The 57,424-nt window shown below is 63.6% G+C and carries 47 protein-coding genes and 3 pseudogenes (1 of these 50 cut by a window edge); 30 read left to right on the top strand and 20 right to left on the bottom strand.

Translation table 11 applies throughout. From position 1 onward, the window contains the following. From ACFQ4E_RS12650 to ACFQ4E_RS12635, 4 genes are all read left to right on the top strand, one after another. Positions 1-61: the final stretch of a class I adenylate-forming enzyme family protein gene (locus tag ACFQ4E_RS12650; RefSeq protein ID WP_386804092.1), read on the top strand. It extends 1,457 nt beyond the left edge of the window; only the last 61 of its 1,518 coding nucleotides appear in the window; its start codon lies beyond the left edge, outside the window; its stop codon occupies positions 59-61. Between the two features lie 82 nt (positions 62-143). Then, positions 144-782, top strand: a complete 639-nt coding sequence (locus ACFQ4E_RS12645) for a DsbA family oxidoreductase (RefSeq protein ID WP_386804090.1) — start codon at positions 144-146, stop codon at positions 780-782. A 151-nt stretch (positions 783-933) separates the two neighbouring features. After that, positions 934-1,821, top strand: a complete 888-nt coding sequence (locus tag ACFQ4E_RS12640) for a LicD family protein (protein WP_386804089.1) — start codon at positions 934-936, stop codon at positions 1,819-1,821. Continuing rightward, positions 1,821-2,279 carry an adenylyltransferase/cytidyltransferase family protein gene (locus ACFQ4E_RS12635; protein WP_386804088.1) on the top strand — a complete coding sequence of 153 codons (459 nt, stop codon included), beginning with the start codon at positions 1,821-1,823 and terminating at the stop codon, positions 2,277-2,279. The genes ACFQ4E_RS12640 and ACFQ4E_RS12635 overlap by 1 nt, the downstream gene beginning before the upstream one ends. A 6-nt stretch (positions 2,280-2,285) precedes the next feature. Here the strand turns inward: ACFQ4E_RS12635 and ACFQ4E_RS12630 are convergent, their stop codons facing one another. After that, positions 2,286-2,900, bottom strand: coding sequence for a CatB-related O-acetyltransferase (locus ACFQ4E_RS12630; protein WP_386804087.1), 615 nt, complete (start codon positions 2,898-2,900; stop codon positions 2,286-2,288). A gap of 146 nt (positions 2,901-3,046) precedes the next feature. Here ACFQ4E_RS12630 and ACFQ4E_RS12625 point away from each other — a divergent pair, with 146 nt between their 5' ends. Beyond that, positions 3,047-4,261 (top strand): NADP-dependent isocitrate dehydrogenase, encoded by a 1,215-nt coding sequence (locus tag ACFQ4E_RS12625; protein ID WP_386804085.1) that lies wholly within the window; start codon positions 3,047-3,049, stop codon positions 4,259-4,261. Positions 4,262-4,602: 341 nt separating this feature from the next. Here ACFQ4E_RS12625 and ACFQ4E_RS12620 read toward each other — a convergent pair. After that, positions 4,603-4,743: pseudogene (locus ACFQ4E_RS12620) on the bottom strand (IS5/IS1182 family transposase); the annotation flags it as partial. 98 nt (positions 4,744-4,841) lie between these two features. On the opposite strand from ACFQ4E_RS12620, the gene ACFQ4E_RS12615 reads away from it, so the two are divergent. Continuing rightward, positions 4,842-5,546 (top strand): Crp/Fnr family transcriptional regulator, encoded by a 705-nt coding sequence (locus ACFQ4E_RS12615; RefSeq protein WP_386804083.1) that lies wholly within the window; start codon positions 4,842-4,844, stop codon positions 5,544-5,546. Here the strand turns inward: ACFQ4E_RS12615 and ACFQ4E_RS12610 are convergent. From ACFQ4E_RS12610 to ACFQ4E_RS12590, 5 genes are all read right to left on the bottom strand, one after another. Beyond that, positions 5,543-8,572, bottom strand: a complete 3,030-nt coding sequence (locus ACFQ4E_RS12610) for an ATP-binding protein (protein ID WP_386804081.1) — start codon at positions 8,570-8,572, stop codon at positions 5,543-5,545. The two genes, ACFQ4E_RS12615 and ACFQ4E_RS12610, sit on opposite strands and share 4 nt — an antisense overlap. A gap of 38 nt (positions 8,573-8,610) precedes the next feature. Further along, the gene (locus ACFQ4E_RS12605) at positions 8,611-12,630 is read right to left on the bottom strand and encodes a GMC family oxidoreductase N-terminal domain-containing protein (RefSeq protein WP_386804079.1); all 4,020 of its coding nucleotides are present in this window, start codon (positions 12,628-12,630) and stop codon (positions 8,611-8,613) included. Next, the gene (locus tag ACFQ4E_RS12600) at positions 12,627-14,063 is read right to left on the bottom strand and encodes a hypothetical protein (RefSeq protein ID WP_386804077.1); all 1,437 of its coding nucleotides are present in this window, start codon (positions 14,061-14,063) and stop codon (positions 12,627-12,629) included. The genes ACFQ4E_RS12605 and ACFQ4E_RS12600 overlap by 4 nt, the downstream gene beginning before the upstream one ends. 86 nt (positions 14,064-14,149) lie before the next feature. Further along, positions 14,150-18,793: an Ig-like domain-containing protein gene (locus ACFQ4E_RS12595; protein ID WP_386804076.1), complete on the bottom strand. Its 4,644-nt coding sequence runs from the start codon at positions 18,791-18,793 to the stop codon at positions 14,150-14,152. Between the two features lie 103 nt (positions 18,794-18,896). Continuing rightward, positions 18,897-19,454, bottom strand: coding sequence for a response regulator transcription factor (locus tag ACFQ4E_RS12590; protein WP_386804074.1), 558 nt, complete (start codon positions 19,452-19,454; stop codon positions 18,897-18,899). Positions 19,455-19,661: 207 nt separating this feature from the next. On the opposite strand from ACFQ4E_RS12590, the pseudogene ACFQ4E_RS12585 reads away from it, so the two are divergent. Continuing rightward, positions 19,662-20,601, top strand: a pseudogene (locus ACFQ4E_RS12585) (IS3 family transposase); the annotation flags it as partial. Here the strand turns inward: ACFQ4E_RS12585 and ACFQ4E_RS12580 are convergent. Further along, a pseudogene (locus ACFQ4E_RS12580) lies at positions 20,578-20,922 on the bottom strand (transposase); the annotation flags it as partial. The pseudogenes ACFQ4E_RS12585 and ACFQ4E_RS12580 overlap by 24 nt on opposite strands. A gap of 353 nt (positions 20,923-21,275) precedes the next feature. On the opposite strand from ACFQ4E_RS12580, the gene ACFQ4E_RS12575 reads away from it, so the two are divergent. Beyond that, on the top strand, positions 21,276-22,127 hold the full coding sequence (locus tag ACFQ4E_RS12575) for a hypothetical protein (protein WP_386804072.1): 852 nt from the start codon (positions 21,276-21,278) through the stop codon (positions 22,125-22,127). 220 nt (positions 22,128-22,347) lie between these two features. Further along, on the top strand, positions 22,348-22,554 hold the full coding sequence (locus ACFQ4E_RS12570) for a DNA-binding protein (RefSeq protein WP_386804070.1): 207 nt from the start codon (positions 22,348-22,350) through the stop codon (positions 22,552-22,554). 147 nt (positions 22,555-22,701) lie between these two features. Here the strand turns inward: ACFQ4E_RS12570 and ACFQ4E_RS12565 are convergent, their stop codons facing one another. Beyond that, the gene (locus tag ACFQ4E_RS12565; RefSeq protein WP_386804068.1) at positions 22,702-23,190 is read right to left on the bottom strand and encodes a hypothetical protein; all 489 of its coding nucleotides are present in this window, start codon (positions 23,188-23,190) and stop codon (positions 22,702-22,704) included. Between the two features lie 697 nt (positions 23,191-23,887). Here ACFQ4E_RS12565 and ACFQ4E_RS12560 point away from each other — a divergent pair. From ACFQ4E_RS12560 to ACFQ4E_RS12545, 4 genes are all read left to right on the top strand, one after another. After that, a complete protein-coding gene (locus ACFQ4E_RS12560) occupies positions 23,888-24,412 on the top strand; it encodes a tyrosine-type recombinase/integrase (protein ID WP_386804066.1) in 525 nt (174 codons plus the stop codon). After that, positions 24,409-25,452 (top strand): tyrosine-type recombinase/integrase, encoded by a 1,044-nt coding sequence (locus tag ACFQ4E_RS12555; RefSeq protein WP_386804064.1) that lies wholly within the window; start codon positions 24,409-24,411, stop codon positions 25,450-25,452. Before ACFQ4E_RS12560 ends, ACFQ4E_RS12555 begins: the two co-directional genes overlap by 4 nt. Next, entirely contained in the window at positions 25,449-27,158 is a 1,710-nt protein-coding gene (locus ACFQ4E_RS12550; RefSeq protein WP_386804062.1) for a recombinase family protein, read from the top strand. Before ACFQ4E_RS12555 ends, ACFQ4E_RS12550 begins: the two co-directional genes overlap by 4 nt. A gap of 74 nt (positions 27,159-27,232) precedes the next feature. Continuing rightward, positions 27,233-29,269: an ATP-dependent helicase gene (locus ACFQ4E_RS12545; protein ID WP_386804060.1), complete on the top strand. Its 2,037-nt coding sequence runs from the start codon at positions 27,233-27,235 to the stop codon at positions 29,267-29,269. A gap of 717 nt (positions 29,270-29,986) precedes the next feature. Here the strand turns inward: ACFQ4E_RS12545 and ACFQ4E_RS12540 are convergent. After that, on the bottom strand, positions 29,987-30,931 hold the full coding sequence (locus ACFQ4E_RS12540; protein ID WP_386804058.1) for a LysR family transcriptional regulator: 945 nt from the start codon (positions 30,929-30,931) through the stop codon (positions 29,987-29,989). Between the two features lie 93 nt (positions 30,932-31,024). Here ACFQ4E_RS12540 and uraD point away from each other — a divergent pair, with 93 nt between their 5' ends. From uraD to ACFQ4E_RS12515, 5 genes are read left to right on the top strand one after another with little or no spacing between them, the layout of a single operon-like run. After that, the gene (gene uraD, locus ACFQ4E_RS12535) at positions 31,025-31,576 is read left to right on the top strand and encodes a 2-oxo-4-hydroxy-4-carboxy-5-ureidoimidazoline decarboxylase (RefSeq protein WP_386804057.1); all 552 of its coding nucleotides are present in this window, start codon (positions 31,025-31,027) and stop codon (positions 31,574-31,576) included. A gap of 10 nt (positions 31,577-31,586) precedes the next feature. After that, positions 31,587-32,573: a TRAP transporter substrate-binding protein gene (locus tag ACFQ4E_RS12530; protein WP_386804055.1), complete on the top strand. Its 987-nt coding sequence runs from the start codon at positions 31,587-31,589 to the stop codon at positions 32,571-32,573. A 5-nt stretch (positions 32,574-32,578) separates the two neighbouring features. Then, positions 32,579-33,058, top strand: coding sequence for a TRAP transporter small permease (locus tag ACFQ4E_RS12525; protein ID WP_386804053.1), 480 nt, complete (start codon positions 32,579-32,581; stop codon positions 33,056-33,058). Beyond that, positions 33,055-34,335, top strand: coding sequence for a TRAP transporter large permease (locus tag ACFQ4E_RS12520; protein ID WP_386804051.1), 1,281 nt, complete (start codon positions 33,055-33,057; stop codon positions 34,333-34,335). The genes ACFQ4E_RS12525 and ACFQ4E_RS12520 overlap by 4 nt, the downstream gene beginning before the upstream one ends. Next, complete coding sequence (locus ACFQ4E_RS12515; protein WP_386804049.1) at positions 34,335-35,078, top strand: aspartate/glutamate racemase family protein; 744 nt, start codon at positions 34,335-34,337, stop codon at positions 35,076-35,078. Before ACFQ4E_RS12520 ends, ACFQ4E_RS12515 begins: the two co-directional genes overlap by 1 nt. Here ACFQ4E_RS12515 and ACFQ4E_RS12510 read toward each other — a convergent pair. Genes ACFQ4E_RS12510 through ACFQ4E_RS12480 form a run of 7 tightly spaced genes read right to left on the bottom strand, consistent with a single transcriptional unit; the run spans position 35,075 to position 41,792 of the window. After that, complete coding sequence (locus tag ACFQ4E_RS12510) at positions 35,075-35,821, bottom strand: aspartate/glutamate racemase family protein (RefSeq protein ID WP_386804047.1); 747 nt, start codon at positions 35,819-35,821, stop codon at positions 35,075-35,077. The two genes, ACFQ4E_RS12515 and ACFQ4E_RS12510, sit on opposite strands and share 4 nt — an antisense overlap. 3 nt (positions 35,822-35,824) lie before the next feature. Beyond that, positions 35,825-36,691, bottom strand: a complete 867-nt coding sequence (locus ACFQ4E_RS12505; protein WP_386804045.1) for a polysaccharide deacetylase family protein — start codon at positions 36,689-36,691, stop codon at positions 35,825-35,827. After that, positions 36,688-38,199, bottom strand: a complete 1,512-nt coding sequence (locus ACFQ4E_RS12500) for an amidohydrolase family protein (protein ID WP_386804043.1) — start codon at positions 38,197-38,199, stop codon at positions 36,688-36,690. The genes ACFQ4E_RS12505 and ACFQ4E_RS12500 overlap by 4 nt, the downstream gene beginning before the upstream one ends. Next, a complete protein-coding gene (locus ACFQ4E_RS12495; RefSeq protein ID WP_386804041.1) occupies positions 38,196-38,924 on the bottom strand; it encodes an aspartate/glutamate racemase family protein in 729 nt (242 codons plus the stop codon). Before ACFQ4E_RS12495 ends, ACFQ4E_RS12500 begins: the two co-directional genes overlap by 4 nt. Next, positions 38,924-40,204 carry a TRAP transporter large permease gene (locus tag ACFQ4E_RS12490; protein ID WP_386804038.1) on the bottom strand — a complete coding sequence of 427 codons (1,281 nt, stop codon included), beginning with the start codon at positions 40,202-40,204 and terminating at the stop codon, positions 38,924-38,926. Before ACFQ4E_RS12490 ends, ACFQ4E_RS12495 begins: the two co-directional genes overlap by 1 nt. Next, complete coding sequence (locus tag ACFQ4E_RS12485; protein WP_386804036.1) at positions 40,191-40,772, bottom strand: TRAP transporter small permease; 582 nt, start codon at positions 40,770-40,772, stop codon at positions 40,191-40,193. The genes ACFQ4E_RS12490 and ACFQ4E_RS12485 overlap by 14 nt, the downstream gene beginning before the upstream one ends. 12 nt (positions 40,773-40,784) lie before the next feature. After that, positions 40,785-41,792, bottom strand: coding sequence for a TRAP transporter substrate-binding protein (locus ACFQ4E_RS12480; RefSeq protein ID WP_386804034.1), 1,008 nt, complete (start codon positions 41,790-41,792; stop codon positions 40,785-40,787). A gap of 346 nt (positions 41,793-42,138) precedes the next feature. Here ACFQ4E_RS12480 and ACFQ4E_RS12475 point away from each other — a divergent pair, with 346 nt between their 5' ends. The 3 genes from ACFQ4E_RS12475 to ACFQ4E_RS12465 are packed head-to-tail and all read left to right on the top strand — an operon-like array spanning position 42,139 to position 44,992. Further along, positions 42,139-42,816, top strand: coding sequence for a GntR family transcriptional regulator (locus ACFQ4E_RS12475; RefSeq protein WP_386804032.1), 678 nt, complete (start codon positions 42,139-42,141; stop codon positions 42,814-42,816). Between the two features lie 44 nt (positions 42,817-42,860). Next, positions 42,861-44,255 (top strand): dihydropyrimidinase, encoded by a 1,395-nt coding sequence (gene hydA, locus ACFQ4E_RS12470; RefSeq protein ID WP_386804029.1) that lies wholly within the window; start codon positions 42,861-42,863, stop codon positions 44,253-44,255. Then, positions 44,252-44,992 (top strand): maleate cis-trans isomerase family protein, encoded by a 741-nt coding sequence (locus tag ACFQ4E_RS12465; RefSeq protein ID WP_386804027.1) that lies wholly within the window; start codon positions 44,252-44,254, stop codon positions 44,990-44,992. Before hydA ends, ACFQ4E_RS12465 begins: the two co-directional genes overlap by 4 nt. A gap of 364 nt (positions 44,993-45,356) precedes the next feature. Here ACFQ4E_RS12465 and ACFQ4E_RS12460 read toward each other — a convergent pair whose 3' ends face one another. Further along, entirely contained in the window at positions 45,357-45,731 is a 375-nt protein-coding gene (locus ACFQ4E_RS12460) for a hydroxyisourate hydrolase (protein ID WP_386804025.1), read from the bottom strand. An 89-nt stretch (positions 45,732-45,820) separates the two neighbouring features. Here ACFQ4E_RS12460 and ACFQ4E_RS12455 point away from each other — a divergent pair, with 89 nt between their 5' ends. The 5 genes from ACFQ4E_RS12455 (at position 45,821) to chrA (ending at position 51,666) form a co-directional block, all read left to right on the top strand. Further along, on the top strand, positions 45,821-46,303 hold the full coding sequence (locus tag ACFQ4E_RS12455) for a tripartite tricarboxylate transporter TctB family protein (protein ID WP_386804023.1): 483 nt from the start codon (positions 45,821-45,823) through the stop codon (positions 46,301-46,303). 2 nt (positions 46,304-46,305) lie between these two features. Further along, complete coding sequence (locus ACFQ4E_RS12450; protein ID WP_386804021.1) at positions 46,306-47,844, top strand: tripartite tricarboxylate transporter permease; 1,539 nt, start codon at positions 46,306-46,308, stop codon at positions 47,842-47,844. Further along, the gene (locus tag ACFQ4E_RS12445; RefSeq protein WP_386804019.1) at positions 47,834-48,802 is read left to right on the top strand and encodes a Bug family tripartite tricarboxylate transporter substrate binding protein; all 969 of its coding nucleotides are present in this window, start codon (positions 47,834-47,836) and stop codon (positions 48,800-48,802) included. Before ACFQ4E_RS12450 ends, ACFQ4E_RS12445 begins: the two co-directional genes overlap by 11 nt. A 749-nt stretch (positions 48,803-49,551) precedes the next feature. After that, entirely contained in the window at positions 49,552-50,370 is an 819-nt protein-coding gene (locus ACFQ4E_RS12440) for a chromate resistance protein ChrB domain-containing protein (protein WP_386804017.1), read from the top strand. 3 nt (positions 50,371-50,373) lie between these two features. Continuing rightward, complete coding sequence (chrA, locus tag ACFQ4E_RS12435) at positions 50,374-51,666, top strand: chromate efflux transporter (protein ID WP_386804014.1); 1,293 nt, start codon at positions 50,374-50,376, stop codon at positions 51,664-51,666. Between the two features lie 272 nt (positions 51,667-51,938). Here chrA and ACFQ4E_RS12430 read toward each other — a convergent pair whose 3' ends face one another. Beyond that, positions 51,939-52,757, bottom strand: a complete 819-nt coding sequence (locus ACFQ4E_RS12430) for a class I SAM-dependent methyltransferase (RefSeq protein WP_386804012.1) — start codon at positions 52,755-52,757, stop codon at positions 51,939-51,941. 254 nt (positions 52,758-53,011) lie between these two features. Beyond that, complete coding sequence (locus ACFQ4E_RS12425) at positions 53,012-53,551, bottom strand: hypothetical protein (protein ID WP_386804011.1); 540 nt, start codon at positions 53,549-53,551, stop codon at positions 53,012-53,014. 441 nt (positions 53,552-53,992) lie between these two features. Between ACFQ4E_RS12425 and ACFQ4E_RS12420 the strand changes: the two genes are divergently transcribed. From ACFQ4E_RS12420 to ACFQ4E_RS12405, 4 genes are all read left to right on the top strand, one after another. Next, positions 53,993-54,952, top strand: coding sequence for a homocysteine S-methyltransferase family protein (locus tag ACFQ4E_RS12420; RefSeq protein WP_386804007.1), 960 nt, complete (start codon positions 53,993-53,995; stop codon positions 54,950-54,952). Positions 54,953-54,961: 9 nt separating this feature from the next. Then, on the top strand, positions 54,962-55,171 hold the full coding sequence (locus tag ACFQ4E_RS12415; RefSeq protein WP_386804005.1) for a GDCCVxC domain-containing (seleno)protein: 210 nt from the start codon (positions 54,962-54,964) through the stop codon (positions 55,169-55,171). Between the two features lie 81 nt (positions 55,172-55,252). Then, entirely contained in the window at positions 55,253-56,104 is an 852-nt protein-coding gene (locus ACFQ4E_RS12410; RefSeq protein WP_386804003.1) for a class I SAM-dependent methyltransferase, read from the top strand. Between the two features lie 470 nt (positions 56,105-56,574). Beyond that, positions 56,575-57,219, top strand: coding sequence for a sulfotransferase family protein (locus ACFQ4E_RS12405; protein ID WP_386804001.1), 645 nt, complete (start codon positions 56,575-56,577; stop codon positions 57,217-57,219). Positions 57,220-57,424 lie beyond the last annotated feature (205 nt).

Genomic DNA, 57,424 nt, shown 5'->3' with positions numbered 1-57,424 from the left:
TCCCAACGGCAAGCTCCTCCGCCGCGACCTGGCCCGCCATTACCGACCGCCCTCCTCCTGAAAACACGGGTTTCGCGACGCGGCTGTGTCCTCGGTGCGAGCGACCTGCTACAACCGGCGGAACCGCTGAGAAAGGACCACACATGGTCAAGCTCGATATCCTCTCCGACCCGATCTGCCCCTGGTGCTATATCGGCAAGGCCCAGCTCGACCGCGCGCTGGAGCAATCCCCCGATCACCCGTTCGAGATCGAGTGGCATCCGTTCCAGCTCAATCCCGACATGCCGCCCGAAGGCATGGAGCGCCGCGCCTATCTCGAGGCCAAGTTCGGCGGCAAGGACGGGGCGATCCAGGCCTATCTGCCGGTCGAGGAGCACGCCAAGGCGGCGGGTCTCTCGCTCGATCTGGGCGCGATCACGCGCACGCCGAACACGCTCGACGCGCATCGCCTGATCCACTGGGCCGGGATCGAGGGGCGCCAGACCGCCTGCGTCTCCGCGCTCTTCGCCGCCTATTTCAAGGAAGGCCGCGATATAGGCGACCGTGACGTGCTCTGCGACATCGCCGACGGGGTCGGGCTCGACGCCAGCGTGATCCACCGGCTCCTCGCCTCCGAGGCCGATGTCGAGGAAACCCGCGGCCGCGACCGCGCCGCGCGCGACATGGGCGTGAGCTCGGTCCCGACCTTCATCGTCGACGGCCGCCACGCCGTGCCCGGTGCCCAGGCGCCCGAGCTCTGGGTGAAGGTGATCGAGGAACTGACCGCCGACGCCGATACCTGAAAGCCGCAACGCGTGCCCGAGAGGGTGCCCGGGCGGTATTGACGGTTTCCTTGCAAACGTCCGCCAGATTAAGCTGCTCTTCGAGCAGACCGCGCCCGGAAGAGGCAGTATGACGGACACAACGGAAGCAGAGATCAAAAGTGCGCCCGCAATGACGCGTCGGGACGCCCGTCGCCGTGTCCGCGAGATCGCGGCGATGGCGAAGGGAGAGCTCGCCTTTGGCCGCACCGGGCTGGATTTCCGGAAGCTTTCTTTAGAAGTTCTGGACTTGCGCGCCAATCGCGGTTGGATCGAGTGGCTCGAAGCCGCTGTTGCCACCGCGGTAATTGCTCGGTCCCGGCCTGCGAGAACCGTGCGCTTTCTTTCGGAGCTGCGGGAGCGGCACGAACAGGACGGCAAGCCGGAGTTGTTCGAGGCTTTCGAGACACTGATCAATGATTATCTCGCCCCCGAGAAGCTGACCAATCACGGCTACACCACCGCGACCTTCGACAGCGTCGATCACGCTCCGATCTGGTCCGGCACTGCCGCCGCCATCGCCGCGGTCGAAGCCACCGGCCATCAGGTCTTCCTGAACTCCGGAACCCTTCTCGGCGTCGTCCGCGACGGGCGGCTGATCGATCATGACGACGATATCGACCTCGCGGTCATCCTGAAAGCGACCACGGATGCCGACGCCGCCTCGGAATGGCGCGCGCTGGCCGCGACCCTGGCCGAGACCGGCGCGCTCGATCCCGAGGGCAAGCGCATCGCGGGGCTCCTGAAGCTTCGCGGACCCGACGGGGTCGAGGTCGACCTCTTTCCGGCCTGGTTCGTGGAGGGACGGCTGCAGGTCTACCCGCATACCCGCGGCGAGCTGACGGAAGAGCAGGTGCTGCCGCTCGTGCCCTGCCCGATCACCGGCCATGCCCGCCCCCGCGACGCCGAGGCGATGCTCGCGGTCAATTACGGCGAGGGATGGCGCACGCCCGATCCCTTCTTCAAATTCGACTGGCCCCGCGCCCGGCGCGTCTTCGCGCCGTTCCTGAAGGCGATCTGATGTCCAGAACGGTCCTGACCTACGGCACCTTCGATCTGTTTCATGTCGGCCATGTCCGGCTCCTGCGGCGGCTTGCGGATCTGGGCGACAGGCTGGTCGTCGGCTGCTCCACCGACGCATTCAACCGCGCCAAGGGCAAGAGCTCGGCCATGCCCTACGAGGACCGCGCCGAGATCCTCGCGGCCTGCCGCTATGTCGACCAGGTGATCCCCGAGGACAGCTGGGAGCAGAAACGCCGGGACATCGAGGCGCATGGCATCTCGATCTTCGCCATGGGCGACGACTGGGCCGGCAAATTCGACGATCTCGCCGATCTCTGCCAGGTGGTCTACCTGCCCCGGACCGAGAACATTTCGACCACCGATCTCCGCCAGCTCGTGACCGCGCTCAAGGCCGAGAAGGTCGCGCATCTGAGAAACGCGCTGACCCAGGTCCAGGCGGTGGTCGACACGCTCTGACGCGGATCAGCCCTGCTCGGCGCGGATCGCCTCGAGCCGGTCGAGACAGCGCGGCAGATCGTCGAAGGGCAGCCCATCGAGCGCCTCGAAGGGCAGATCCCACCAGGCCACCGCCAGAAGCCGCTCCACGGTCTCGGCATCGAAGCGCATGCGGATGCGTTTCGCGGGCAGTCCGCCCACCACCTCGTAGGGTGCCACGTCGCGGGTCACCACCGCGCCCGCCGCGATGACGGCGCCGTGGCCGATGGTCAACCCGCGCAGGATCGTCGCGCGGGTGCCGATCCAGACGTCATGACCGATCACCGGCCCTTCGCCGCGGTCGAACTCGACCAGCTCGCGCTTGCGATAGGCACGCTGCGGGAAGTGGAACGGGCTGTACTGGAACGGATGGGTCGACAGGTAGTCGGTCGGGTGCGCCAGCGCACCGATGTCGCAATAGCGGCCGATCGAACAGTAGCGCCCGATCCGCGTACGCGCGAAGACCGCGCTGCCCTCGCTGAGATAGCTGAACCGACCGATTTCGACCCGGCGTTCGACGCGGGTCGAGTCCTCCAGACGCACCGGCGCCTCGAAGCGCACATTCTCCGCGACGCGCGCGGTCGGATCGATTTCGTTCTTCATCGGATGCCGAACCTAGAAGCCCTCCTGCCCGCTGTGAAGGCACCAGCCCCGCTCAACGATGTATACTTTTGCATACAGTCTTTTCTGCACCGCAAAATTGCGTTAGAGCGGCGGCAACAGACTCGGATAGCCCGAAGGAGCGAAGCATGTCCAAGATCAAGGTAGAGAACCCCATCGTCGAGATGGATGGCGACGAGATGACCCGGATCATCTGGGATTTCATCAAGAAGAAGCTGATCCTGCCCTATATCGACGTCGATCTGCTCTACTACGATCTCGGCATCGAGAGCCGCGACGCCACCGATGACCAGATCACCATCGACGCCGCCGAGAAGACCAAGGAAGTCGGCGTGGCGGTCAAATGCGCGACCATCACCCCCGACGAGGGCCGGGTCGAGGAGTTCGGCCTCAAGAAGATGTGGCGTTCGCCCAACGGCACCATCCGCAACATCCTGGGCGGCGTCGTCTTCCGCGAGCCGATCATCTGCAAGAACGTGCCGCGCCTCGTTCCGGGCTGGACCCAGCCCATCGTCATCGGCCGTCACGCCTTTGGCGACCAGTATCGCGCGACGGACATGAAATTCCCCGGGCCGGGCAAGCTGTCGATGAAATTCGTCGGCGAAGACGGCACCGTGATCGAGGAAGAGGTCTTCGACGCGCCCTCCTCGGGCATCTACATGGGCATGTACAACCTCGACAAATCCATCGAGGATTTCGCCCGCGCCTCCTTCAACTACGGCCTGAAGCGCGGCTACCCGGTCTATCTGTCGACCAAGAACACCATCCTCAAGCAGTATGATGGTCAGTTCATGATCATCTTCCAGCGCATCTTCGACGCCGAGTTCGCCGACAAGTTCAAGGAAGCGGGCCTGACCTACGAGCACCGCCTGATCGACGACATGGTCGCGGCGGCGATGAAGTGGTCCGGCGGCTATGTCTGGGCGTGCAAGAACTACGACGGCGACGTGCAGTCCGACACCGTGGCGCAGGGCTTCGGCTCGCTCGGTCTCATGACCTCGCAGCTGATGACGCCCGATGGCAAGATCGTCGAGGCCGAGGCCGCGCACGGCACCGTCACCCGCCACTACCGCCAGCACCAGCGCGGCGAGGAGACCTCGACCAACTCGATCGCGTCGATCTTCGCCTGGACCGGTGGCCTCAAGCACCGCGCCAAGCTCGACAGCAACGATGCGCTCAAGACCTTCGCCGAGACGCTCGAGCGCGTGATCGTCGAGACGGTCGAGTCTGGCTTCATGACCAAGGACCTCGCGCTGCTCGTCGGGCCCGACCAGAAATGGCTGACCACGATGGGCTTCCTCGAGAAGGTCGACGAGAACCTGAACAAGGCGCTCGCGGGCTAAGCGCCGCGTATCTTGCGAGATCGGGCGAAGGGCCGGTTCATGCGAACCGGCCCTTTCTCTTTGCCACAGGAACAAGGCGCCACGTGGCCCCGGTTCCCTCGGAACCTTGCAGCGACCAGCAGGTCAGTGCACGCCAAGGAGAACGGAGACGTGGTTATCATATTGGAAGGGGGCGATTACCGGAATGATCGACGCAGCGCAGCCGGGCGGACTAAGGGATGTCGACGCGGGTTCGGGAAAAATCGTTGCGGGGGCTCACAACCGTCGCTGCTTACCGCCATTACTATGTACTGTGTGAACGGTAGCCCAAAGTCCGAGGTTCAAATTCCTAGGGTCAGGAATCACAGCCAATAGATGACGGTTGCGGCGAGCGCGATGGCGGACAGGAAAACCTTTGGACAACGGTCGTATCGCCAATCCTTGAGCCTGCCGAACATAATTTCGATCCGGTTGCGCCGTTTGTAGCGGCGTCTGTCGTATTTTGCGGTTTATGTTAAATCCGACATCGGGCGCAGATCCGCCGATCCAAACCCAAGGCGCCCGGCGGGCGCTCGCCCCGGACGTCCTCATCAGAGCGCGCTTGTGGCCCACGCCCGCAATCGCCATTCTGACCGGCATGCCAGACACGCCAGCACCCGAGCTGTCCTACCTTGCCGGACTCGGCCGCATAGGCCGCCCGGTCAGCTATTCCAAGGGCGCCGCGATCTTTCACCTCGGCGACCCGGGCAGCTTTGTGCTGATCCTCGCGGACGGACTGATCGAGGTCTCGGTCCTGTCGCAGTCGGGGCGAAAGTCGGTGCTGGCTTGGGTCGGGCCCAACGAGGTGCTTGGCGAGATCTCGGCGCTGGACGGTGGCCCGCGCAGCGCGGACGCCATCGCGGTCGAGGCCTGCCGGGGTGTCGTGGTAACGCGCGCCGCGCTGTTGTCGCACCTTCATGACACCCCAGAGGCCGCCACCGAGGTGATCGCCGCGCTCTGCCGGCGCATCCGAAACGCCTCTGACGGGGTGGCACGTCATGCGCTCACCTCCGCTTCCGCCCGGCTGGCGGACTGCCTGCTGCGGCTTGCGCGCGATTGGGGGACGCCCGCGGCGGACGGGGGCGTGACGCTCAGCCGCACATTCTCGCAGGCGAATCTCGGCGCCTTCGCAGGCATCGCGCGCGAGAACGTCAGTCGACAGATCGCCAGCATGGCCAAGTCCGGCTTCGTGACGCATTCCGCCGGCGTGCTGACAATCCACGATCTCTCAGCGCTGGAGTCTCTGCGCGACGACGCGCGAGTCTAAAGCTGTTTCAGCGCAGCGCGGGCGCGGCGCACCAGAAGGTCGACACCATCGGCCATCGCCGCGTCGCGCCCCGCTTCAAGATGCGCACGGGCGGTCGCCTTGTCGCGCCGCCGAAGCGCGACCAGGCCAAGGCCGATCCGCGCGCGGGCATAGTTCGCGCCCGCGGCCTCGGGTTCCAGTTCGAGGCAGCGCTTCAATTCAATCGTGGCATCGCGCAGGGCCCACGGCCGCAGCCGCAGGAATGTCAGCAGGTCGCGCGGGCCCCTGCGGCGCGGCTCTTTCGCCTGACCGTCCTCCGACGCCCGCGGTTCCACCAGCCCCGCGACCGCCAGCAGCACCTCGGCCTTCAGAAGCCGAAACTGACGTTCCATCGGTTGGTTCCCCGCCAGCGCGACCTCGGGCAGATCACGGTTCAGCCGCCGCCACCCATCGGCCAGCGCGCCCTTGCGCAAGTGCAGCACCGCCGCGATCCAGCACATTGCGTGGATCAGGTTGTAGTCACCCCGGCGCCGGACTTCTGCGGTGAACCCGGCGATCTCTTCGGCCAGCGCGTGCGAGGCGGCGATCATCGTCCGGCTGTACAGTTCGATGGCCCGGCACGTGGCCTCGTCTCCCGACCCGCCCAGCGCGTGCCTGCGCCCCTCACGCACCGTCGCCAGCGCGCGTTCGGGCGCATCGTCGATGATGTGGATCAGCGCCTTGGCCCAGGACGCAAAGGCGTGCCCCCGTCGGTCGTCATGTTCAACCGCGAAAGCCATCAGCCGGTTCGCCGTCGCGACCGACTGACCGCGCCGCCCGGCCGTGCGGTAGACCGCGCAAAGCTGGTAGAGCGCGATCATCGACAGCGCGCGGTCGCCTTCCGCCTCCGCCACCGGCAGGATCGCGTCGGCGAGCGACTCGAGCTCGGCGACGGATCTCTTCCCGGTCTCCTCGAAATTGCGCAACAGGGCGACCCGGGCCCAGGCCGCGCCCAGCCGGTCGCCGACCCGTTCCGACTGTTCCAGAGTTTCCTGTGCCAGCGTCTCGCCACCGGCGTATTCGCGCGTGTGGGTCATCGACAGCGCCACCAGCGTCTGCACGATGCTCAGTTCGGTCGACGCCCCCGCCGCCTGCAACCGGGGCAGCAGCTGACGCGACAGATCGACGATGCGCCGAAACTCCGCCAGATGATGCAGGCTGTGCAGCCAGGTGATCACCAGGGCACGGTATCCGGCTTCATCCAGTACCGTCGGATCGCGCGCGACATAGCCCATCGCCCGCGCGGCCAGGGATTCGGCATTGATCAGATCGTACTGCGCCAGCGCATCGGCTGCCCCAAGCGCCAGATACCGCGCCGCTTTCACGTGGTTGTCGGCTTCGGCGAAATGCCGACCGATCCGTCCCCGATCGGCACCGCCCTCGCCCGCCTGCGCCTCGAGCGCGATGGCGATGGCGCGGTGCGCTTCCCTGCGCGCGCCCGACAGCATGCCGGAATAGACCGCGTCGCGGATCAACGCGTGATGGAACCGCCAGTGATCGCCCTGCACCTGTTCGATGAGATCCGCAGACATCATAGCTTCAATGTCGGGCGCGCTCCCCGCCGCGCGGGTCAGCAGATCGACCGAAAAGTCGCGGCCGATGGCCGCCGCGATCGATAGCACCCTGCGCGCCGCAGGTTCCAGCCGGTCGCAACGGCTCAGCACCGATTGTTCAAGCGTTCCGGTCAGCAGGTCCGCGTCGCCGGTCGCCGCACTGTCCCGCGCGCGGAGTGCGCGCACCATCTCTTCGGCGACAAGCGGCAGGCCCTCGGATTTGTCCACGATCAGGGCGGCGGTGTCCTCTGCCAGCTTCGCGCCATAGCTGTCGCGGACAATCTCACCGATCGCGGCGGCGTCCAGCAGGCCCAGCTCGATCCGCGCGATATGCGGCGAATCCAGCCACGCGATCGGCGGCGCGGGGCGCCGTGTCACGATCAGGGTGGGCCGCAACGGCAGCAAGGCTTCGAGAACCGCCGAACTGCCGGGGTCGATCCAGTGAATATCTTCAACCACCATCACATGTGCGCCGGTGGCGGACAGTCGCGCCAGCACACCGCCCAGGAAATCCCGCGTCCGAAGGGCGCGGTTCCGGCTGTCCTCGCCCGACGGATCGCCCGAAAACAGCGCGCTCACCTCAGCCATGTCGAGCACGAAGGGAAACACCTCGGACAGGCGGCGCAACGTTTCGAAATGTGACAGCCCGCGGTCCGCCTTCGCGGCGTGGCGAAGGATATCGAAGATCGGCCCATAGGCGCGGCCCTCGGCGACGCATTGACCGTAGACGACCTGGTCTCGCCGTGGCATCACTTGCAACGCCTCGTGCACCAGCCGTGATTTTCCCACGCCGGCGACCCCGGTGATCGCGACCACCCGACGCCCGGTCCGATCCAGCGCGCGCCGCACGGCGGCGATCTCGTCGCTGCGGCTGGCCAGACGGGTCAGGCCCCGTCGCCGCGCGCCGGAAAACCGTTCGGTCTCGGCCCGGATGCCTGTCAGGGCATAGTGCGCGACGGGCCAGTCGAAGCCCTTGAAGTCCGCCGCGCCCCGGTCCTCTACCGTGACGAAGCCTTCGCATTCGCGGTGGATATCTTCTCCGATCAGCACCTCGCCCAGGCCGGCGCTGGCCTGCAACCGCGCGGCCAGGTTGACCGGATCGCCCAGCACCTTCGCTCCGCCATCGTCGTATCGCACGAACATCGCTGTGCCGCCGGACAGGCCAACGCGAAACTCCGCCGCCGCGCCGAATTCCGCCACGAACCCGTCGCGACCCGCGGCAATCCGGTCGCGGAAGGTCAGCGCCGCGCGGCAGGCTCGCAGTGAAGCATCCTCGAACGCGAGCGGCGCGCCGAAAATAGCCAGAAACCCGTCACCCGCCGTGTCGACGATCTGCCCGCCCTCGCCTTCGACCGCCTTGCGCGCCTGCTCCATTGCGGTCTCCAGCAGGCCGAAGGCCCGCTCCTGCCCGATCTCGCGCGGCAGCCGGGTAAAATTGGCCATGTCGCCCGACATCACGGCGACCCAGCGGCGATCTCCGGACCGCTCTGCCACTAAAACCCGTCCAGGATCCGCACGAGCGACGGATGGATATCGCGCGCGGCCCTCCGGCCGATGAAGCAATCCATGTGCCCATAGCCCTGAAAGACAGTCCGGCCATAGCGCGGCGGCCCCCCGCCCTGCCCGTTCCGGTCGATCAGCCAGGCCATCGTGCGCAAGGTGGCCTCTGGCAGCATCTCGGCGTTTTGCGCCCCGGCGATGAAGTGGATCGGAAATGCCAGGTTCGCGACGCCGCCCGAATAGGTGTCGGCGCCGGATGCATCCACCAGGTGACCGGTGCCGAAGATCCGCGCGATGTGCACGAATGGCGTGGTCGAGACCGGGCCGAAGACATGCCGGATCGCGTCATGCGTCCTGCTGTCAAGCTGGTCGTGCAGATAGCTCGGGCCGAAGATGGCGTTGATCCGGTGACATGTCGGGCTCTGACAGGCGACGGGACTGAAACTCGGCACTCCATAAAGCGCGCCGTCCAGCGTCGCGCCAAAGACCTGCCCGGGGTCGAGCGGGCCGGGGGAGCGTGGGTCGATCACCCGCAGCCCGCGGCGGGCGATCTCTTCCGCGTCGCTGCCCAGGCCAAGCGCGCGGACGATCCCCATCATCGGCTCCGGCACGCCGTGCGCCACGGCCTGCGCGATGCCGAGGTCGGATTTGGCATAGTTGAACCAGTTCGTCACCGGATGCGCCGCCAGCTGCGACGCGATCATGCCGGTGATCCGGCGCTCCCCGGCGAGGATCGCCATGAAAAGTGTCATGGACCCGATGCAGTGCACGACGGCGCGAATATCCCCCCGCCCGGTCACACGCTCGATCAGGTCGAGCGCGGCAGGCCAGTCCTTGCGCGCCACGTCGTCGAGCGTGAACGGCTCGAGGCTCGACGCAATCTCGCCGCTGCCGCGATAGTCGAACAGCCAGACATCGTATTCCGCCGTCACCAGCTGATGCACCAGCGTGTCGTCAAGCGTGGGCATCGCGAAAGAGATCGCCTTGGTCCCGAACCCGCCCGCCAAAACCACGGGCCCCTTGCGCGGTCGCCGACTGCCCCGGAACCGCGTCAGCTTCAGAAACCCGTCGCCGACGCGCGGATGGTGGATTTCGGCCGGCGGCAGACCCTTCGGCACGGGCAGGGCATCGCCGGCATCGCGGGCATGGAAGTTGGCCATGTAGCTGTAGATGCCGCCGTAACCGCGGAACACCACCTCGCCCATCCGGGCGAAGATGCGCCCGCGATAGTGATCGGCCAGCTTGTCCGCCGCGCAGGCCCTGCGCGCCCGCCACGCGCGCAACGCCCCCTTGACCGCGTCGGCGCGGACCGCCGGGTCGCGCATCACGCCGGGCAGCGCCTCGGGCCTCGCGGCACCGAAGGCGGCGCAGACCCGGGCCCACGCGGCCCTCATCTCCGTCGTCTCGTACCGCACCGTCAGGTCGCGGTTCTGCGTCACCAAGTCCTCCAGCCCAACGGTCAACACGCCGCGCGCGACCACGCGATCGCCGTCGCGGATGGTGGTGAACAGTTCGGTCAGATCGCGCCACCAGTGGGCGTTCGCGCGATACTGCACCCGCTTCATGCCCTCGAAAATCAGTGTGCGCGGCCCGGTCGTGCCCGGCTCGGCGGTCAACGTGCCGTCATAGCGCATCGCCCGGGCGTCGACCTCGTCCGCGATCGGCACCAGATACCCGAAGCGGCCCGTGATCCGATACTGCCCGCCCAGCGCCTCCGCCTTTAGCACGCCATTGGTGATGCGGGCCTCCCATGGCGCTTCGACGGCGCGGCGCACGCTCGGGGCCGCGATCTCGCACCGTTCCAGCGTGGCATTGACCGGCCCGTGACAGGCCAGCCGGAACGCATCGGCAGACGGGGGGTCGTCCCCGGCCGCCAGCGTCGACAGGTGGCCGGTCATCCGCTCGGGGAAGGACACGGGCGGAGAGATGTCGCCCAGTGCCGCCTCGACATGCGCGACGGCGGCGGCCAGGTCGCCCTCGGCCAGCGCGCCGCGCATTGGCCGCAGAATGCCAAGCGCCTGTGTCAGCAGGTCGACCGCGATCGGCCTCCGCCTGCGCTTGGCCAGCTTCCACATCAGCCGATGCTGAGAGGCGACGGGCACCGGATCGAGCATCTGGCCCAGCCTGCGCCACGCCATGGTCAGCCGCGCGGCATAGCGCCCGCGCCGATCGGTTTCGGCATGAGCCACCAGCGCCGCCAGACCGTTGATCGCCTCGTCAAGCAGATCAAGCAGCAGGGCGCGCACGGACTCGGCCGGTTCGGGCGCGGTGTCATCGGGTGGCGTCGGCGACAGGTCGATGCGCCCGCCCGCCGCCGCCACCATCCGGTCGACCGCGCGTTCGGCGACGGCTGTGATCGTCAGATGCGGGTTGGTCACGGTCGGCCCGGGGACGACCGCGCCATCACAGACATAAAGTCCCTCATGGACCCCGCCGTCACCCCGGAACACCCGGCAGTCGGGATCGACCACGCCGGTCTCGGCGCTTTCGGCCATGGCGCAGCCGCCCAGCGGATGCACCGTCAGCGTGCGCCGGCCAAAGGCGTCCTGCCAGAACGGCATCGGCAGAAATTCGGCGCGGGCCACATCGCAGGCGTCACGCACCATTCGCGCACCGCGTTTCAGCGACGGATCGTCGCCGCCGCCGGGCCAGGCCACGCGCACGCGGTCGGCGTGCATCTCAAGCCGTCCGTTTGCCGCGTCCTCGCCCATCACCAGAAACGCCAGCGTGCGCGACACCGGCCCGGAATAGACGCTGGCGGCCAGACGCTCGGGGTGGCGGCTGAGCATGTCGCCCAAGGCCGCCGCATCGGTCAGCCGGGTGCCGAGATCGCCATAGCGCGCCGGATCGCCCATCAGCGCCGCCATCGCCGGAAAGGCGGCGGCGTAGGCGGTGGCGAAGGCGCCGGGCATGACACCTTCCTCGAGGATCGTGTCGCCCCCGGACCCACCATCGGCGCGCATGTCGATCATGCCGGTGATGCAAGGCCCCGGCGCGGCCCAGGGGCCGTCGCCCACCGCGTCGCTGCGCCCGACAGGATAGACCGGCGGGCGATCCGCGTCCCGCCCGCTCAGGTCGGCGTTGTAGCCGAAGGTCCAGGCGTCGCCATTGCCCGAAAACCGTTCACCCAGCGCCGGCGACAGGTTGAGCGGAGCATCGGGATCGTCGCGGCTGCGACTCAAAATCTCGGTCGACCCCAGCGCCCCTGCGGCAAGGATGACCCGCCGTGCGCGCAGCGTCCGGTCTCTGCCGTCGTCCATGTCCCGCACCGTCACGCGCCATCCGCCATCCTCGGCCCGGGCGATCCGTCGCACCTCCGCCCCGACATACAGCCGCGCCCCGCGTCGGCGCGCATCGGCGAGGTAGGTCACCAGCACTGTGTTCTTGGCCCGCGCATTGCAGCCCGACACGCAATTGCCGCAGTCGATGCAGGCGCGCATCGGCTCGCCCGCCATGTTCACGCCCTCTTCGAAACTGACGTTGACCGGCACACGGTGGAAAGGCCGGTCCAGCCCCGCCGCCACCGCCTTCAGCGCCTCGAGCTTGGGGAGTGTCCTGCCGTCGGGATATGGGGTCGAGCCCAGCATCTCGCGCGCGCGCTCGAAATACGGAGATAACGCGCCGGGTTCGCGATAGACGGCGGGCCAGTGACGCATCGCCGTGTCGTCGGGCTCCAGCGCCACGTTGGCGTTGATCAGAGAGGTTCCGCCCAGCCCGTTGCCAACCAGCACGTTCACATCCCGGCCCATGCGCAGATCGAACAGACCCGACAGCGCGCCCACCGTTTCGCCACTCTCACCGAGAGTGACCGAAATTTCCGCGGCCGCCTCGGGCCCGGTCTCGGGGTATTCCCCCGGCCGGACCTCGCGCCCGCGCTCCAGCACCGTCACCGAAAACCCGGCCCTCGCCAGGCGTGACGCCGCGACGCCGCCGCCATAACCCGATCCGATCACAAGCCAGTCGTGGTCGTCGCCCGCCCGCGCAAAAGGCTCGGATATCCGCGCCTCGGTCATTCCGCGGCCATCCCGCGGCCGGCATCAGAACTCCGCCCGGTCAGCCGCAGCAGCATCCGCTGGCGGGCGAGATATTCCCGACCCGCCACATCGGCCACCTCCTGCCAGGCCGATCTCGTCGCCGCGAAACACCGCGCGATCCGGTCGCGGAAACGGCGCGCGCCGGCGTCATCCGTGTGCGGCATTTCGATATGCGCCAAGGGCACCACACCGTTGTCGGGTGTCTTGAACAGCCGCAGCAGCGCCACGTTCAGCGCGTCGTCCATCAGCAGCATCGCCGCGCCCTCGGCATTGTCGAGCCTCGGACCGTTCAGCGGCCAGCCACCGGTATTGCACACCGTGACGGGCGCGCGGCCAGGCAGCGCGACGCGGCTGGCAAAGGGCTTGTGGGTATGGCCAAGAACAAAGGTCACATCGCCCGGCGGCCGCGTCGCGCCCGTCTCGTCAGCCAGTTGAGGCAGGCAGATGTCGGTCAGGTAACGCGCGATTTCCAACCGCTCCGCCGCAGCCAGTGCCGTGGTTTCGCCGTCCCGCGCGGTGTCGCGGAACCGGCCCAGCGTGGCGTCCATCGCGACCCGAAGACCCGCGCGCAGCATGCTGCGCAAGTCCCGGTCGCCGGCGCGCGGCAACCGCTCGCCCAGCGCGTCGCCCGCGATCCGCGACCAGCGATCCGACAGCGTGCGGAAGCCCGCCGAGGTCAGCAGCCGCTGATACAAATCCTCGGCATCCTCGCCCATTTCCCGCGCGTCGCCGAAGGTGGCCCACAAAAAGTCGATCCAGCCCGCGTTCTCGGCCGCCAGTCGGCCCGCGTCGAGCGGCGGTCGCGCCGTGCCGAGTGCGTCGAGCATCGTCGAGACCGCGCGATAGGGCGCCTCGCAGAAATGACCGTGATGCAGAATGACGGCGCGCTGGCCCGCGCCGAAGGCGATGTTGGGATAGCGCATGTCGGCGCCGTCGAACCCGGCCCGCCGCGCCAGCGCGGACAACAGCGGCGCGGCGACCGCCGGGCCGCCCTGCTCCGTCGCGCCGGTGGCGTCCAGATAAACCGGATCACCCTGTCCCGTCTCGAGCGTCTGGCGCTCGAATCCCAGCCGGGCCTCCGTCCACAGCGCGTGATCGTGGTTGCCCGCCGTGGCCAGGATGCGCGGTTGCAGACATCCGGTGCCGCTCAGGGCACGCAGAAAGCCCTCTGCCGAGGCGAAGGCGCGGGTGCGGGGCGAGAACTGCAGGTCGAGTTGGTCGCCCAGCAGGCACAGCTGGGGGCGCGATCCCGCCTCGGCCAGAAACGCGCCAAGCGCCGTGGCAAAGGCCGTCGTCATCGAGCTGGGGTCGCGGGGATCGCATTCCGCGGGATGGCCCCCGGGGTCGACATGCGACAGCAGGCTGCTCTTGGCACCTGCATGCAGATCGGACAGCACGATACGCGTGATCATCGGCTCGATCCTCCCCAGCAATGGTTCATCGACAAGCGGGTCCGAGTCAACGGCGGCGCGGCGCCCGACCGCGCCGCGCCACGGCGTCACGCCAGCAAAAGGACGTCCGTTTCGGGCAGGTCGAAGGGCGCGACGCCTTCGGCGCTCAGCTCGACGCTGGTCTCGCCCAGGTCGATGGCAAAGCGTTTCTCGAACACGTCGAGCGTGGCCGCGTCGACATCGCCCTGCACGCGGAAAACCGGACCGACCGCGCTGTTGAAAAAGTCGAACTCCAGCGTGTCCGCCTCGAGGCCCAGTATGCCGACGCTGCTGCCGAAGATCTTCTCCAGCGGGATGTTGATGCCGGCGTTCAGGCTCGTCTTGATGAGGTCGAGCATGTAGGTAAAGCCCAGACCCACCTCGGTGTCGTTGAAGAACTCCGCGCGCGGCGTGATCCCCAGCGAATAGTCGATCCGGCCGTCTCCGTTGGCGTCGTACTGACTCGCCTTCTCGATGTTCAGCATCGGCGCGCCGGCGGTCTGGGTGAACTCCGTCCCGTCCTCCATCGTGAAGATGAAGTCGAACTCGTCAACCGCCATTGTGAACTGCTGGTTGAAGTTGAACTCGGCCGACACGTCGAGGTCCGCCAGCTCGGCGTTGAGGTCGAGGTCGAACCATTCCACGATGGCGCCGGTCTCTTCCTCGCTGGCCTCCGACGTGCTGAAGAAGTCGTCGAAATCCAGCTCCAAGTCGAAGGGATTAAGCACCACCTGCGTCGGATTGGCCGAGGCCCGGTTGATCAGCGTCGCCACCAACTGGTCGACGTCGAGCGTGACCTTGACGAAACTGTCGCTCTCTCCGTATGCGGTGAAAAAGCCGAACTGCCCCAGCGTCTCTTCGTTGATCCCGCTCAGGTCGTCGGGGAAGGCGTTGATGTGCAAGAGCGCGCCTGCGGTGTCGTCGGTCCCGTCCAGGATGAACAACGGCACCGTCCCGTCGCCGTCCAGATCGCCCGCGCCGGTGGCCGAGGCAAAGACCACGCCCAGTGCCTGCACGAATGCCTCAATGAACTGACCGCCCGCCGGGTCCGCCGGGTCGACGCCCGCCTGGTTCAGCAGCGCCTTCACCTCAGGGCTCAGCTCGATCCGCGCTTCCAGCAGGTTCTGGAAGCTGCCCAGCAGCTCGCCGAAGTCGAGCGCGATCAGACTGCCCTCCTCGTAGTACTGGGTCGTGGGCTCTTCGGCCCGGCCCAGCGTCTCGATGGACGGGATGCCGACGCTGAAGGTCAGGAAATCGGGGCTGATGTCGCCGCCGCTTGAAACGCCGAACTCGATCTCCGCCCCGTCTCGCGAGTCGAAGTCGATAAAATCGAGCGCGCCCTGAATGTTGGGCGAAGGCGTGATGCGCAGACCGTCGGAATTGGGCGACAGGTCGGCCAGAACACTGCCCGCGATGGCCGCAAAGAAGTCGGCCATGAACTCGAAATTCGCGCCCATGTCGTAAAGCAGCCCAGCGTAGATCTGCACGTTCGGACTGGCGGTGGAAAAGGCCACATCCTCGCCCGTGGTCATGTTCTGCAACGCCACCTCGATCGACAGCACGTCGGTCGCGGCGTTGTATCCCGAGATCGTGGTCATGTCATAATCGACCTGCGCGTCGATCGACCCGCCCGAGATCGCGAAATCGAACTGGAACCCGGCCTGCGCATAGGCCTCGACCGCGGCGTAAAGCTGGGCGCGGAAATCGGTCGTGGCGATGATACCCTCGGCCAGGTCGACGGCGCCCTGCGCCGCATCGCGCAGCACTGTCAGGCCAAAGGTGGTGCCCTCGTACAGCAACACTTCGCCCTGCGCCAAGGTCAGCTCGCCGGTCGCTTCGGCCAGTTCTAGCGCCAGATCGCCGGTGTTCAGGGCCGAGGCGTCGGGGTAATAGCCCGCTGTCTCCAGCGCCGCTTCGGTTGCCGCCATGTCGGCCTTGGCGGCGTTCAGTGCGTTGCGCGCGTTGATCTCCTGTTGCTCCAGAAACCCGGCGGACAGATCCGCGCGCGCCTCTTCCAGCGCGTCCTCGGCCAGATCCAGCCCCTTGATCGCCAGATTGACCGCGAACTGCGCGCCTTCCTTCAACGTCAGCGCGCCCTTGTAGGCGGACCACTTGATCGGATCGCCGACCTTGACGCCGAAGATGGTCGTGACCGACGCGTCATACGCCGCCTTGGCGGACGAAACCGCGCGGTTGGCCGAGCTCAGTTCGCTACGTGCCGTGTTCAGCACTGATTGCGCGGCATCGACCGCGTCCTCGAGGAAACTCAGTGCACCGTCCAGCGCATCGGCGGCGGCGGCGGCGGCGTCATAGGCGACCTGCCGCAGCAGCACCTCGGCGCGATCGCCGGTCAGCTGGGTCAGCAGATCGAACCGTTCGGCCGCCGCGTCGACATCGGCCTGGGCGCGCGCCAGCTTCTGCTCTTCCTTGACCAGCTCGGCGGCAAAGGCGTCGCGCGCCGCCTCCAGCGGGTCGATCACCGAGGCGAACATGTCGTCACTGTTGAAATCGACGTCGACCAGTTCCAGCAGGCCGGTCGACAGCGGACTGTCCAGCACGTCGAGCGTGCGCAGCGGATCGAGGATCACCGCCTCGTCGCGCATCTTCACCCGCTCGCCCGAAAACTCGGGACCGAAGACCCCGCCGGTCACCGTGACCTCGAAGGTCTCGGTCAGTTCCGGCGCAGCCGGATCGGACACAAGCGTGCCATCCGCGTCCTCGATCATCTTGCGATAGGTGAAACTGACGATCTCGGTCGCCGTCTGCCCCACCGACAGCCCGTCATACGTGCCGTCCGGGATCCACTTGATCTCGTCCCGGTCGAGGAAGACCTGCCCCGACTGCGATGCCGCGCCCACCAGTTCGTAGTAGATGCGCCCCCCACCCAGCAGCGGAATGTATTCGGACACCGAGTAGGAGAATTCGTCGCCCGACCCCCAAAGGTCCACGTCGTCAGCGAAAAACGCCAGCGGGTTCGTCGTCGTCGTCGCGTCATAGCCCAATGCCACCACCGCGTCGCGGGTGCCGATCTCGGTCCCGTCCGGCTCCAGCCCCACCACGGTCACGGTGATGTCGGGCACGTCCGTCCCCAGGGGCAGTTCCAGCCGATAGATGGTAACACCCAGCGCGTCGGCCACACCCGGCGCGGCATCCTGGCCCGAGGCGTCAAGCAGCCGCGCGCCCTGCGGGATCCCAGAAAAGCGCAGCGCGATCGCCTCGTCGCGGGCTTGCTCGGTGGTCACAACCAGCTCGACCACGTTCGCGCCGGCCCCGTCCTGCGCCGCGCGCACCTCGACCTCGATCAACGGCGCGTCGGTATAGCCCTCGACCTCGATCGTCAGCGTTTGATCGACCATCGCGCCGAACTCATCGGACACCTTGTAGGCGAATCTAAGCGTGCCCAGATCACCATCGTTCAGGTCGTCAAAGTAATTTGGGTCGATCACGATCCGGTCGCCGTCAAGCGTCCATCCCCCCTGTCCGCCCGTCTCGACCAGGCCCAACGCCGACAGCGTCGCGCCCGTGTCCACGTCCGCCGCGCCTTCCAGCAGATCGACGGCAAAGGCCGCGTCCTCTTCCGAGACCCGGCGCGCAAGAGCGGCCGCCACGGTCGGTTCGTCATTGCGCCCCTCGACCGTGACGGTCAGGGTCTGCGGCACCGTCGCGCCATGTTCGTCCGCGACCTCGTAGGCGAACACCAGCTCTGCCGTCTGCCCCTCGGCCAGCGCGTTGAAATATGCGGGGTCGATGGTCACCGTATCGCCCTGCGCACTCCAGCCCCCCTGCCCCGAGGTTTCCACCAGCGACTGCGTGGTCAGAACCGCACCCGCATCGACATCGACGGCCCCGGCGAGCAGGTCGATGGTCTGCGCGGCCGCGTCCTCATCCGTGATCGCCACCAGGGGCGCCGCGACATGCGGCCCGTCGTTGATGCCGGTCACGGTAAGTGTGACTGTCGCCCAGTCGCGTGATCCATTGGCATCGGTCGTGCTGTATTGCAGCGTGATGTGGTCGGTCTGGCCCAGGTTCAGATCGTCAAAACCCGTCGCCGCATCGAAGTGCAGCGCGCCCGTGGCGTCGACCAGGACCGACCCGGTGCGCCCGCCTTCCGTCACCATCTGCGCCCAGCTGCCGACCGGCAACGCCGCGCCGCCCGCCGCCAGCTGGCTGACATGCAGCCCGCTGGACTGGCGGTCGTTCGCCAGCAGGTTGCCCAGCCCGGACGTGGTATTCTCGTCGATCTCCCAGGCGTCGTCGGCAGCCAGAAGCGCCAGGGTCGAGGTATCGCCCAGCTTGGGCTCGCCGCCCTCGGCGCGAACGGCGAAATCCGCCAGCGACAGCATGTCGAGGTCGAGCGACAGGGTGTCGTGCGACAGGATAAAACTTGTCGACGACAAACCGCCCGTGTCCAGTGCCGCGCCCACGTCGAACGCGCCGAACTCGTTCACCACGATCCCCGAGATCGTGGTGCCGCTGCCGACATTGGTGATGTCGCCATCCCCAAGCTTGTAGGCGGTAACGTCGTCACCGCTCAGCGACAACCCGTCAGTCAGTGTCTCTGCCCCGGTCAGGTCGAAATAAAGCGCACGCAGGTCAAGCGCGCCCCCCGCCGTGTTGACGACGTCGATCAAGAGCGAACCGTCGTCGAGCTCGGTCACCGTGATGCGGATGTCATCGAGGCCCGAGATTTGAAAGGTGATCGAACGGTCCATCTTGCGTACTCCTCTTCCCTGTCAGCGCGCCGGCCGTATTGGCGGGAACGCAGGTGGTTTCTCAATATGCCGTTCGGCACGGGGCCGGGCGGCAAGGGGCGGCTCAGGCAAGGCCCGTGCCGATCAGGGCGACGACCGCCCGAACGGTCTGCCGCAGGTTCTCGGGGTCCTTGGCGTCGGACTCGATGGCGACGGCCAGGCCATGCCCGGTCACCTCGACCAGCGCATAGGTCCGATCCTCGCGCCGGATCAGCAGGACGCGCGCGTCGCGCGTGCCCCGTTCCCCGGCGGCGGCGATCCGGAAGCCATCGGCGATCAGCGCGCCGCGCAACATCATCGCAAGCTCCGTGCAGGCTGCGCTTGTTGCCTCGATGGCGACGGCGGGCATTTCCCGCGCGTCGGCAAAGCGCCCGTTCCGCCGCACCCATTCTGACGCGGCCTCGGTGCGGTTACTGACCTCGAGCCGCGACAGGATCGCCGCCACATGGTTCTTCACCGTGCCCTCGGAACATTGCAGGATGTCGCCGATTTCAGAGTTGGTGAATCCCTTGGCGAGGTAGGCGAGCACCTGATGCTGGCGCGGCGTCAACAGCCCGCGGCTGCCCTCGGGCACCCGTTCCGGGCCGGAACCGTCGCTGAAATCAAGAAATTCCGCACTCATGGCAGGGCTCCGGGACAGGGTATCTGACACCGAATTACAAGGGCCCCCGCGCCGTGCCTGTGACGCGCGTCACATCGGGTCGAATTTCTCGAAAATGCCGCCGCCCGTGACGGAACCGTCGAAATGGCGGGGCGCCGTGCTTTGGCCTGCTCCCTGAAAATTGGTCCTCTCTGAAGTAGGCTTTCGAGCCAGATGGAGGACGAAGGAATGCCCCAGAAGAAGCACAAGCCCGAAGAGATCGTCGCGAAGCTCCGGCAGGTCGATGTGCTGGTATCGCAGGGCCAGTCGGTGGCCGAGGCGGTGCGCGCGATCGGCGTGACGCAGTTCACCTATTACCGGTGGCGCAAGGAGTATGGCGGCTTGAAGACCGACCAGGTGAAGCGGCTCAAGGAGCTCGAGAAAGAGAACGAGAGGCTCCGGAAGGCCGTCTCCGAGCTGACGCTTGAGAAGCTCATCCTGCGCGAGGCTGCCTCGGGAAACTGTTGAGCCCCGCCCGCCGCCGTGCTTGCATCGACCATGTCCGGCAGAAGTTCCGCGTCTCGGAACGGTTTGCCTGTCGCGTCCTCGGCCAGCATCGGTCGACCCAACGGAAGTTCCCGCGCGGACGAGCCGATGAAGACGCGCTGACCGCGGACATCATTGCTCTCGCGTCCCAGTACGGGCGCTACGGGTACCGGCGCATCACGGCGCTCCTTCGGAAGGCTGGCTGGGGGTGAAAGTAAAGCGGCCCTCCCGGCAGATTTGCTGTGCAAATCGCCTGCTGGTTAATAGTCGAAGGGATATGGCGGCGGGAGGGGCTCAAGGTTCCCCAGAAGCAACCGAGGAAGAGCCGACTCTGGCTCAACGACGGGTCCTGCATCCGTCTACGGCCCGAGCGTCCGAAGCACGTCTGGTCCTACGACTTCGTCGAGCACCGGACCCACGACGGAAGGAAGTTCCGCATGCTCAACCTGATCGACGAGTTCACCCGGAGTGCCTAGCGATCCGGATCGACCGAAGGCTGCGATCGATCGACGTCATCGATGTGCTCTCGGACCAGTTCATCCTGCGGGGCGTGCCCGATCATATCAGGTCGGACAACGGCCCGGAGTTCGTCGCGAAGGCGGTCCGGGAATGGATTGCTGCGGTCGGCGCCTCCCTTTTTTACGCCTAGACTGGACGCCGTGCGGTGAGCCTTCACGTAGGTGTCGTCGATCATCACGGTGTTCTTCTCGCCGTGCTCGGCAACCAGTCCCGCCATCATCTTCGCGAAGATGCCCTTGTCGCTCCACCGCTTCCAACGATTGTAGAGCGTCTTGTGGGGGCCGTATGCGGCAGGAGCATCGCGCCATCGCAAGCCGTTACGATTTATGAAGATAATCCCACTCAACACACGCCGATCATCAACGCGCGGCTTGCCATGGGACTTCGGGAAGTAGGGCTCCAGACGCGCCATCTGCGCATCGCTCAGCCAGAAGAGATTAGACATATCACCGCTCTGTTTTCGTGCGGTGAATCATGCCCTTCGGCTCAGATCAATGGGTCCTGAGCCTAGTTACGGGCGCAGCGAAAGGCCGGTTCGGTCTCGACGATAGGACCTGATGTGAACGACTGCTTCGCTGGGCGTGCCACCAATTTTTTGCGCCTGCAGCGAAAGTCGGCTCTCTGCCCATACTGGTCGTTCGTTCTGACCGCAGCGAACGTCCTCTTCCCGCCTTTGAACACCGCAGAGCACCTCCCCAAAAAAAGAACAAACGCAAACAAAATACCCGGATCCCGCTGTTGCGCGATCCTGTTTCCATCGCAGGCTGCTCGAACAGAGCAAGAACACAGGAGAAGCGCATGTTGGCGAACGAGAATTACACGATCTACCCACACAAGGACGGAACACGTAAAGTCCGACCTTGGATCATAGAAGATTACGATGAACGCGGCGCGTTCGACGCGGAACAGCTTGATGAGCTGATGGAGCGTTTCGGCTTTTCGGAAGAGGACGCGAGAGGCCTCTCGATTTGCGTAGGCAACTGCCTCGATAGCGAATCCGAGGTCTGCATGATCCCGGTGAGCCGCGACAAAGCGGTGGAAGCCGGGTGCAAGCTGCTTCGTGACGCACTGAGGCAGATGGGCTCTAACGAAGAGAAGCTCGCTAAGGTCATCGAAGCCCTCGAGACGGTTGATAATCTTTTCGCGTCAGAGGAAGACCCGGGACATCTCGAAGCCACGCGGGCCATGGCACACGATCCAGGCGTGTCCTGCAAGGAGCTGCGGGACGCAATTAAGAAGCTAAACGAGACATATGGTGCCGTGGCGCTCATCGCTCCCGATGACGCAAGAAGGGTGACGGACCAGCGCACCCGCAGAGTTGCGGATCAGTGCTTTTACACATGGCGGGACGCCGGTCGCGCGCTGACGTTTACGACCCGCCCTGACGAGATCGGAGATCCCCGCACCGGGAAGCTCATCGAATTCGTGCAATGGGTCGGAAGACAATTGACGAACCCATCTGTCACTCTCAGCGGTCACACAATTTACGAAGACATCAAACGCTTCAAAGCCAAGGAAGCACGAGAAGCGGAACGACGGGCTGAACGGCTGAAGCTGGGTCTGATCCAAAGGGACGACGGCACGATGCAGGAGCGGACCGAACTGGACATGCCGCCAATCTTCGGCAACCCGGCCAAAGAAGACGCGTAAAAAATTTGGTCGATCGCGATTTTGCGCGATTGACCCCCTTGGTCAGCCCTGCCCCGGCCCACGCATGGTCGGGGCATGACACGTCTGACCAAACCGACTTCCAACTCCACTGAGCCGCGGGCGACCCCGCATCCGGGTCTTCTGGAGCTTGTCCGCCTCCTGGCACGGCAAGCGGCGCGGGAGGCGTGTCTCCAGTCACATCTGACCGAGGAGATCCCCGATGCGGGACACGAACCAGAACACCAAACCCAATGACGCACTCCTGACCGTGAGCGACGTCGCGTGGCTCGACCAGGTCTCCGAGAAGACCGTGCGCCGCGCGATCGCATACGGGCTGCTCGATGCCCTCAGGGTCGGCCCCAAGGGGCGGCTGATCCGCATCCATCCAGAGGCCCACGCGCGCTATCGGCGGGGTCAGACCTACTGACCCTACCTGCCCCGCAATGTCCATTAAAAACAGATGGATACGAGATTTCGGGAAGAGGCCCGCGTCTAAAATTGCGGATTTTTCATGCTAGCCTGATCCCGAATCGGGACCCCTGTCCCGCCTTGTCCGCCCGAGACCCGTCACGACCTAAAGGACCCTCTCCCGATGACCTTCCACAGCCCCATTTCCATCGATCGCGCCTTCGTTCCCGCGGACACGATCAGCTTCGCCGACCTGATCCAGAAAGCGGAACGCGACTGGACGCTCAGCGAGACCCGCCAACGAGACTTCGTCTCCGGCTTGAAGCGTGTCGCCAAGGCTCACGGTCTTCCACCGAGCGATATTCCCTGTGACGGCGGATGGCTGCGCCCGCGGCTCGCAAAGGTGTCGCACGCAGAACTCGGCATCATGGCGAAGACATGGACGAATGCCGTCAGCAATGTCCGGTCCGCCATGGTCGCCTTCGGCATCGTGGAGAAGCGCGCGCGTCGGATCACGGATCTTGCCGCCGATTGGCAGCTCCTCTGGCGGGCGGCGCTCGACCTCAAGGACTACAGCCTGAACTCGGCGCTGTGCCGGTTCGTTCATTTCCTCAGCCGATCCGGCGTCAGACCGGGCGACGTCACCCTCGCCCATGCCGAGGCCTATCGCGATGCCCTCCGCGTGAACGAGATCAGCAAGGATCCCGACAATGGTTTCAAGGCAGCGGTCAGTGGCTGGAACAAGGCCAGGGCAAAGGTTCCCGGCTGGCCCGACATTGCCCTCGTGCGTCCGTCGGAGCGCAAGGTGATCGCCCTGCCCTCTGACAGCTTCCCGGAGAGCTTCACCTCGGAGCTCGAGAGCCTGCTGGACCGTCTCGCCTCTCCCGATCCGTTCGCCACCGGCGAGCCGTCGCCCGGGCTCAGACCGGACACGATCAGGCAGTACCGCTATCAGACGCTGCGCTTCGCCTCGGAGTTGGTCCACTCCGGGATGGGTGCCAGCAACCTCACCGGAGTGGCGTCACTTCTGGGTCCGGCCACCGCGGAACGCGGTTTGCGGCAGATGCTCTCGAGGACCGGCAACAAGACCAATCAGAACATCAGCGACACTGCCGGGCTCCTGCGCAATCTTGCACGGCTGACCGGTGCGCCCGAGACAATCCGGGAGGCTATTGCCGGTCTGGCCAAGAAGGTCGACCGGGACAAGCCCGTCGGCATGACCCCCAAGAACCGCGAGCGGCTTCGCGCCCTCCAGCAGCCCGAGAACCAGCTGAGACTCCTGACCCTTCCGGAGACGATCTTCGAGAAGACCGCGTTTGACGCCACCTCGAGCAAGACGGCGGCGTTGGCACGTGAGGACGCGCTCGCCATCGCCATCCTGCTGGTCGCCCCGATCCGCATCAAGAACCTCGCGGCACTGGAGCTCGACGTGCATATCCAGCGCCCGGGTGTATTTGGTTCTCGAAGACGTGGACACCAAGACCGGGCGCCCGATCGAGTTCGAACTGCCGTCGGACGTCGTCCGGCACCTCGACCAGCACCTGGCCACCCGCACACCCCTGCTTTGCCCACCGGGCACCACCTTCCTGTTTCCGAAGCGGACCGGAGAGCGCGGTGTCGATCGCGGAGCCCTCTCCGGTCGGATCGCCAAGCGGATCAGGAAAGAGACCGGGCTCAAGATGAACGCGCATCGGTTCCGGCATTTCGCGGTGATGACCTGGCTCGACGCAAATCCCGGCGGCTACGAGGTGGCAAAACGCCTCTTGGGGCATTCCGAGGTCAGCCACACGATCAACATGTATTCCGGCATGGAGGCCCGGTCGGCCGCGCGCGTCTATTCCAATCTGATCGGCACGCTCAAGGGAGCGACGACATGAGCCTCACTCTTCCCATCGAAGACTGGCCGGAGACGGATCGGACCATGTGGACCCGGCTTCGCCTCCGGGGCGGACCGCTGGACGACCGCGGAGCCCTTGCGCATCTGCGCGAGACGAGCTGCAAGACGCTCATCAGCCGATACGGACGCTGGCTCCAATGGATCGCGACGACGTACCCGGAGCTTCTGGATCATCCGCCCGCGGATCGCGCCGAGATTGCCCGCCTCCGACACTGGCTTCAGGACCTCGCGCACACGCAGCCGATGATGCAACTGATGTTCGTCGACGGGGTGCTGCGCATCCTGACGGCATATGATCCGACCTGCGACTGGTCCGAGCACAAGGCGCTTCGCAAAGGCCTGAAGTACCTGGCCAAGCGGGGTTTTCAGAAGCGCAAACACGGTCGCATCCTGTCGAGCCAGGTGCTGCTCGAGGCCGGTATTCGCCTCGCCACCGACCACGCCGACGCGACGCCAAGCGCGCTCTTCCGTGCAACGCGTATCCGCGACGGTGCGATCATCGCCCTTCTGGCCATGATGCCGATCCGGCGGCGATCCCTCGCAGAGCTGGAGATCGGCATATCGATCTTCATCGACGCCGCCGGTGCCACGATCGCGCTTTCCGAGGAACAGACCAAAACCGGGCTGCCCTGGGAGGCGGAGCTTCCACCACAGGTGCTGCCGGTGTTCCGGCAATATGTCGACGAGGCACGCCCGCTACTTCTCGAACGTAGCACCGAGCCCTGGAGCCATCTCTGGATCAATCGCAACGGCGTGCCAATGAGCTACGACCATATCGGTCCCTGCGTGGCGACCCGCGTCAAGGAGATGACCGGCATCCGCGTTCCACCGCACTTCTTCCGGGACGCGGCGGCGACGACGCTGGCACGAATCTCTCCGCAGGCGGCGAAGCTGATCCGGCCCATTCTGGGCCACCGGAGTTTCGGGACGGCGGACAAGCACTACATCCACGCGCAGACGATCGAGGCGGGCCGAGATTACGCCAGCCTCATCGCCGATATGAAGGGAGCCGCCCGATGACCCGCGCCGCGATCTATGCCCGCTTCTCCTCGTCGCTGCAGCGGGAGGCCTCGATCGAGGACCAGGTGCGGGTCTGCCGCAAGATGCTGGCGGCGGAAGGCTGGGACGAGACCGAGATTTACGCCGATATGGGGATGTCGGGCGCCACGCATCTGCGCCCGGGCTACCAGAAGCTGCTCGAAGACGGGCGCGCGGGCCGCTTCGACGTGGTGGTCTCGGAGAGCATCGACCGTATCAGCCGGGACCAGGAACATGTCGCGGCCTTCCACAAACAGATGGTCTATGCCGGGGTCGAGATCCGAACCGTCGCCGAGGGACGGATGAACGAGCTCCATATCGGTCTCAAGGGCACCATGTCGGCGCTCTATCTCAAGGACCTCGCGCAGAAGACCCATCGCGGGCTCGAAGGGCGCGTGCATGCGGGCAAATCCGCGGGCGGTATCAGCTACGGCTACGCGCTCGATCGACGTCCCCTGCCCGATGGCACCATGAGCAACGGCGATCGCTGCATCGATCCCGATCAGGCATCGGTGGTGGTGCGGGTGTTCGAGGACTACGCGAGGGGCGAGAGCGCCCGGACCATCGCGGCGCGGCTCAATGCCGAGCGCGTCCCGGGTCCGCGCGGCGGCACCTGGAGCTTCTCGACCATCTCGGGCAACTGGAAGCGCGGCACCGGGCTCCTCAACAACGAGCTTTATGTCGGTCGGCTGGTCTGGAACCGTCAGCGCTTCATGAAGGACCCGGTGACCGGCAAGCGCCAGGCCCGACCCAACCCGCCGGAAGACTGGATCATCGAAGAGTTCCCGGATCTGCGGATCATCGACGACGCGCTCTGGCAGCGTGTGAAGGCACGCCAGGGCGCCGTCCGCGACGACCTGATCGCCGAACGGTTGCGCGACCCGGCCGCACCTCATACCGAACGCGCCCGGCGGCCGCGCTATCTCCTGTCGGGTCTCGTCACCTGCGGGTGCTGCGGCGCGGGCTACATCATGGTCAGCGCCTCCCGCTACGGCTGCTCGGCCGCCCGCAACCGCGGCACCTGCAAAAACCGCAGGACGATTCCGAGAACCGAGCTTGAAGATCGCGTGCTCTCGGGGCTCCGTCACAAGCTGATGGCGCCGGAGTTGCTGGCCGAGTTCGTGGCGGAGTTTCAGCGAGAATGGCAGAAGGAGCGCAGCACCGCCATCGCCAGCCGCGACAAGGCCGATGCCGCCCTCGCCAGGACCACCCGCGAGATCGACAATATCGTCACCGCGATCCGGCAGGGCATGTTTCATCCGTCGATGAAGGAGCAGATGGACAGGCTCGAGACGGAACGCGCGCGGCTCGAGGCTGAGCTCTCGGCCCAGCCCGAGATCGATCCGGTGGCGCTGCACCCGCGGCTTCCCGAGATCTACAAGCGCAAGATCACGGACCTGGCGGACGCGCTGACGCGTGACGACATCCGCAGCGATGCGGGGGAGGTTTTGCGGGGTCTGATCGAGCGGATCGCGGCGCGGCCGGAGGAGGACGGGCATGCGCTGGAGCTCTATGGGGAGCTTGGGGCGATCCTGTCTTTGTGCGGGGAGGCCGGACATGCCGACGCCCGCGGCTTTAGCGCGGGCGTTAGGCAAGTAACGATGGTTGCGGGGGCTCGCTTTGGCTTATGTCGAACTCGTGGCACACTGCACGGTGCGAAGCGCGCTCACTCCGGATACAAAAATTAGACGAAAAATGTTCTTAATTTGTTCTTTCCGGGCTAATCTGATCAGCCAAGGGCAGATTCTGGAAAGGCCGAGCGGTGAACGAAAAGTATCTCGAGACACTAAACTACCACCAGCGCGCGGCAGTCACATTTGGGGATGGTACGGCCCGCCCTGCCCCGCCTTTGCTCATTATCGCCGGTGCAGGTTCCGGCAAGACACGGACACTGGCGCACCGGGTTGCACATTTGCTGGCACTCGGAGCGGACCCCCGCCGAATACTCTTGATGACTTTCTCGCGGCGTGCCGCGAAGGAGCTTAAAGCCCGTGTAGAAAACCTGCTCGCCGGGATCGGGAGTTCCTATCCGGTCGACGCGTTGGATTGGGCGGGCACGTTTCACTCTATTGGCGCTAAGGTGCTCCAAGATCATGCGCTAGCCATTGGGCTCGATCCCGAGTTCAGCATCCACGACCGCGAAGACAGCTCAGACCTGATGAACCTGGTCCGGCACAAATTACGACTGAGCGAGACACATACCCGGTTTCCGAGCAAGGGCACATGTCTATCCATCTACTCAAGATGCGTGAACTCGGAGACCCCGCTGGCGGACGTGCTGCAAGTGCATTTCCCGTGGTGCGCAACGTGGGAGGACGAGTTGAAAGGACTGTTTAGTGGATACGTCCAAGCGAAACAGTCTCAGAACGTACTTGACTACGATGATCTACTGCTCGCATGGGCACAGATCATGGAAGACCCGGATTTTTCCGCCTTTCTCGGCAGCTTCTTTGATCACGTTCTGATCGACGAATATCAGGATACCAACCGACTCCAGGCGCGTATTCTGATGTCGCTGAAGCCAGACGGCCGAGGGCTATGCGTCGTCGGCGACGATGCGCAATCGATCTACGCTTTCCGCGCCGCAACGGTGCGCAACATTCTGGATTTCCCTGACGCCTTCGCGCCAAAGGCCGACGTCATCACTCTTGATCGAAATTATCGCTCAACCGCGACTATCCTCGCCGCTGCGAATTCCGTCATCGGCGAAGCGCGAGACCGCTTTACCAAAGACCTCTGGACCGAGCGCAACTCGTCTGAGCGGCCCCGACTTGTGACGAACGAGGACGAAGCGGACCAAGCCCGCTGCGTCGTCGATCAGATTCTTGAGGATCGCGAGCGTGGGCTACGCTTGACTGAACAAGCCGTCTTGTTCCGGACGTCGCACCATTCAGGCCCGCTTGAGATCGAACTGACACGTCGAAATGTGCCGTTTGTGAAATTCGGGGGCTTGAAATTTCTGGACTCGGCCCACGTCAAAGACGTCCTTAACCTTCTCAGATTTCATCGCAACTCGCGTGACCAGGTCGCTGGTTTCCGGGTGTTGCAACTCTTACCCGGGATCGGCCCGAAATCCGCCGGGAAGATGCTGAACCAGTTGACTGAGAGCGCCGAACCGCACGTTACACTGGCGACATTGGCTCCACCGAAAGCAGCCCACCAAGATTGGCCGGGCTTCGTCACTCTTCTGTCGAGTTCTACGCCGTGGCCCGACCAAATTGCGCAGGTTCGCGCTTGGTACGAGCCACGCATGGAGCAAATGTTCGAGGACGCCGAGATGCGCAAGCCGGACCTCTTGCAACTGGAGCAAATTTCATACGGATTTGCGTCGCTGGAGGATTTTCTGACAGAGATGACACTCGACCCGCCTGACGCGACTGGAGGCCATGCCGGCGACCCGCACAAAGACGAAGACTATCTGATTCTGTCGACAATCCATTCGGCGAAGGGCATGGAGTGGAAATCCGTCCACGTCCTGAATGTCGTTGACGGATGTATCCCCTCTGACCTCGCCACCGGCACCACGGAGCAGATCGAGGAGGAGCGCCGCCTGCTTTACGTGGCCATGACCCGAGCAAAAGACAATCTCAGCCTCCACCAGCCGTTGCGCTTCTACGAGACTGGCCAAGGTAAATTACAAAACCGCCACGTCTACGCTATGCGTAGCCGCTTTCTTCCAGACCAAATCCTCGGCCATTTCGATCAGATAGCGCCTGCGCCGAGAGGCCTCGCACGTATCACTCCACCGACGATAAATACGATGGATATCAAGGCGCGGATGCGCGAAATGTGGAGTTGAGAAACTGCCTCAATGATCGGGAAATGTGAGCGTCCAGAACGCCCCCGTCACTCTTGCCGGCCGTCCCAGCCAACGGCCAAGACGGGCGGAAAGCGGACGTTCGCTGCGCCGTTCGCCGACGTCTGCTGTGCGGACAAAGTGTGAATTCGCTGCGCTTGCGCACATGGCTGCTTTGTCGCGCCCTGCGGACCTTAGTATTGCGCTGCACACAAACCGCACACCTCAAGCGGTTAAGCAGTTGATAGAGTGACGGAATGTGTCCATTCCTCCATAGGGGCAGTAGATACCCGCGCTGCCTCGGTGGCTGCGTTCATTACGTTCTGCGTCCTTCATAGGGCTCGCCTGCGAGACGGGCTACCGTACAGTGCAAAGAATAGGTGCTCTGCCTGTTCTTGGCTACTCTCGCTCGCGCAAAGACAGGCAGTGGGCGGTGTTTCGGTCGACTCGAGATCAGGAACCGGAATTTGCACAGTTCTCGTGCTGTCTGCCGGTGTTTCGATGCGCTTTTTCCCCAACACTGGAACGCTGGTCTAACAACCGGCGCAGGATACTGAGCGAAGCCTCCAGTGAATCCGCAACCGCTTACCGGCCTGGTGTCTTTTCAGGTCTCGAGGCCGGTCGAAGCTCACAAAGAGGTTTCTGAAGCAAAAACAGAAATTAAAAGTCTCCTGGAACCGGGATAGTGCCTATCAGCAGCAAATCGGAGAGACTGCTGTGTCAGTCGGCACTTCGGCATGCTTCCCGAACTATCGCCGATATTTCGCCAATGAGTGCTTTGGAAACTGTCGTACAGATGCGCGGCAGCGAGCGCTTTACGCTGACCGCGAGGCTGATTGTCTGGTTGCGAATGTTGGCATCAGAAATCGGGATCGCCACCAATCTGCCGGACGCCAACTCGGTTGCCGCATCAAGTTCCGACGTCAAGGCGACATGCGTACCCGCGGCAACCATTTGCTTGAGAAGTTGCAGCGAGTTCGTGACCAGCGGCGGCGGTGCGTCAGCAAAGAGCCATGTGTGATGCGCTTCCAGAATGCGACGGATGGCCAGTGCACGGCTCTGAACGACAAGGGGATAAGCCCTGACTTCCTTGATCTGGATAGATGACATGCGCGCGACCGGATGATCCGACGCACAGACACAGACGAGGGGCAGGTCCGCAGTCCAAAGTATGTGTAGGTCACGGGCTGGCTTGAGATTGAACCCCAGCGCAAGATCGGCCAGTCCGTCGTTGAGCGCCGCGACCGCGTCGTCGGGCGTCATGATCTCCACTTCCATCTGAACGCGTGGAAACTCGTTCGCGATCGTGTCCAGCAGCCGAGGCAACGGCCCGTTTGCAAGGCTGTCCATCGTGGCCAGCCGCACAAGGCCAAGATCGACGCCCTGCATCTGCTTCACATCCGACAGGATTGCGTTCTCGTCCGCCCGCCAGCGACGGGACAGCACGATGAACATCTCGCCCGCGGCGGTCGTATCCATTCCCGTACTTTGCCGGTCGAACAACTGCAAATCCAGCCTGTCCTCCAGAAGCTTGATTTGCCGGTCGATGGCGGAGGCGGAAATGCCGAGCGCCCGAGAAGCTGCCTGGATCGAGCCGTTCTCGGCGACGGCTTCTACATAGCGCAGAACGCGCGGAACCAGGTGGAGCGACATGATCTGATCCATTCTAATTTTTCGGATGGAGTGTGGATTTTTATATTATGGATTGCAATGCGCCGAATCCCCTAACGTGGATGTCAGATACAAACGGAAAACTTCATGACACCCGCTCTCGACACGCTGAATTCGGTTCGGCGCGACCAGGCTCTTGCGGCCTTGTCGCCCCTCGTAGAACGGTCGCCCTGGGTGGCCGAGGACGTGGTCGATCAGCGCCCTTTCGCATCTGATGCGGCGATTGCCGAGGCCCTTGTCGAAGTCATCCTCGCCGCCACTCCGGAACAGCGCCTCGCGTTGTTTCAGGTCCACCCGGAGCTTTCCGGGCGGGAGGCCGCAGAAGGCCGCATGACTGCGGAAAGCACTTCCGAACAAGGCCGTCTCGGCCTGACACGCCTACCGCCTCTCGAGGCACAGCAGCTAAAGACCATGAACGCCGCCTATCGGGCGCGGTTTGGACATCCCTTCATCATCGCGCTGCATCGGGTGCCGGATCGCGAAACCCTTTTCACCACCTTCGAGCGGAGGCTGAACGCCACACCGCTCGAAGAACTCACGACCACGCTGGCCGAGATCGCTTCGGTGATCCGGTCGCGCTGCCGCAACGCCTTCGGTGCGGCGACTGAAGACACGTCAACTCTAAATTCCGAAACCTAGGAGACCCAAAATGAAACATCAGATCTTCGCGCTTGCCACCTCCGTCCTTGCCCTTGCGACCGCCGCACAGGCAGAGACCATCCGCGTGGCCGGCAACTTCGCCACCGATCACTCCTCATCCGTCGCGATGGAAACCTTCGCCGAAACGCTGACTGAACTCTCGGGCGGCGAATTCGAGGTCAACCTCTTCCCCGCCCGCCAGCTCGGCGGCGCGGCGGAGAACGTGCAGGCCGTCAAGATCGGCGCGGTCGAGATTATCTGGGTCGGCACCGCATACCTGACCCGCACAGTGCCCGAACTGGAAATCGTCGGCCTGCCGTTCCAGTTTGAAAGCCGCGAAGAGGCATTCAAGGTCGTCGACGGCCCGGTCGGCGACGCGCTTGACGAAAAACTCGCCGCGCAAGACATCATGTCGCTCGGCTACATGGAACTCGGCTTCCGCCAGATGACCAATTCCGTTCGCCCGATCGAAACTCTCGACGACATCAAAGGCCTCAAGATCCGCCTTCAGCCGAATGAGACCCACCTCGCCACCTTCCGCTCGCTCGGCGCCAACCCGCTGGCGATGGATGTGAACGAGCTCTACTCGGCGCTTGAGCAGAAAGTGGTCGACGGACAGGAAAACCCGTTCTCGATCATCCAGGTCGCAGGCTACCCCGAAGTTCAGGAATACGTCTCCAATACCGGGCATTTCTTCGACTTCATTTCTGTCGTGGCAAACAAGGCGTGGTTCGACGGGCTGAGCGAAGAACAGCAGGGCTGGGTCACCGAGGCGATGGACACCGCCGTGGCCGAGCAGCGTACGCTTGCGGCTGAACAGGACGGCGCCGCGCTCGACAAGATCATCGAAATGGGCATGACCTATACCGAAGTGTCCCCGGAACTTGCCGCTGATCTGCGCAAAACCGTGTCGGGCGTCGCTGCCGAGACCAAGGCCCGCCTTGACCCAGCTCTGGTCGAACTGCTCGACAGCGAAATGTCGGCTGGGACCAACTGAACTCGATGAACGGGATCGTCAAATCGTTCCTTGCGCGCGCCGATCATGGCGCGCGCTTCATCGCTATCGTGGCGGCGGCCATCATGGTGGTCGTTGTCACGGCGCAGGTGGTGGCGCGCTATGGCTTCAATTCTTCCTTCGACTGGGCCGATGAAGTCTCCCGCCTCGCCTTCGTCACCACGATTTTCATCGCCATTCCTCTAGGTATCCGGGACGGAACCCATGTCGGAATCGACCTGGTCGTGAACCGCCTTCCCGTCCTGCCACGTCGCCTGATCAAACGCCTCACCAGCGCACTCGCCGGTCTGATGCTGCTGATCATCACTTGGGCCACCTTTCAGGTCGCGGGTGCTACAGGGAGCGAGCGGCTGGGTGCCATCGACATCACCTCCTCCGTTTTCTTCTTCCCCGTCATCGCAGGCGCGCTCCACTCCGCGCTGCATCTCTTGCACCTCGCCGCCATTCCGGAACCTGACCTGCCATGAGCCTTGCCGTCATCGCTTGTTTCTTCGTGCTGGGCTTCTTCGGGATGCCGCTCGCCTTCTCACTGGGCTGCGCCGCCCTGTTCGGTCTCTGGCTGGCCGGGTTCGACCCGTCGATCATGCCGAGCCGCATGATGAACGCGGTCAATTCCTTCCCGCTGATGTCGATCCCGCTTTTCATGATCGCGGGCGAACTCATGCTCAAAGGCGGGATCATGGACCGCCTCGTCGATTTCGCCAATGCCTTCATCGGGCGCGTGCGCGGCGGGCTGGCGCAGGTCTCGATCATCGCGGGTGCTGGCCTGGCCTCGGTCTCGGGCGCGGCCGTCGCGGACGCCTCTGCGCTGTCCTCGACGCTGGTTCCCTCCCTGAAACAGCAATACGGCCTTGGGTTTTCCTCCGGCGTTGTCGCAGCTGCCGCCAACCTGGGCCCAATCATTCCTCCCTCCGGCGCGATGATCGTCTACGCCTTCATGGCTGGCTCCAGCGTCTCCGTCGGCGGGCTCTTCATGGCGGGCGTTGTCCCGGGCCTGATCCTTTTCGCGACGCTTATGGTGCTCTGCTGGTTCATTTCCTGGAAACGCGATTACCCGCTGGTCGGCGATGGCTTCAATCTGCGCAACGCGCTGCGCGAGACGCGACGCTCCGTCATCGTCTTCATGATGCCAGTCGTCGTGATCGGAGGCATCGTCGTGGGCGCCTTCACCCCGACGGAGGGCGCGGCCATTGGGGTCTGCTACGCGCTCATCATCGGGTTCTTCGTCACCCGGAAGCTCAAGGTGTCGGACCTGCCGGGCGTGCTGCTGACAGCCGCCAAGACGACTGCAATGGTCGGCGCGATGATCGCATTTGCCTCCACCGTGACATTCCTTTTCACAATCGATCTGCTTCCGATCAAGCTGGCTGGCGCGATCAAGGAAATCACCGACAGCCCGTTGGTCTTCCTGCTGCTCGTGGCACTGATGATGCTGATCGTCGGCATGTTCCTGGAATCCAATGCCGCAAACATCATGCTGGTCCCGCTCTTCCACCCGATCGCGCTGCAGTTCGGGATCGACCCGCTGCATTTCGGCTTTCTCTTCGTGCTGAACCTCGTGATCGGGATGCTGACGCCCCCGGTCGGCGTGATCCTCTTCGTTGTCTGCGGGATCACCGGCGTCAAAATGACCGAGCTCGTCCGGGAAAGCTGGCCCTTCATCGCAGCGATGTACGGTGTGCTGTTCCTGTGCATGCTGGTTCCTGGCGTCGTGACGGCGCTGCCGAGAGCGATGGGGTACTGATGCGAATCCTGCTGATTAATCCCAACACCTCCCAGGTACTCACGGAAAAGCTGGACGAAGCCGCGCGCGCGACGCTCCCACCGGACGTTGATCTGGTCTCAGTGACGGCGGAGGACGGCTTTCCCTACATCTCGTCGCGGGCCGAAGCACATTGCGCCGGGGTCGGCGTGATGGACACGCTGGCAAGACTTGGCGGAGAATTCGACGCGGCCGTCATCGCCGCCTTCGGCGATCCCGGCCTCCTTCCCGCGCGGGAAGCCTTCGACATGCCGATCACCGGCATGACAGAGGCGGCGATGCTCTCGGCCTGCATGCTGGGCCACCGTTTCGCCTTCGTGACCTTCACGCCGCGCATGGCGCCCTGGTACAACGAACAGGTGCGTCAGGCTCAATTGACGTCTCGCTTCTCTGGGACCTTCACGCCGGATGTGCCGCTGGGCAAGATCGGTGAGATCGACAGCGACTTGCGCGAACCGCTCATTGCCGAGTGTCACCGCGCAATGGAGGCCGGGGCGGATGTGCTGATCCTTTCCGGCGCGCCACTCGCCGGGATGGCTCCCAGCCTTCGCGGCGAAATCGACGCGGTTCTGATCGACCCCGTGCAGGCGGCCGTTCTTCAGGCGGCGGCACTCGCGCGGCTGGCCCCGCAAGGTGCGTCCGGCGGCAGCTACCGGCGTCCCCCCGGCAAACCCTCTACTGGTCTGCCCGAGGCCCTCGCCCGTCACATCGCTCGCGAGGATTAATCGCCACGAAAGAGCTTCGTGAGGGCCGGATCGAGCCCGGCCATCGCGATCCCGCTCGGCTTGGAATAGCTCCCGGCGGCAGGTTTTGGCAGGCCCAGGCGATAGATCATCTCCGCCATACAGACCGCCGCACCCACCGGCGAAATGACCGGCACCGGTAGGTCCGGCTGGATGCGCGCGGCCATCCCTTCCATCGACCCGGCGCCGAGTACGACCACGTCGGCCCGATCCTCCTCGACCGCCGCCTTCGCAAGCGCGATAGCCGTGGCATCAGCCCTTGCCTGATCCTGCGTCAGCTCCGTGCCGGTCAGACCGATGTCCCGGATCGACACGACCCGCTCGGCAAGCCCCGTGGCGGCTACGGTTTCTTCCGTCATCCTGCGTGCAGGAGAACCAATAGAAAGGATAGAGATGGACTGACCGAGAAGCGTCGCTGCCGCCAGCCCCGCCTCGCCGGTGGCCATCAAAGGTACCGGGCACATCTCCTTGGCCGCCGCCGTCACTGCTGGCAGGATAAATGCGCCAACGATCACCACGTCGTGGCCGTCGAAGTTTTGGGCTAGCGCCGACAGCAAAGCGTGTCCGGCCACCACCGCCTCTCCACGGGTGGAGATGTATTCGGACCCGAAAGGGGCCGAGGCCACGTCGATCCGGGTGTCGGGCGTGGCGATCCGGCGCGCTTCCATCGCCATGATCTCGGCCATGGCGTCCGACGTGTTGGGGTTGAGGAAAAGGATGTGCATTGCTCAGCCTGCTGCTAGGTCAGGATTGGACAAGACTGCTGCATGGATCTCCGCGGGCGTAGCACACCAGATGTCATCCATTGCGGCAACTTCGGCCAGCGCCTCCGCAATCGGGCGCAGACGCCAAGGCTGACCGGAAATGAAACTGTGCAGCACCACGCTCATCACCACCGGCTGTTTCGACATCAGAAGTTCCTTCGCCTCGTCGCGGATCATATCGGCAAAGCTCCGGGCATCCATCTGCCGCCCGATCATCGTCGTGCTGTCGTTGATTTCGGCTGCGTATGGAATCGCGAGCAACCGCCCTGCTCCGGTGTCCATCCAGACCGGCTGATCGTCCAGCCGCAGGTCCAGCAGGTAGCGATACCCAGCACCGGCGAGACTCGTCAGCGATGTTGGCGTGTGGGCGAGCCAAGGCGACGACCAACCGCCGGGCGCTGCGCTCTCTTCCGTCTCGATTCGGGACGCAACTTCAGAGACATAAGCCGCTTCTTCGCCCGGCGGCAGCGCCGTCAGGCTGTCGGAGTTGGACCGCCCGTGCCCGACAAACTCGGCAGACACCGCTCGGGCAGCTTCAATGACCTCCGGCGCCTCGTCGTATACATCGGTGTTGAGCAGGACAGCTGGCCGAATCCCGATCCCAGCCAGCCTTTCGAAGAGCCGGAATGCGCCCACGCGGTTGCCATAGTCACGCCATGCCATGTTTACCAGGTCCGGTGACTCTCCGCGCGGCAGGATGTCTTCGGTGATGCCGTCATCGGGGCGATAACTCTCGATCCCAACAGCGACCCAGAGCGCGACACGGGCACCGTTCGGCCATGTGCCCTTCGGACGTGACGGCAAAGTCGAAAAGGTCCAAGGCAGCGTCATGCGAGTCCCTTCCCGAGCTTCCGCGTCATGCCCACATCCGAGGCAACCGCACGATCATGCATCGCGCGATAGACGGGCAACAAGTCCGACACCTCCTCGGAGGCGCGACGCAGGATAAGTGCAAGCCCCCCGAAGACCTCCCGCGCCTCGTCCAACAGAGCCGCCTCATCCACCGACGTGACACGCCCATTTTCGGCAACGACGCGGCCCGCGACCATGGTCGTCCGGACCGACGAACCATTCTCGACATGTACCAACTGCCGGACGAGGTCGTTCAGGGGCAGAAATGCGAGCGAAGACAGGTCGACGAGGATCAGATCTGCTGGCGCGCCGATCTCCAGCGCTCCCAGACCGGGCCTTCGCATGACCTCTCCGCCGCCCACCGTCGCCGTGCGCAGCACCTCCCGCGCGGTCGGCCAGAGGTCGGGATCGTCGCCCGAGAGCGTATGTATCATTCCGGCAGTCTTCATCACCGACCACATGTTTATCGCGTCATCTGCGATGGCCTCATCGACCCCGAGCGACACCGAAATCCCCCTGTCCAGCATCTCACGGAACGGCATAACTCCAGAGCCAAGACGGAGATTGCTGATCGGGTTATGCGCCACCTTGGCGCCGGCGTCCGCGATCAGGTCGAGGTCGTCGTCATCAACCCAGATGGCATGGATCACCTGCATCCGGTCGGACAGAAGACCAAGATCGTGAGTGTACCGCACCAGCGACCGGCCACCGAATTTTTCATGGCCGAGAACCCGCTGAAGCCGGGTTTCCAGCATATGCGCGAAGACCGGCAGATCGTGCTCGACGCTCAGAGCATTCAGCGCCGCGAAATACTCCCGGCTTACGCGCTGCGGCGCCGAACATGAGACGGCCGCACCGATACGGCCCTCCTCGGCACCATGCCAGCGCCCAATCAGGTGATCGTAGAGCGCCAGCAGATCCTCCGCTTTCAGTCTGGGCCGCCGGGCCAGCCCGGCCCGCATCGCCTCCGGAGCAAGCTCTTCGAGAAACGGGAGTTTCTCCAATTCCGAAAGCTCAGGCTCATCCAGCGCCAGAGTCGCGCGAATTCCACTGTCGGCATAGGCCTGCGCCACCGCATCGATGATCTCCGGCGTGGGTTCCGGCACGAAAAAGCAATCGTCCATCACGGCCGTCGTGCCCGCCCGCAGCATCTCGATACAGCCCAGCATGGTCCGCAGATAGGCCTGCCGTGCTGTCGGCCGCAGGGCCTCCAGCGCCGGGCTTTCGAAAAGCATGAAAAGCTCCAGCGGCAGGCACGGCAACCGCCCTTTCATGTGGTTCACGGAGGAATGGAAGTGTGCGTTGATCAGCCCCGGCATCAACAGATCGCCATTGCCCTCGATGATGCGAGCGTCGTCCGGCACGGCCTCCGGGCCGATCCCTGCAATCTGCGCGTCGCGAACCAAAAGATCTGTCGGTGACGACATTCCCTGCTCTGAATCGAGTTCGAGCAAACGGACATTGCGAAAGAAGACCGACGCACTCAAAGCAAATCCCCGCTAAGAAACCGGGTCAGCGACGGCGACAATCCCACACTCTCGCTCAATGGCCGGACGGGTTGCGTCGGTTCATGCTCGGCCATGGCGGAGAGGCTGGCTTCGACGGCTTCAACGCCGTCGAAGACCGGCAGCGTCACCTGCTTGGCGATCCGGGCCGCCATCCCGACGATGGCGGCACCGCAGATCACGACAGCCTGGGCCCCTTGACCTTCGAGCCTTAGACAGGCGTCCACGACGGTGGCGTCTTTCGCCTCCGGCGACAGGTAGTCCGATGCCCCACCGATCTCGATGGCGACCAGCCCCGAAGGCACGATCCCCTTGCGGGCCAAGACAGACTCGTACAACCCGCGGCTGACCTCGCCAAAGATGACAACGCCAATGCGGCGCCCGCCAGCAGATGCGGCGCGGAGCGCGGCCTCGGTAATACCAACCACCGGCACGCCCAGCACCGATCTCAGCGCATCCAAAGCGGTGTCGAAGGAGATCGCAAGGATGACCGCATCGTGCCCTTCCACATGCTCCGCCACCAGTTCCAACACCGAGTGACCCGCGATCACGTTTTCGGCTTCGGTCGAGACGATCCGCGCCCCGAACCGCCCCGTCACCCCGGTGAGGATCACGTCCTCCGGCGCCAAGGCACGCGCAGCCGTCAGATAGGCTTCCGTCACCTCGGGCGACGTATTCGGGTTCACCACAAGGACGCGTCGGGACATCAAATCAGGATGCCTGGGAAGATCGCGATGATCGCGACCACTGCAAGGATGCAGAGCACGAATGGCAGCACGCCCGCGATCACCGTGCCCACATGACCCCGGCCCCGGACACTCTGGGTGACATACAGGTTCATGCCCACCGGCGGCGTGATCAGCGCCAGCTCGCACATCAGCACAAGGAAGATGCCGAACCAGATGCTGTCATATCCCAGTAACGTAACGACCGGCAGCACGATGGGAATGGTCGCAATCATCATGGCCAACGCGTCCAGAAAACAGCCGAGCAGCATGTAGAGCACGACCAGAAGCAGAATCATGGCGAGCGGCGTGACATCGAACGACGACACGAATGCCGAGACCTGCGCTGGTACACCCAGAACGCCAAGAATGAAGTTCAGATAGAAGGCGGCGATAAGGATCAAAAGCGTCATGCCCGTGGTCGTGACCGCCGACATCATCGCTTCACGTAACATCTTCCAGCCGAGCGTCCGGTAGAACGCAGTCAGCGCGAACGCCGCCATCACGCCCACGCCCGCCGCCTCGGTCGGTGTGGCGAAGCCCAGATAAATCGAACCCATTACGAGGATGAAGATCACCAGCGGCGGCACCAGATCGGTCAGTCTTTTCCGGCGCTCGGACCAGGGCGCAATCGGCTCGGGCCTGCCTGCGATGGACGGGTTCAGCAGCGAGGCTGTGGCAATCATAAGCATGAAACAAAGCGCCAGAATGACTCCGGGCAGAATGCCCGCCGTAAAGAGCGCGCCGATGGAGGTGTTGGTGATCGCGCCATAGATGATGAGGTTGATCGACGGCGGGATCAGGATACCCAAAGTCGCACCCGACGCGACGCTCCCCGCTACCCAAGCCTCGGCATAGTTCTGGCGGCGGAAGGTCGGGAACGCGACCGTGCCAATCGTGGCAGCGGTGGCAACCGAGGACCCCGAAATCGACGCGAAGACCGTCGATGCGGCGATATTGGTGTGCAACAGACCGCCCGGCAGCGGTTTGGTCCAATCCGCAAGCGCGCGGTACATCCGTTCCGTCACGCCACCCCGCACGAGGATCTCACCCATCAGAACGAAAAGAGGGATCGCGACCAGCAAGAAGTTGTTAAGTGTGCCCCACATCATCGTCCCGAAGGGGCGGATCATCGCATCACCGATGAAGACATACGCGCCCGCGATGGCGACGATGAACAGCGCGGTGGCAATATGCAGCCCGATGAAGAGCAGGAACAGCAAAAGGCCAAACCCGATGGCCGCGTCTTCAATCCCGAGCATCGTCGCCCTCCGGATGAACGTATTGGCTCACCTCTTCCTCGACGGTGGGCGCGCCATAGCGCCGCTCAATCGAAGAGCGATCGGTGAAGAGAAGGACAAGCGCGTGAACGGTCGCAAGGCAGGCAGTCACGGCGAAGAAGATCATGCCGATCACCCAGACCCCTTGCGGCACCCAGAGCGGCGTTTGCAGCGGTGTGTTGGTGATCGCTCCGAACCTCAACGTCGTCTGCAACTCACCCCAGGCATGCCAGGCCATGAACGCGGCAAAACCAGCCATCGCGATCTGAGCCAGAACGTGAAGACAATCTCGTAATACTCTCGGAAAAAAACGAAAGAAGATTTCGATGCGCGGATGCCCCCGCCTCAGCAAGGTCAGGGCCATTCCCAGCGATCCGACGAAGGCAAGGACGTATCCGCCGATCTCGTCCGTGCCCTGAATCGATGCCCCGAAGAAATCGCGTCCCACGATGTCGATGGTGATCAGCGCGGCCAGCACAGCGATGGCCGCGCCCGCGACGAGCGCGAGCGCGGCGGCGATGTGTTCGACGGTCCTGAGGAGCGCGTCCACGTCAATCAGCCGTCAGTCGATCGAAAGGCCGCGGGCGGCGCCGACCGTGTCGTTCCAAAGCTGCTTGCAGCCCGGATAGGACGCCTCGCATTTTTCCGCCCATTCCGGCAGAACCGCAGAGGCGGAGATTTCGGCCACGCGTGCCTTGTCGGCATCGCTCACCGGAACCAGCGTCATGTCGTAGGAGGTGTAGATCCCGCCTTCCGGGCAGTCCCCGCCGGTCGAGCAGGATTGTGCCGTGCCGTTCGTGTTGATCGCCACATCCCAAAGCGCTGCTTCCATGTCGGCCATCGCCGTATCGAAGGCAGCGCGGGCCTCTTCACTCAGTCCGTTCAGCCACTCGAGATTGACCATATGCGCCTGAACCGAACCGGAGACTGACAGCGGATAGAGATGGGTCGTCACCTCCGGCCATTTGCCGGTGTTCGACGAGGTCGGCGAGGTCACGCCGCAAGTCGCAACACCCCGTTGCAGGGCAGGATAAACTTCGGGGAAGGACAAGGTGACCGGGGTCGCGCCCAGGTTCTCCAGAAGCGTCGACATCGACGCGGTAAACGACCGCACTTTCATGCCGTCGAGATCGTCGAGCGAGGCGATTTCGTCACCGCAAAGAAAGACTTGCGGACCGAACGGCCAGATCGCTGCCGCCGTGACACCGAACTTCTCCTCCAGACGCGCGTTGAACACGTCACGGAAGGCGTCCACGGCAGATTTGAGATCCTCCATGTTGGTGGACACGCCGATTAGGTCGATGCCTTCCAGGAACGGGTCGTCCTTGGCGACGCTGCCGACTTGGATCGTCGCCATATCGAAGGCTCCGGTGCTCAGAAGCCGCAGGCCGTCGGCAAGGTCGATCCCGACCGCCTGATATTCGCTGCGGCTGACATCGAAGCCGGCATCCGAAAGTGCCGCGACCGCCTCGGCCTCGGCCGGATATTGCGCGCGTTGTTCCTGGTTCTGGGTGATCAGGCGCATGGATTGCGCCTGCGCCACGCCTGTCAGGGCGATGGTGCATGTCATTGCGGTAGCGATTGCACGGAAATGGTTCACGGCGAGTCTTCCTTTCATTTTTGTTCTAGGCAGCAGGCAGTCGGACGACGAAAACCAGAGCTCCCCGGTCGCAGTTCCACGGCCCTGGGAGCGTCAGCCCTCAGGTCAATGAGAGGCTCCGATTGTTAACAATTCAAGATATTTTTGCGCACAAAATTCAGACAATCGGCTGCATTTCTGGGACAAACCACAATATTAAATAAATGATTCAAATGCTTATAGAAATTCTGCTAATTCGCGCCACCGAACAAATGATCGTTTGAAACTCCGAACTTTGCACGTATCTTCGGCACAGAAAATATCCGGGCATCGATATATGAAACCTGCGCGCGCGTCCGAGGACGCGATTTTCCAGTCTCTCCGCGAGGCGATCCTGACTCGCAAACTTGCGCCGGGTACGCGTCTCCGCGAAATCCGGCTGGGCGAGATCCTCGGCGCGTCCAGGGGCAACGTGCGCAAGGCACTCGACCGCCTCAGCTACGAGGGTCTGGTCGAGCAGGAACCTAATCGTGGCGCTTCTGTCGCCCAGCCCACCGCGCAGGAAGCGGAAGACCTTTTCGCCGCGCGGAAATGCATCGAAGTGGCCATCGCCCTCATGGCGGCGGAGAAGCTCACACCTCAAGCGGTGAAGAAGCTCGAAAAGCACATCGCGCGAGAGCAGACGGCACGCGAAAAGGCGGCTTGGGCGAAAGTCGTCGCACTTTCGGGTGAGTTTCACACCCTGATTGCCGAGATCGCCGGTAACGCTCCACTGCAACGTTATCTGAACGACCTCGTCGCGCGCGAGTCGCTGATCATCCAGATGTTCGGAACCCGGCAGCAGGACGTCTGCACCCAGAACGAGCACGCCGAAATCCTCGAAGCGCTGCAGTCCGGCGATGCCGATCTGATCGCCCGCCGGATCGAAGACCATATCGATGGAATAGCCGCTGGCGTCGATCTGAACCCACGCGACACCGATCCGCGCACGCTGGAGGAAATCCTGCTTGGATAAGTCGCCGCCAATCTACCTCAGAAACACAGACAAGGGCCAAACCCATGCAGCATGAACTCGTCATCCGAAACGCTCGCGTCGTCACCTCCGGCGGCGTTTCGCTTTGCAGCATCGGCATCAAGGGCGGCCGGATCGAGGCGCTTGGCACCGATCTCGACGGCAGAGAGGTCATCGACGCGACCGGCCTGATCGCCATGCCCGGCGGCATCGACAGCCACGTCCACATCTCGCAACCCTCCGGCCCCGGCATCGAGATGGCGGATGACTTCGCCTCCGCGACCCGCGCGGCGGCCTGCGGCGGAAACACCACCGTGATGCCGTTCTGCCTGCCCGAAGACGGGCAGACCCTCAGGGACGCCGTGACCGCCTATCTCGCCAAGGCCGAAGGTCAGTGCCTCACCGACGTGTCCTTCCACCTGATCGTGAAATCCGTTGACCCGGTGACTTTAGGTCAGGACCTGCCTGCGCTGATCGCGCAGGGCATGACCAGCTTCAAGGTGTTCATGACCTATCAAGGGATGAGGCTGACGGACGCCGAAATTCTTCAGGTGATGGATGTCGCCCGCGAACAGGGCGCGCTGACGATGGTCCACGCCGAAAACGAGGACGCCATCGAGTTCCTGCGCGACAAGGCGGAGCGCGACGGCCGTATCCAGCCCGTCCATCACGCCCGCACCCGCCCCATCCCGGTCGAGCGCGAAGCGACACATCGTGCAACCACGCTGGCCGAGGTGGCGGATGTGCCAGTGATGATCGTCCATGTGTCGAACGGCGCGGCGCTGGACGAAATCCAGAGGGCGCGCGCGCGTGGCGTTCGGGTCTTCGCGGAGACCTGTCCGCAATACATCACGCTCACGGCCGACGATCTTGACCGCGCGGGGTTCGAAGGCGCGAAATGGGTCTGCTCGCCCCCGCCGCGCGACACCGGCGAACAGGCATCGATCTGGGCCGGTCTGGAGCAAGGGGCGTTCGACGTGTTCTCGTCCGACCACTGTCCGTTCCGCTTTGCCGACAGCGCGGGCAAGGACGCGCCCGGCGCTCGGGCGTCGTTCCGCAACATCCCCAACGGCATTCCGGGCGTCGAGACCCGCCTGCCGATCCTGTTTTCCGAAGGGGTCTCGAAAGGTCGCATCAGCCTTGAAACCTTCGCCGACCTGACCGCCACGCACCACGCCCGCATCTACGGTCTGGAGCACAAAGGCTCCATCTCCATCGGCAAGGATGCCGACATCGTGCTCTGGGACCCGGATCTGACGCGCCGGATCACGCAGGACGATCTGCACCACGGCTCCGATTACACGCCCTGGGAAGGGCTTGAAGTCACCGGCTGGCCAGTCCGCACCATCCTGCGCGGCCAGACGACGATGCTGAACGGCGCGCCTGTCGGCAAACCCGACGGCCTCCACGTCGCCCGCGCAAAGCCGAGCGTGACGACATGACCTATACGCCCGTCAACGGCCGCCGCATCGGGATGCTCACGCCGTCCTCCAACACCGTTCTGGAACCCTACACCTCTGCCATGTTCGCCTCGTTCGGGGACACGGCAAGCGCCCATTTCGGACGCTTTCGGGTTGTGGAAATCTCCATGTCCGAAGCATCGCAGTCGCAATTCACGCTGGAGCCGATCCTGGAGGCCGCCGAACGCCTCGCCGAGGCGGAACCGGCCCTAATCTGCTGGAACGGAACCTCCGCCAGCTGGCTGGGACTTGAGAAGGACCACGCCCTCTGCGCCGCGATCACCGAGCGCACCGGTGTGCCGTCGACCTCGACGATCCTCGCCTACGATGCGCTGTTCCGAAAGATGAACGTCAAGCGACTAGGCGTCGTAACTCCCTATATCGAGGACATCGAGACCCGCATGATCGCCAATTACGCATCGCAGGGCATCGAGGTCGTGAGCGCCGCGCGTCTGGATGACAAGGGGAATTACAGCTTCGCCACCTACCCGCCCGAACAGGTCGGCGCGCTGGTGGAACAGGTCGCCGAGGCCCAGCCTGACGCCATTGCCATCGTCTGCACGAATTTCCGTGGTGCGCCCGTTGCTCCCCGGATTGAGGAGGCCACAGGGATTCCGGTCCTCGACTCGGTTTCCGTGACCGCCGCCCATTGCCTGCGCGAGGTTGGTCTCGATCCCGCGCGTGTGACTGGTTGGGGCAGTGTGTTCCAGCGCGTCTGAGCCGCGAATATCTCGGAGACGGCCCGGACGAAGTAGCTCCGTCGATTGCCGAAGATCCGATTCGATTTCGACTGCGGTGCAAATTTAATGTGGCGAATCGCGGTTTTGCCGCGTTTTGCATCATTCTAAAAATTCGAATGGAACATTGCCTAATACCTCATGGATTGCAATGGAGCGACGCTGTAGCTTTTATCCGCAAGCTGGGGACTTGGGGTGAATGACGACGGCTAAGGGTCAATACTGCGAGATTGATACGGCAAGAGCCGGGACGATCCCGGTCACCTTGGGACACCGCCTACGATGCGAGGCGTTCGGATCTTCGGCACCTTCGGCAAACTGCCAAAACTCCCAACCGCTCAGAGATTTACGCGCCACCGCGGAACATCGAAAATCCCCACGGTGTGAACTTGAATGGCAGATGGAAATGTTCCTGTACCGCATCGATTCCGAAGCGGAACACGGCGACATCCAGAAAGGACGGATCGGGGACCGGCACGCCCGCCTCACGGAAGAACTCTGCGACACCGAATTCGACCTCGTAGGTTCCGCGAACCACACCCGTCCCATCGGCCACGGGGTGCGCGAAATGACCGTTCGGCGCACAGACCCCTTCGGCGATCACCCCGGCGTCCGGCTCCAGACGACGCAACCGGACCGACAGTCCGTCCGCGGGCACACCGCGGGAGACATCGACCGCGTGAATGGAAATACCGCCCGCCTTTGCTGCCACTTCAGTCATGCCCGCGCTCCTTCGGTCGTTAACCCGGCAAAGCCTGCCACGCTCAATGGCGCAATGCCAAGCCACCACGCGGTCACAGGATAAAGTCCATGCCATCAGACACCGAAGACCGACAACCAGACCCCCACGCCAACGGCCTCGGCTGGGGCGGTGAGATCGGCGGCGTGCTGCTTTTCTTGCTAAGCATCATCTTCATGGTCGGTGGCTGGCAACTCGGCCTCGGCCAGCCCACCCGCCTCGGCACCGGCGCCTTTCCCTTCGTGACCGGTGCCGTCCTCGCCGCCCTGTCGGTCTTCATCTGCGTCGCCGAGCGCAAGGGCGACGGACTGGCGGAAGTACCCGACTGGGTCGGCCTTGCCGCCATCGCCGCATCGCTCGCCGTCTTCGCCATCAGCGTTGAGCCTCTTGGCCTCGTCCCCGGCGTCTTTGCGACCGTCATGGTCGCCAGCCTGCCCGACCGCAGCCTCTCCTTCCCAGGAAAGGCCCTCCTCGGCGTCGTCGTCGCGCTCGGCTGCTGGGGGGTCTTCATCGAGCTCCTGAACCTGCCCTTCAAACCGTTCGTGGGAATGTAGCCATGGATGTCCTTGCTAGTTTCGGCGGCGGTCTGCTTACGGTGCTCCAGCCCGAAAACCTGATGTACTGCTTCATCGGCGTCTTCCTTGGCACCTTCATCGGCGTGCTGCCCGGGATCGGCTCTATGGCGGCCATCGCGATGATCCTGCCAATCACCTTCTACCTCGACCCGACTCCTGCGCTGGTGATGATCGCGGGCGTTTTCTACGGCGCGGAATACGGAGGCTCCACCGCCTCCATCCTGCTCAACGTCCCCGGCACCCCCGCCGCCTCGATCACCGCCATCGAGGGCCACCAACTCGCCAAGCGGGGTCGCGCAGGCGTGGCGCTCTTCTCTACCGCCACCGCATCCTTCGGAGGCGGCATCATCGGCATGATCGTCATCGCCTTTCTCTCGCCATCGCTGGCGAGCCTCGCCCTGTCCTTCGCACCCGCCGATTACTTCGCCGTCATCCTTCTCGGCCTCATCGCCGCCTCCGCCGTCAGCAACGGCGGCGCGCTCAAAGGCATCGCCATGGTGGTGACCGGCCTGATGCTCGGCACCATCGGAATCGACCTGACGACCGGCGTCACCCGCTTCACCATGGGCATCCCCGAACTGCGCGATGGCGTGCATATTGTCATCGTCGCCATGGGCCTCTTCGGGGTGGGAGAGGTCATTGCCTCGATCCGGGGCGCGCGCAGCGGCACTGCCGCCCAAACCGTCGACTACACCGATTTCTATCCCTCGAAAGACGAGTGGAAGTCCCTTTTCGCCCCGATCCTGCGCGGCGGCGCCATCGGCTCCTTCGTCGGCGCCCTCCCCGGCACCGGCCAGACCATTGCCGCCGCCCTCGCCTATGCCGCCGAAAAGAAAGTCTCCCCGCAACGCGAGAAATTTGGCACCGGCGTCGTCCCCGGCGTCGCCGTGCCCGAGGCCGCCAACAACTCCGCGACCCAGACCGCTTTCATCCCGACCCTGACGCTCGGCGTCCCCGGCAGTCCGCCCATGGCAATCGTCATCGGTGCGCTGATGATCTATGGAATCACGCCCGGCCCAAGGCTTCTGACCGAGCAACCTGACATGTTCTGGGGCCTCGTCGCCAGCTTCCTTGTGGGCAACATCATGCTTCTGATACTGAACGTGCCGCTCATCGGCATATGGGTCCGGCTTCTACGCATCCCCTACAAGTACATGTACCCCACGATCATCGTGCTGATCTGCATGGGGGTTTATAGCCTCAACAACAACGTCTTCGACGTCTGGCTGACCCTCATCATCGGAGTCGTCGGATACGTGATGCGCCTGTTCCGGTTCGAGCCCGCCCCGCTCCTCCTCGGTTTCGTTCTGGGTCCGATGATGGAGGAGCAACTCCGCCGCACCATGCTCCTCTCACGGGGAGATCCTATGGTCTTTCTCGAACGCCCGATCAGCGCCACGCTCCTTGCGGTCACCGCGCTGATTATCCTCTTCGCACTTTTCTCCTCAGCAAAAACCCGACGCCGCAGCCTTGCGGCGCGACTGGCATCCAATGGAAAGGAAAATCTCAATGAACAGTAAAATTAAAGCCGCAACCGCTGCTCTCGCAGTCGCCGCGATCTCGTCCGGCGCGGCCTTCGCAGAACCCGGCGCGTGGAGCGACGAGCCCGTCCGCATCGTCGTCACTTTCCCGCCGGGCGGCACCAGCGACCTCGTCGCCCGCCTTCTCGCCGAGCAACTGGACACCGCCTACGGCCAGAAAGCCGTCGTCGACAACCGACCTGGCGCGGCCGGCACCGTCGCTGCCGACTACGTCGCCCAGCAGGCCCCGGACGGCACGACGCTGATCCTGTCGAACAACGCGCCCTTCACCATCTCGCCGACACGGTTCGCGAGCCTGCCCTACGACCCGATCGAAGGCTTCACCCACATCGCCTATATCGGCGCTTCCGCCCCTGGCCTCTTCGTCCAGCCGTCGTCCGGCATCACCACGCTGGAAGAATACGTCGCCTTCGTGAAGGACACGCCGATGACCTACGGCTCGTCCGGCGTTGGTTCGATCTCCCACATCCTCGGCGAGGCGGTCGATGCCGCGCTCACAGTCGAGTCGATCCACGTCCCCTACCAGGGCAGCGCGCCCGCGATCCAGGACTTCCGGGCAGGCGCACTCGACTCCTTCTACGACATGGTCGTCCAGAACAGCGCCCTGATCGAGGATGGCGAAGCCGTCGCCCTCGCCATCGCCTCGCCCGAGCGCAACCCGCAGATGCCCGATGTCCCGACCTTTAAGGAACAGGGCTATGACGTGGTGATCGAGAACTGGCTTGGTCTTTCAGCGCCCGCTGGAATCGACCCCGACATGCGCGCCAAGATCCACGAGACAGTGTTGGCTGTCTTCGCAGACCCCGAGGTACAGACCAAGCTCACCGATCTCGGCATCACCCATGTCGCGATGTCCTCGGAAGAGTACGAAGCGATGGTCGCCGATCTGATTGGCGTTTGGGCGCCCCTGATCGAAGCCGCTGGAATAAAGGAATAGACGCACGTGGCTTTGGTCGTCTGGGCACCTCACCGGGCGGCCGTGTACTTTTTTGTCTGGAGCTATCGCTCTGGAGAGCTGTACTTCGGCATATGTCCAAAAGCGTTTTTGGCTTTCCTGATAGATGAAACTCCATAGCGAGCGGAAACCACGCAGTCCCACTTGCGCCTCACGCTTTCCGACAAACGGGGTGATGCAACGGCCAACGCTGCAGTTCTCTTCGGCGACCCGCATTTGGCGCGGCATAGCGCGAAATCATGCGATCGAAACATGAACATGAGCTGCACATGAAGCCGTGCAAGCCATTGAAATGGGGGTAAAATCGCTACCATCCATCACTGGACAGCCGCAAAGTACAACGTCTAATGACCGCTTCTCCGGCTTTTGCAGACCTTGGTGCATATTGCAGCATCAGTCGGATTGGGCTCAAACCGGACCTTCACTGCGACGCTCACGAAGTTCCGCTAAGGGCCGGAAGCGGTCGTCAGACATGCCGATGTCGGAAGTCCGTAGTGGGCCGGGAGCGCCGAGTTTGCTCCGCCAGGGTGGTCGCGCGGCACGCCGCAGTGCCGCATGACCGCTTCGAGCCCAAACCTCCGGATTTCTGCGACGCATCTAACGGCCGCTCTTGGGTTTGACATCCGAGGTGATGGCTTCTAGCTTCAACTCTCAGGGGTGCGCAAGAACCCCGTGAGGCGCCAGCCCAATCTTGCATCCTTCCAGTTCTGACTCTGCATGGAGGATGTCCTATGGCGTCGTATAATGAAATTCCCGTTGCTGCTCTGGCCCGTCTGATCGGGACACCTGATTGTCCAACCCTTCTCGATGTGCGCATCGATGAAGACTTTGACGACGATCCAAGATTCATTCCCGGAGCCTTTCGCCATCCGTTCAAAGATGTTTGCGAACTGGCTGATGACCTCACGGGCCATGCGGTCGTGGCCTATTGCCAAAAGGGTCTCAAGATCAGTCAAGGAGCGGCGGCGCTGCTGCGCGCGGCAGGGGTTCAGGCCGAGGTTCTCGAAGGCGGGCAATTCGCATGGCGCGACGCGAAGCTCCCGATGGTTTCAACGGGCAAGCTGCCGCCGCCGAATGCATCGGGCCGCACGGTTTGGGTCACACGCCATCGCCCGAAAATCGACCGGATCGCCTGTCCGTGGCTCATACGTCGTTTCATCGATCCAAAGGCGCAAATCCTCTATGTTGCGGCCTCGCAAGTGGCCAATGTGGCGGAGCGCTTCGACGCCACGCCTTTTGACATCGAGGGCGTCTTCTGGACCCATCGCGGCGAGACCTGCACCTTCGACACGATGATCGAGGAGTTCGGCATAGGGCATGACGCCCTGACACGGCTTGCCGTGATTGTGCGGGGAGCCGACACCAACAGACATGACCTGGCACCCGAAGCTGCTGGCCTTCTGGCGGCGTCCTTGGGTCTGTCTCGCATGTTTCGCGATGATCTGGACCAACTTGAGGCAGGCATACTGCTGTACGATGCCTTCTACCGCTGGGCGCGCGACGCGACCAACGAAGGTCATGATTGGCCCGCTGCTGCGACAAGGGCCTGAGTCATGAGCAGTACAGACGACGTCGAGGCGGATATGGCCCCGTCTCTCGTGGACGCAACACGGGTCTGGTGGAAGATCGGCATCCTGTCTTTTGGCGGGCCTGCCGCACAGATCGCGCTGATGCACAAGGAGGTGGTGGACGACCGTAAGTGGTTGTGTGAACAACAGTTCCTCAGCGCGCTGAGCTTTTGCATGCTATTGCCGGGGCCAGAGGCGATGCAGCTTGCGACCTATGCCGGTTGGCGGCTTCATGGCACGATTGGAGGTCTGATCGCTGGGTTGCTTTTCGTCATCCCCGGTGCGGTCGTGATCATGACGCTCGCGGCGATCTACAGTATTTTCGGCAATGTTCCGCTGGTCGAGGCCCTGTTCTACGGAGTCAAGGCCGCCGTCCTGGTCATCGTCGTCGAGGCGCTGTTGCGGGTCTCGAAAAAGGCACTGACCCAAAGGCAGCATTGGATCATCGCGGGGACTGCCTTTGTCGGGATCTTCTTCCTGTCGATCCCCTACCCGCTGATCGTCTTGATAGCGGGTCTCTATGGCCTGATCTCCGCAGCCGCGCGCGTGGAGCGTCGCGCTGTCGATTTGGCTCACGTGTCGGCTCGACAAACCGCTAGAACCATCATCCTCTGGCTTGCGATCTGGCTGCTTCCGCTACTGGCGCTCACCTGGTTCGGCGCGCCGGACATCCTTGTCCAGGTGGGGACATTCTTCAGCACGCTGGCCGTCGTTACCTTCGGCGGTGCCTACGCGGTGCTGGCCTATATGGCGCAGGACGTGGTGGTGCAGTTCGGTTGGCTGAGCACAGCCGAGATGATCGATGCCCTCGGTCTGGCGGAGACCACGCCAGGCCCGCTGATCCTCGTGACACAGTTCGTGGGCTTCCTGGCCGGGTTCAAGGTGGGGGGGCTTGGCCTCGGAGTGACCGCCGCCATTGTCGCTCTCTGGGTGACTTTCGCACCATGTTTCCTGTGGATTTTCGCCGGAGCGCCATACATCGAATGGATCTCGAACCAACCACGGCTGCAGGGCGCGCTGAAGGCGATCACGGCCGCAGTTGTGGGCGTCATTCTAAACCTGTCGCTCTGGTTCGCGCTGCATGTGCTGTTCACCACGGTGACGCGCACAGGCTGGGGCCCCATCACTCTGTGGCAGCCTGAGCTTGCCACCATCGAGTGGCTCGCGCTGTTGCTCTTCGGTCTGAGCTCGTTTCTGGCCTTCCGCCTGCACTGGGGCATCATCCGCATCCTGCTGATCGCCTCGGTTCTGGGCGCAGCGCTGCGACTGCTGCTCTGATACGCCTGACCCAGATACAGACCTTGGCGCAGCGGCAGCCAGTCTACGTTTTGTCCGCTCTGCTGACCTTGGTCTGCGAGGCTGTGCTGCACGTGGCCACGGATGACTGGTTCGGGGTAACTGCGCTGCAGCGACGTGCTGCTGCTTGAGCGGCAGGTAAGGGCCGTTCGCGTCGGATGCGCTCCTTTCGCGATTAGGGCGGATTGCGGACCTTCGCTGCGCGATGCACCAAGGTCCGGTGTGCGGACAAGGCAGCCGTTGCCCGATTTGCTTTACCGAACGCGGGCGACGATTAAAGATGAAGGTAGTGGAGCGCGCCATTTGTCGCCGTCGCTGAAGTGTTCGCGCACTTTTTCGGCCACCGCCGCTTTGATTGCCGCATTATTCGCTTCTGGCTGCTGAGACAGGAGGTACCCACCACGAGGAGCCCCGTTCTGGAAGAGCTCGGCCAGACTTTCCGGAGCATCCAACATCCAGAAGCAGTCGATCTGTTGCTGCTTTTCCACGTCAAACCCCGCACCTGACAGGATCGTATTTGCCGTTTCCTCGTTTGCAAATTGATGAAAATTCGGGCTCTCAGGCATCTTGACCGCCGGGTGGCCGTTTTCCTGAACGCTGCTGTAAAATACTTGGAAGACAGGGGAGATATCTGGGCCAAACCAAGACGTCATTATGAACTGGCCGCTGGGCTTCAAAACCCTGCGAATTTCCGCAAGAGCTTTTGGCTGATCAGGGATGTGCATCAAGCCGAAGCTGCAGACGACAGCGTCAAAGCTACCGTCGTCGAAAGGCAGGTCTTGCGCGTCGGCTTCGACGAAGTCTCCGCCCGGAACCCTCTTGCGCGCGTATGCAAGCATCTTTGAGGAGAAATCTACCCCAGTCACGGCGTGCCCGGCTTTTACAAGTGCCTCGGTGACATTGCCTTGTCCGCAACAAAGATCGAGAACTTTACCGGAACTTTCAATGCTGGACACGATAGAAGGGATGGCCATGTCACTCGCGGAAGAGAACATTTTCACGTAGCCTGATGAAATCGTATCGTCAGACCAGCCCTTCGTTTCCAAGTCCGCAAAACCCTCGTAAGCAGCCATTTCTTCTCCTCCCAGAAAGTCCTATTATCCAACCCTTCGTATCACGAGAAACCGTTTTTAACTACGGACCGCCCACCAAATGGGTGCCTGGAGAGGGCTCGGAGGTGTCTTTCGCTGCATCTGGCAAGAGGGCCCTGCCTCGAGGCAGTGGGTCGGGCAGCCGCAAATTCCGAACGCGGCTCACCGGGCGCACCAAGTGCCGCACGACCCGCTGACGGGCAGCCAGCCTCGAACACGCTAAGGGCCTGCGGGTCTTAATCCATAGGGATCATCAGATGGGAATATGGCGTTCCCGGCCACATGACCCACGGCTGACCTTCGCCTTCCGGAACCTCGATCGGATAGGTATCGAGCAGCGGCCCGGCAGCCGAGCCGACGATCATCACGTGCGGGCCCGCGACCACCCACTGGTTGTCGGCTGTCTTTCCTTCCGCGTAGGGGTCCGTGTTGCTCGCCCCCTCGTCGCCCAGCAGCATGTAGACGAAGCCAAGGGTGTCCGGAGGAGCCTCTTTGGCCATCCAAGCCTGCAGGAAACTCATTGACGTTTCGTCTGCGCACATCGGATCGGTTCCGGGGTACATGCATGTCCATCCGTTGGTGCCTTCCCGGAGCACCTCGATTTCACCCTCCTCGGTGATGTTCAGCAACGTGGAGTTCTCGAGCACGGCGGCCGGCGCAACGCCATCGAGGCGCTCCATCAGACCGTCGACAGTGACATCGGCAGTCTGGCTCATGGCCGAGGTAGCCAGCAGGATGCCTACCCCGGCACTAACAGCAATTTTCAGGTTTTCCATGGCAGCGCTTTCCTCTTCTGGGAGCACGCTATCGCCATCCGGGCGCGAACCGCCCGACGGCGGTAGCCCGTTCATCATACGCCTCTGCGACGCTTCTGGCAAAAGAAAGGTCCGCGCGGCTGCAAGCCCCGTGCGCGCTTCATCCGGCCCAGTCCGCCCCCGGGCTCGAAGTAGCTATTCGCTGCGGCAAGCTTGACGGACCACAAAGGGCCGCGAGCTACGCGCGCACGACATCGACCATGTGCTAACCCTGCTGCGACGCCGCAAGTCCGCTCCGAGCCCGGAGAGTACGCTGCGAATACCGCCTTCCCTATCTGTTCGCCCATCGATCTGCCGATAAGACATTGGGTACCTTTATTGGTCGGCGGGCCGAACCGTTCGTGCAGGCGACATGAAGCTCATGAACTGCTACTCTGTAGACCGATTTGTAGGGGAGAGAAGATGCGCAACAAGCGGACACTGCCTCAGCTTGAGGGCCATCACATGACCTGCGGTGGCGGTTTCGAGACGTGGCTGCAGTATGTCGACGGCTTCGAGCTCAGACATTTCTGCGCTTTCGAGCTGCTCAATGACAAGCGCGGCCTTTCCTGCCTGAGGGATTATCACCGCCGCTTGGTTGAGGCTGCGGTCGAAAACGGGTTTGGCGTCATCAACGAGAGCCTACATTACCGCGCCAGCCGCGACTGGGGCGAGCTTATAGGCTTTTCACGGGAGGCGCTGGAAGAGATCAATATCCGCGGGATTGAGTTCTACAATGATTTCGCCCGGGAATATGACAGCCCCGAAACGCCCATGATCGTGGGCGGCGTGATCGGACCGCGCGGGGATGCCTACAATGTCGGCCGGACGCCAGATGCCGCGGAGGCGGAGGATTACCACTCCGAGCAGATCCTGACCTTCAAGAAGGCGGGTGCAGATGTGGTGACTGCGGCGACCTTTTCGAGCGTCGAGGAAGCCATCGGCCTGACCCGCGCCGCGAAAGCCGCAGATATGCCTGTCGTCATCTCCTTCTTCGTCGCTAAGGGTGGAAAGCTGAAGGGCGGGGAGACGTTGGAGAACGCCATCGCCGCCGTAGATGCCGCCACCGACAGCGCCCCGGCCTATTACATGATCAACTGCACCCATCCGACCGAGTTTTCACCTGCCCTGACCGAAGGGGACTGGACGTCCCGGCTGGGCGGTTTCATGCCAAATGCCGTCGCGATGGAGACGCTCGACCTGTGCAAGCTGGGCCATCTGGAAGACGGCGATCCGGTGGAGCTCGGTGGTCAGATGGCCGAGATCGCGCGCCGCTTCCCGCATGTCAACGTCTGGGGCGGTTGCTGCGGCACCGACGGCCGCCATATCGGTGAGATCGCCCGGCATGTCTGCGCGGTGCGGCGCGAGGCGGCAGCAGATTAGCTCACGGCTATGCGGATAAATCTTCAAAGCACATTGACGTGTCCGCACTGCGGCTATGAGGGTACGGAAACGATGCCAACTGACGCGTGTCAGTGGTTCTACAAGTGCAAGTCCTGTGGTCAGATCCTTAAGCCCCTGCATTGGGATTGTTGTGTGTATTGCTCCTATGGGACCGTACCATGCCCGCCCATCCAACAAGGCAACCAGTGTTGCGCGTAGAATACCCGATCAAGACCCTGATTGACGTTAGGATTTGGTCGACGCCTTAGTATTCAGGACCGACTTTGAGGGAGGGGTGATATGGCAGACGCGAATGCGATTTCAGATCACTGGGGCCAGGGCGATATCTATGCCCTCATTCTGGAAACCATGAAATCGGCTGGGATTGATCCCAAGTCCGCGACGATCGAACAACTTGCGCCCGTGGACCATTTCCACGCCAGAGGTTTCCCAGCCACGGTAGAACTGGCAGATGCCTTGCCGGTCAGGGAGGGCGACAGGATTGTCGATATCGGCTGCGGAATTGGTGGTCCGGCGAGGTATCTCGCCAATCGCTTTCGTTGTCAGGTAGACGGCATAGACATAACAGCACCATTCGTCGATGCCGCAAGCAAACTAAGCGCGCTCGTTGGGATGGAAGAAACGGTGAAATTCCGAAACGGCGATGGCCAGCAACTGCCGTATTCAGGTGAAGCATTCGACGGCGGCTATACGCAACACGTTACGATGAACGTGCCTGACCGCGACCTCTTTTTCGCTGAAGCCTTCCGTGTGCTAAAGCCCGGGGCCTTCTTCGCGCTTACCGAACATGGCTTGGGCGAGATCGGTAGCCCTTACCATCCTGTTCCATGGTCAAAGGATGGAAGCGGCGCCTATCTGATGCGACCCGCTGATACCGTGGCGGTTCTCGAGCGCACTGGATTTAAGGACTTTGAAGTCACCGAAACTGGCGACAAATACCTGCAAGGCTATAAAGCCGCGATTGCTCTTGCCGAGAAGGGCGAGGCTCCTGTGTTCGGTTCCCACATACTCCTGGGGAATCTGGCTCCGCAAATTGTCCGCAATGCCGCCCGCAACATCGAAGAGCGACGGACACAGCCGGTTCAAATCATTTGTTACAAACCCCTCGAGCCAAGGGGAGATCAGCGGTAAGCAAGGTCGGTTTTGTCCGCACTGCGGGACCTCTGGTCGCCCAAAATGCTGCGGCCTGCACGGATGGCTGCTTTGGTGAAGCTGCGATGCGGCGTCCGATAACTTCGCCAAGGTCGGCTCTGGGCCGGGAGCGATGGTCTCAGAGCTGCCGCCAGGCGCCCGCCCCCTTCGATGCCGCATGTCCGCTCAGAGCTCTCACTTGCCGTCTTCGGCAGTGCGACGAATGTCCGGATTCTGCTCACTGACCCTACGCTTGACGGAGCCGATCGGCCGGCCGGGTCCATTGATTTCTTGGGGTGCTCCCGAAATCAGCGGAACTTCAGCACAGGCTCGGCTTCCACACCGATTTCAGCGCTGGGTAGACGGCAGAGTGCCACCAAAACGCGAAACACTTGTTCTGCCGACCTGAAAAGACGACCATGCTGTTGGGTGGCGTGCCGTTTGGAGCATGCCGGGCAAGGGAGTAGTCCATGGCGCTGAGTGTCATCGGGGCCGGGTTCGGCCGTACCGGAACGGATTCGCTGAAACGCGCGCTCGAGATGCTGGGATACAACCCTTGCTATCATATGTACGAGGTATTGCCGCACCAGGATCGTGTCGACATGTGGCGCGGCATTTTAGGCGGTGCTATCAGCCCAGACTGGGACGCGGTGTTCGAGGGATACTCGGCGACCGTGGACTGGCCGACCGCCCATTATTGGCGCGAATTGGCCATGCATTATCCGGATGCGAAGATCGTGCTCTCCTGGCGCTCCCCCGAGAGTTGGTACGCCAGCATGGATTCCACGATCCTCCAGATCATGCGCGCCGAAACCGACCCGGCCACGATACCATACAAGCTCGGCAAGGCGGTGTTCGGCGGTCACTACGACGATCCCGAACACGTCATGGGCGTTTACCGTCGGCATGTTGAAGAGGTCCGAGACGAGTTCGGTCCAGATCGGCTCCTGACCTATGAGCTCGGTTCGGGATGGGAGCCGCTCTGCACGTTTCTGGGATGCGCGGTGCCGGATGAGCCATACCCGACCGGAAACGACGGGGAACAGTTTCACGCCCGCGTCTCTGCGGTCGAAGCCGAACGCAAGGCAAAGGTGGCCGAGCCTCCGACGGCCTGACCGAACAGTCGGCCGATCCGGGTAGCAACTGACTGCTCCTCTGAAGCGGCCATTCAGCGTCCGGCAGCCTTGTCCCGCGTGGCGGCGTTGTTGCGCAACTCGCGCCTGAGGCGTGACTGCCCCTTCCCCCACTGACCGTCAGGCCACGCGGATGATCTCGGCGGTGCCGAGGGCGTTGAAGCGGTTCATGAGTGCGATGCGGATG

The organism is Litorisediminicola beolgyonensis, from assembly GCF_042679605.1.
Lineage (GTDB): Bacteria > Pseudomonadota > Alphaproteobacteria > Rhodobacterales > Rhodobacteraceae > Litorisediminicola > Litorisediminicola beolgyonensis.
The sequence above is the reverse complement of the archived record's forward strand: the minus strand, read 5'-3'. Positions and strand labels throughout refer to the sequence as shown.

Bases quoted from the DNA above. Each gene is read 5' to 3' on its own strand.
- uraD (WP_386804057.1), top strand. From the start codon at position 31,025: ATGACACCCGCTCTCGACACGCTGAATTCGGTTCGGCGCGACCAGGCT.
- ACFQ4E_RS12505 (WP_386804045.1), bottom strand. From the start codon at position 36,691: ATGACGCTGCCTTGGACCTTTTCGACTTTGCCGTCACGTCCGAAGGGC.
- ACFQ4E_RS12420 (WP_386804007.1), top strand. From the start codon at position 53,993: ATGCGCAACAAGCGGACACTGCCTCAGCTTGAGGGCCATCACATGACC.
- ACFQ4E_RS12625 (WP_386804085.1), top strand. From the start codon at position 3,047: ATGTCCAAGATCAAGGTAGAGAACCCCATCGTCGAGATGGATGGCGAC.
- ACFQ4E_RS12465 (WP_386804027.1), top strand. From the start codon at position 44,252: ATGACCTATACGCCCGTCAACGGCCGCCGCATCGGGATGCTCACGCCG.
- ACFQ4E_RS12445 (WP_386804019.1), top strand. From the start codon at position 47,834: ATGAACAGTAAAATTAAAGCCGCAACCGCTGCTCTCGCAGTCGCCGCG.
- ACFQ4E_RS12610 (WP_386804081.1), bottom strand. From the start codon at position 8,572: ATGTCGGGCGACATGGCCAATTTTACCCGGCTGCCGCGCGAGATCGGG.
- ACFQ4E_RS12630 (WP_386804087.1), bottom strand. From the start codon at position 2,900: ATGAAGAACGAAATCGATCCGACCGCGCGCGTCGCGGAGAATGTGCGC.
- ACFQ4E_RS12635 (WP_386804088.1), top strand. From the start codon at position 1,821: ATGTCCAGAACGGTCCTGACCTACGGCACCTTCGATCTGTTTCATGTC.
- ACFQ4E_RS12645 (WP_386804090.1), top strand. From the start codon at position 144: ATGGTCAAGCTCGATATCCTCTCCGACCCGATCTGCCCCTGGTGCTAT.
- ACFQ4E_RS12640 (WP_386804089.1), top strand. From the start codon at position 934: ATGACGCGTCGGGACGCCCGTCGCCGTGTCCGCGAGATCGCGGCGATG.
- ACFQ4E_RS12425 (WP_386804011.1), bottom strand. From the start codon at position 53,551: ATGGAAAACCTGAAAATTGCTGTTAGTGCCGGGGTAGGCATCCTGCTG.
- ACFQ4E_RS12440 (WP_386804017.1), top strand. From the start codon at position 49,552: ATGGCGTCGTATAATGAAATTCCCGTTGCTGCTCTGGCCCGTCTGATC.
- ACFQ4E_RS12530 (WP_386804055.1), top strand. From the start codon at position 31,587: ATGAAACATCAGATCTTCGCGCTTGCCACCTCCGTCCTTGCCCTTGCG.
- ACFQ4E_RS12520 (WP_386804051.1), top strand. From the start codon at position 33,055: ATGAGCCTTGCCGTCATCGCTTGTTTCTTCGTGCTGGGCTTCTTCGGG.
- chrA (WP_386804014.1), top strand. From the start codon at position 50,374: ATGAGCAGTACAGACGACGTCGAGGCGGATATGGCCCCGTCTCTCGTG.
- ACFQ4E_RS12450 (WP_386804021.1), top strand. From the start codon at position 46,306: ATGGATGTCCTTGCTAGTTTCGGCGGCGGTCTGCTTACGGTGCTCCAG.
- ACFQ4E_RS12590 (WP_386804074.1), bottom strand. From the start codon at position 19,454: ATGAGTGCGGAATTTCTTGATTTCAGCGACGGTTCCGGCCCGGAACGG.
- hydA (WP_386804029.1), top strand. From the start codon at position 42,861: ATGCAGCATGAACTCGTCATCCGAAACGCTCGCGTCGTCACCTCCGGC.
- ACFQ4E_RS12565 (WP_386804068.1), bottom strand. From the start codon at position 23,190: ATGGGCGAGGGTGACGTCGCCCGGTCTGACGCCGGATCGGCTGAGGAA.
- ACFQ4E_RS12555 (WP_386804064.1), top strand. From the start codon at position 24,409: ATGAGCCTCACTCTTCCCATCGAAGACTGGCCGGAGACGGATCGGACC.
- ACFQ4E_RS12490 (WP_386804038.1), bottom strand. From the start codon at position 40,204: ATGCTCGGGATTGAAGACGCGGCCATCGGGTTTGGCCTTTTGCTGTTC.
- ACFQ4E_RS12410 (WP_386804003.1), top strand. From the start codon at position 55,253: ATGGCAGACGCGAATGCGATTTCAGATCACTGGGGCCAGGGCGATATC.
- ACFQ4E_RS12480 (WP_386804034.1), bottom strand. From the start codon at position 41,792: ATGACATGCACCATCGCCCTGACAGGCGTGGCGCAGGCGCAATCCATG.
- ACFQ4E_RS12510 (WP_386804047.1), bottom strand. From the start codon at position 35,821: ATGCACATCCTTTTCCTCAACCCCAACACGTCGGACGCCATGGCCGAG.
- ACFQ4E_RS12550 (WP_386804062.1), top strand. From the start codon at position 25,449: ATGACCCGCGCCGCGATCTATGCCCGCTTCTCCTCGTCGCTGCAGCGG.
- ACFQ4E_RS12515 (WP_386804049.1), top strand. From the start codon at position 34,335: ATGCGAATCCTGCTGATTAATCCCAACACCTCCCAGGTACTCACGGAA.
- ACFQ4E_RS12405 (WP_386804001.1), top strand. From the start codon at position 56,575: ATGGCGCTGAGTGTCATCGGGGCCGGGTTCGGCCGTACCGGAACGGAT.
- ACFQ4E_RS12525 (WP_386804053.1), top strand. From the start codon at position 32,579: ATGAACGGGATCGTCAAATCGTTCCTTGCGCGCGCCGATCATGGCGCG.
- ACFQ4E_RS12600 (WP_386804077.1), bottom strand. From the start codon at position 14,063: ATGATCACGCGTATCGTGCTGTCCGATCTGCATGCAGGTGCCAAGAGC.
- ACFQ4E_RS12495 (WP_386804041.1), bottom strand. From the start codon at position 38,924: ATGTCCCGACGCGTCCTTGTGGTGAACCCGAATACGTCGCCCGAGGTG.
- ACFQ4E_RS12575 (WP_386804072.1), top strand. From the start codon at position 21,276: ATGTTGGCGAACGAGAATTACACGATCTACCCACACAAGGACGGAACA.
- ACFQ4E_RS12595 (WP_386804076.1), bottom strand. From the start codon at position 18,793: ATGGACCGTTCGATCACCTTTCAAATCTCGGGCCTCGATGACATCCGC.
- ACFQ4E_RS12460 (WP_386804025.1), bottom strand. From the start codon at position 45,731: ATGACTGAAGTGGCAGCAAAGGCGGGCGGTATTTCCATTCACGCGGTC.
- ACFQ4E_RS12605 (WP_386804079.1), bottom strand. From the start codon at position 12,630: ATGACCGAGGCGCGGATATCCGAGCCTTTTGCGCGGGCGGGCGACGAC.
- ACFQ4E_RS12415 (WP_386804005.1), top strand. From the start codon at position 54,962: ATGCGGATAAATCTTCAAAGCACATTGACGTGTCCGCACTGCGGCTAT.
- ACFQ4E_RS12430 (WP_386804012.1), bottom strand. From the start codon at position 52,757: ATGGCTGCTTACGAGGGTTTTGCGGACTTGGAAACGAAGGGCTGGTCT.
- ACFQ4E_RS12455 (WP_386804023.1), top strand. From the start codon at position 45,821: ATGCCATCAGACACCGAAGACCGACAACCAGACCCCCACGCCAACGGC.
- ACFQ4E_RS12540 (WP_386804058.1), bottom strand. From the start codon at position 30,931: ATGGATCAGATCATGTCGCTCCACCTGGTTCCGCGCGTTCTGCGCTAT.
- ACFQ4E_RS12570 (WP_386804070.1), top strand. From the start codon at position 22,348: ATGCGGGACACGAACCAGAACACCAAACCCAATGACGCACTCCTGACC.
- ACFQ4E_RS12475 (WP_386804032.1), top strand. From the start codon at position 42,139: ATGAAACCTGCGCGCGCGTCCGAGGACGCGATTTTCCAGTCTCTCCGC.